The following is a 57,671-nucleotide window of genomic DNA, read 5'->3' on the forward strand; positions in this document are numbered from 1 at the left end:
TTTTTCATGCTTCAAAATTCCGGGAGGAACACATGAAAAAAAATGAAGTAGTTTAAGACTTTTACATTCTGTTGACTTTGGAGATAATTTTACTCATGAATTCTGGCGTAATGCCAATATAGCCTGCCAAGTCTTTTTGGGTAATTCTTTGGACAGTTTTAGGGTATTTCTTTTTAAACTCGATATACCTTTCCTCTGCTGTTAAGGATATACCATAATTGGAACGCCTTATGTAATTTATGAGCGACCTTTGATATAGGATACGATAAAACCTTTCGAATTTTGGTATTTCTTGAAAAAGTAATTCATAATTAGCCCTGGAAATACCTAATAATTCTGAATCCTCGGTAGCTTTAATGAAATAACGCGAAGGTTCTTTGGTAATAAAACTGGCCATGTCCCCTGTCCAATAATCTTCAACAGCAAACATTGAGATGTGGGGTGCACCATCTTCATCCAAAGTATAGACCTTCAAGCAACCTTTAGTGATAAAATACTCGTGTTTGGCAATTTCACCGGCTTGCATCAAAAATCCTTTCTTCTTCACCTTTACTTCCTTAAGTAAAGAAATATACTTCTGTTTTTCAAGCTCGGTTAAATCAATAAACCTACTGACATTATCAATAATTAATTTATGTGAATACTCCAATTTCAAGAGGGATCTTATTCTTCGTTTAAAAATAAGTATTTGAACCGTGTTGTTGAAAACTTTATGCATTTTCTCAACTACATTAATGAATGTTAAAGCCTTAATTCAGCCAATTCAAAGGTTCCCCCGTTTCTCCTTGGTTGAAACTATAACCCGCCCACCCTGATTGTCAAATTCAAATGACTCATAGAATCTGGGATTTGGTCCCTATAACTATAGGGATGGGATTTCCAATTGTGCTGGCTGGGATTGGCTTACTGGCCTTCGCCTGACCCGGACCGAACGGTCGCAAAAGGTCCGGTGGACCTTTTGTAGAGAGGGGCCAGCTGCTGCGCTGGCCTACAAATTAAAAACTCTTACTGAAGTTGGGATTTGGAATTTGTTATTTGGAATTTGCTGCATAGTAGCCAGCTGGGGTTAACTTCGCTTCGCTCGTTGGACCCGGGCCGAACGGGTACAAAAGGTCCGGTGGACCTTTTGTAGAGAGGGGCCAGCAGGTGCGCTGGCCTACAAATGATAAACTCTTTTGGAATTTGTTATTTGGAATTTGCTGCATAGTAGCCGGCTGGGGTTCCTCGCTGCGCTCGGCGACCCAGCCGTCACATTCTGCAAATGAAAAACCCGTGCAGCCTATGGCTGCTTATTTTTTATTTCGTTCGCAAAACTCAAGTAAACTTGGCTTTGCTCCCAAAATAAAAAAACCCGCCTTGCGGGGCGGGTTTTTCGCTTGATTGTGACTTGGCTGGGGCTCGAACCCAGGACCCTCTCCTTAAAAGGGAGATGCTCTACCAACTGAGCTACCAAGTCAAAAAAAACAACCGCAACTTATCGCGGTTTGCGGCTGCAAATATACTATCTATTCTTTATTTTTCAAGTTCAATAGCTATAAATTTCAGTTTTATTGAAAAAGCTGCATATTTACCTCAATCAGCGAACAAATGGCGAAGATGATAATCGTACTTATCGGGTATATGGGAAGCGGGAAATCTACCGTGGGCAGGGCCCTTGCAGAATCTATGGGATTTCGGTTTCTGGATTTGGATACCTATATAGAAGAGAGGATGGAAAAGAGCATTCCCGAATTATTTGAGGATAAAGGGCAAATCTACTTCAGGAAAAAGGAACACGAATTACTGAAAGAAGTTTTGGAAAACCATGACCAACTGGTACTGGCCCTGGGGGGTGGGGCACCCTGCTATGCAGGGAATATGGATTTGGTCTTATCCCACACCTCACACGTATTTTACCTGATGCTGAGCGTTTCCCAATTAGCTGCCCGCCTGCAATATGAATCCGGTAAACGTCCGCTTATTTCGCACCTGAAACCAGAAGAACTTCCAGATTTTATCGGAAAACACCTGTTTGAGCGGGTAAAATACTACAATATGGCACCCCATCATATCGCTGTTCAGGAAAAGGGGATTGAGCAGCTGGTGGAAGAGATCCACAGAAAATCAATCTAGGAAAACGGCGTATTCTTTTGAGGTCAGATCTACCCGTACATGTTCATTGAGGGACGTTGAAAGGGATAATCCTTTAAAATCGGCTTTTACGGGGTATCGTTTGTGATTGCGATTTACGAGCACGGCCGTTTTGAGCTGTTTCAGCGGCGTTTTGATGAAATGGTGTACCCCATAAATAAGGGTACTTCCCGAATTCAGAACATCATCGATTAAAACCACAGACTTCCCTAGGTACTCCTCAGGCTTCAGGGAAGTGGTGATCCCACTCTTCAGCGGGTCGGATTTGTCCATCTTTACCCGGCATAAAAGAATTTCAGCCGGGGTGATTTTTTCCAGCGCCGCCTTCACTTTTTTGGCAAAGTCCAGACCTCCTCCCTCTATTCCGGCAATAACGATCTGCTTGGCCTCAACATTGGATTCATATATCTGATAGGCAATCCGGTTGATTTTGTATTTAATCTGCTGATGCGATAGGATTTTGTTGTCCATGGGAGCGCTATTTCTTCTCAAAGATAAAAAAGAGTTCGGTTCCCTGCCTTGGCGGAATAGAGTTTGTGGCCCGCTCCAGGGTTTTTATCGTAAAATAGGGTTGAAACAGCTGCCGGTATTCTGAAGCTGAACCTCCGAAAGGTGGCCCTTGTGTGGTTAAGGGAAAGTCAAAAAGCAGACCTGCCAGGGTACCCCCCTGCCTGAGTAGTTCAGCCATTTTAATTGCGTAGCGATCTCTTTTTGCAGGCGGCAGGGCGCAAAAAAAAGTTTGCTCCAGGATCAGGTCATACGGGCCTTGCTTTAGTTCGAAAAAATCCATTTCCAGAAAGGCTGAACCCGGCAAGCCAGGGAGTTTTTCCTGCAGGCGCTTCAGCGGCAGGCCTGCAATATCCAGCACCTGTATATTTTTAAAACCACTTCGGAACAAGTATTCCACCTCATAGCCGTTTCCGGCTCCGGGAATAAGAATCCGAATATTTTTGTCCTCAAGTTGGTCTATGTATTTAGTGATTGGGGGTGCTGCATACCCGATATCCCAGCCTAAGCGATTTTCCCGGTACCGGGCTTCCCAGTATTCTTTATTCAGATTCATCCAGGTAATCTTCCAGATCGCGCCGATCTTTTTTAGTGGGTCGTCCTTCCCCTTTTTTACGATAATGCTCCCGGCTGGCCTGCATTAATTCGAAGTGTTTCAGCTCTGCCGGATCCGTGATGTCTTCCCGATAAATACCCACCCATTTGGCTCCAACCCGTTGTGGCGGGATATCCAGGACTTTCAGTTGCAGGTTCAGCTGGTTTTTGCGAAGGCTTATTTCATCCATGGGCAATACTTCCCGGGAGGGCTTGCATACCGCTCCCCCGATGCGTACCTGGCCTTTTTTGACAGCCTCAGTGGCCTGAGACCGGGTTTTAAAATATCGGGTACACCAGAGGTATTTATCGATTCGCATTAATAAAATCTTTGTTAATCCGCTCCGCAAAAATAGGGGAAAATTGTATCTTGCCGCCTTTAAGAAACTGGCTTTATGGGATGGAAGAAAAATTGTGTTGTACTACTGGGGCTTTTGCTTTTGGCAGCCTGCGGGAATGATGATGGCTTAAATATCCAGGTTGTACCCCCGGAACCCTTAAGTGACGTGCTCGCAGAGGACGATGCGGCCATTCGCGATTTTCTGAGCACCCACTTCTATAATTATGAAGAATTTGAGACCCCGCCAGCAGATTTTGACTTCCGTATAGTCATCGATACAATAGCCGGGGATAACGCTTCCAAAATACCGCTGATCGATCAGGTACAGATTGCCCAGATCACCGTGCGATCTGAAGAGTTTAATCTGGAAGATGCGCCGGATGTTACGCATAATTTGTATTACCTGGAAGCGCTGGAAGGCGGGGGGGAAGCCCCCACAGTTGCGGACTCGGCCTTTGTGGCTTACCGGGGGACGCTGCTCGATGGAAGGGACTTTGACGGTTCTTTTTCACAACCCGTCTGGTTTGACCTGGCCCGCTTGCAGGGACCTTTGCAGGGTGCCAGGGGTTTTACGGAAGGTATGCGCTTCTTTAAGGCAGCTACCGGAATAACAGTCAATCCCGATGGGACGCTTTCTGCCCAGGGCCAGGGGGTAGGCCTTATGATTATGCCTTCGGGCCTTGGCTTCTACAACCGGCCGCCTCAGGGGAGTGTAATAGCTGCATATAGTCCGCTGATCTTTACAGTTGAAATATTTGCGGTGGAACAGACAGACCACGACGGGGACGGGATCCCCTCTATTCAGGAAGATCTCAATGGCGATGGCTATCTGTATAATGACAACACCAATGAATCCGAGGAGCGCAGTGCTTTCGGAGGGGTACTTACCGCTAATTTCCTGGATAATGACGATGACGGGGACGACACCCCAACCCGGGAGGAAATTATAATCAACCCTGACGGAAGTATCACCTTCCCGGATACAGATGGGGATGGCATCCCGGATTATCTGGATAAAGACAATAGTTGATGAAATAAAAAAAGCCCCGAAACAGGGGCTTTTTCATTTTTTATGCACGCCTTATAATTTCACCCAAAGACTAAGGATAAACTGGCTGGGACGTGTATCCAGGCGCCGATCGCTTAAACCAACGAAATTTGCCTCATTGGAACTGAGTCCCCTTTCATAACGCAGGTCTACTCCAAGATTCCCCAGATTTACACCCGCACCCAGGTGCAGGCCAACGGTAAAGTCATTTTCGACATCGCCAAGGGTGACCCTATCAAAATCCGTATTCAGGATATACTGAAAATCCGGTCCGGCAAAAACAGACAGCGGACCAATCACTTTGAATCCCAATAAGACAGGCAGGTCTAGCTTGGACATGTCAAAGTCGTCTCCGCTGTAGTCTGATTTAGTTTTCGTAAAAATCAGTTCGGGCCGCAAGTAAATATCATCACCAAAAGTGGCGAAAACCCCGAGATGGTAACCGATCTTGGAATCGGCACTCAGGTTCGGGGCCTGATCGAATTTGTAATCCCCGTTGGAATTGAAATTTAACCCCGCTTTTATTCCAAATCCGGGATTTTTTTGCGCGAAGGCAGACAGGCTGAAAAGAATCAGCAGGCAACTAATTAAGGTACGTTTCATAATGGTGTTCTTTTAGGGCCTGTGGTATCAAAAACAATACCAGGAATCAGGCTTTCTTTTTTAACACCTTTACAACGGCGGCTGTAATGGCTTTATTGTTCAGGCCGTATTTCTCCATCAATTCCTCAGGAGTACCGCTTTCCCCAAAGGTATCCTGGGTTGCCACAAAGGCCTGCGGGGCAGGGTGGTTTACGGAAAGTACCCTGGCAACACTTTCACCCAGCCCGCCCAGGTAATTATGCTCTTCGGCAGTTACGACACAGCCGGTCTTTTTTACAGATTTAAGGATGGCTGCCTCATCCAGGGGTTTGATCGTATGTATATTGATTACTTCTGCAGAGATTCCGTTTTGTTCAAGGGTTTCTGCAGCCAGCAGGCTTTCCCAGACCAGGTGGCCTGTTGCGAGGATGGTCACATCCGTGCCTTCCTGCAGCATAAGGGCCTTGCCGATCTCGAATTTTTGATCTACGGGGGTAAAATTCGCTACTTTGGGCCGGCCAAATCTCAGATAAACCGGGCCGTGGTGATCCGCAATCGCCAGGGTAGCGGCCTTGGTCTGATTAAAATCACAGGGGTTGATCACGGTCATGCCCGGGAGCATCTTCATGAGCCCTATGTCTTCAAGAATCTGGTGGGTTGCCCCGTCTTCCCCCAGGGTTATCCCTGCATGGGAAGCACATATTTTTACGTTTTTATCCGAGTAGGCTATGGATTGACGGATCTGGTCGTATACCCTTCCGGTTGAGAAATTGGCAAAAGTACCTGTAAATGGGATATAGCCACCTATCGTCATACCAGCAGCAATTCCCATCATATTGGCTTCGGCAATCCCCACCTGGAAAAAACGCTCAGGGTTTTCCGCGATGAAATCATCCATTTTGAGTGATCCCACCAGATCTGCGCAGAGGGCGACTACTTTGGGGTTTTTTCTTCCCAGTTCCGTTAGCCCGGCGCCAAAACCGCTTCGTGTATCCTGTTTTCCCTGGTCTTTGTATTGATTCATGTTCAAATGGATTTTGATTTTAATAGTCCCCTAATTCGGTTTCAGGGTTTTGGGCAAGGGCGTCTTGCAGTTGTTCGTCATTCGGGGCTTTCCCGTGCCAGGCATGGGTATGCATCATAAAATCCACCCCATGGCCCATGACCGTTTCCATGATGATGGCAACCGGTTTCCCTTTGCCGGTTCGCTCCTTTGCGGTTTGCAGCGTATCAATGATGGCCTGCAGGTCATTACCCTTATCTAGGGAGAGTACTTCCCACCCAAAGGCTTCAAACTTGACCTTTACATCCCCCAGCGGCATCACCTCTTCTGTTCCGCCGTCTATCTGCTGACCGTTTCGGTCTATGGTGGCTATCAGATTATCTACCTTTTTACCCGCTGCATACATAATGGCTTCCCAGTTCTGGCCTTCCTGTAATTCCCCGTCTCCGTGCAGGCTGTATACCAGGTGCCTGTCCCCGTTGAGTTTTTTTGCCTGGGCGGCTCCGATGGCTACCGACATGCCCTGTCCCAGGGAACCTGAGGCTATGCGCACTCCCGGAAGGCCTTCATGTGTAGTGGGATGACCCTGTAAACGGGAATTGATCAGCCTGAAAGTATTTAACTCATCAATCGGGAAATACCCCCTTCGTGCCAGGACGCTGTAGTATACGGGGGAAATATGGCCATTGGAAAGGAAAAACAGGTCTTCGCCTATCCCGTCCATATCGAAGCCCTCTTTTAAATCCATTACCTCATTGAAGAGGGCCACAAAGAACTCAGTACACCCCAGAGACCCCCCCGGATGCCCGGAGTTTACCTTGTGGACCATCCGGACGATATCCCTGCGGACCTGTTGCACAAGCGTTTCCAATTTTTTAATGTCGGCCATATCAGTTGCATTTATAGAAAACCAAAAATAATAGCATTCCTGCTGCTTCCCAAAGGTTCTTTTAAGTAGTTATCAACGATGGGGAGAGGGAACTTTATTTTTTTCTTAAGGACAAATGGTAGGGAGTTACGTATCTTTGGCAGCTGCTGAAGAAGTCTATGCAGTGAAGTTTACACTCCAACATACCGATCCACAGACCAAGGCCCGTACCGGGCTTTTGGAGACAGACCATGGCCCTATAGAAACCCCTATTTTTATGCCGGTTGGGACAGTGGCTTCCGTTAAGGGAGTACACCAGCGGGAACTGCGGGATGATATCAATCCGGATATAATTCTGGGGAATACCTACCATTTATATCTGAGGCCGGGAATGGACATTCTCGAGCGCGCGGGCGGGCTGCACAGCTTTATGGGCTGGGACCGGGCTATCCTTACCGACAGTGGGGGGTACCAGGTCTATTCCCTTTCAGCCAATCGAAAAATAAAGGAGGAAGGCGTAAAATTCAAATCGCATATTGACGGGTCTTATCACGTCTTCACCCCTGAAAATGTGATGGATTTACAGCGGAGCATCGGGGCAGACATTATTATGGCTTTTGATGAATGCACGCCCTATCCCTGCGAGTACCGCTATGCCGAAAAATCCATGCATATGACCCATCGCTGGCTGGATCGCTGTATGAAACAACTGCAGCGCGTACCGCCCAAATATGGCTATGAGCAGGCTTTTTTCCCCATAGTTCAGGGCTCTGTGTATAAAGAGCTGAGGAAGCATTCTGCCGAGTATATCGCGGGGGCCGACGCTTTCGGAAACGCTATTGGGGGGTTGTCTGTGGGGGAACCTGCAGAGGAGTTGTACGCTATGGCGGAGGTGGTTTGCGATATCCTTCCCGCATCCAAGCCCCGTTATCTGATGGGGGTGGGTACCCCTATCAACCTCCTGGAGAATATTGCACTTGGCGTGGATATGTTTGACTGTGTATTGCCCACCCGAAATGCCCGTAACGGAATGTTGTTTACCTCGGAGGGCACTATCAATATTAAAAACAAGAAATGGGAGGATGATTTTTCCCCCCTGGACCCCATGGGGCACACCTTTGTGGATACGGAATACACAAAGGCGTACCTGCGGCATTTATTTGCGGCCAATGAGTATCTTGGTAAACAAATTGCCACCATTCACAATCTGGGATTTTACCTTTGGCTGGTACGGGAGGCACGCAGAAGGATTCTCGACGGCACCTTTGGACCCTGGAAATCAAAAATGGTAAAGCAAATGGACAAGCGCCTTTGAGATGACCATTATAGACCGCTACATACTCAAAAAATACCTGTTCACTTTCGGACTGATGCTGCTGTTGTTCATCCCGATCGGGATTATGCTGAACCTGGCAGAGCAGATCGGAAAAATGATCGACAATGAGGCCCCGCTGATCGAGATTGTGATCTACTACGTAAATTTTACCATCTATATAGGAAGCCTGCTGTTTCCCATTTTTCTTTTTCTGTCCATAATCTTCTTTACTTCCAAGCTGGCAAATAATACCGAAATTGTAGCCATCCTTTCTTCCGGGGTGTCCTTTGGGAGATTTCTGAGGCCTTACTGGATTGGTGCTACCATCATTGCCCTGTTGATGTTCTTTATGGGGATGTTTATAGTGCCATCTGCCAGCAAGGGATATAACGAATTCAAATACAAGTACCTGAAAAAGGGCAAACAGGACCGGATTACACAAAATATTTTCAACCAGCTGGGAGACCAGGATTATATTTATGTAAGCAGTTTTGACCCGGCCCGGCTAATCGGTTATAATTTCACCAAAGAACATTTCGGGCCCGACGGAAGGCTGCAATATAAATTGGCAGCTGCCAATATCAGGTGGATTCCAAAGGACAGTATCTACCGGCTGACCAGCTACAGTATGCGCAAGATAAAGGACTCGGTTGAAACGGTAATGACCGGCAGGCGGCTCGACACGGTATTTAACTTCCAGATTGAAGACCTGACCCCCGTTTCCTACGTGGCCGAAACCAAAAACCTCTTTGAATTGAATCAATTTATAGAGGACCAGAAAAGGAAAGGGGCTTCTAATATCAACACCTATATAATGGTCAAATATAAAAGATGGGCCCTGCCGGTTGCTGCATTTATTCTGACGGTTATTGGGGTAGCGGTCTCCTCTGTAAAAAGGAGAGGGGGGATGGGCGTCAATCTGGCCTTTGGGATCGGAGTTGCCTTTATCTATATCTTTATGGACAAAGTCTTCGGGACCCTTGCCGAACAATCCGGCTTTCCGCCTTTAATGGCCGTAATTATCCCGAATATATTATTTGGAATACTGGGCTATTACCTGCTGCAACAGGCCAAACGCTAACCTTTTCCTGAAAATTTTATCATTTATGGCAGGTTTAAAGATATAGTTTATCTTTGGAGCGCTGATTACTTAAATGCTGAATTTCCATGGAATACCTGGATTTTGAACTACCTATCAAAGAACTTGAGGAACAACTAGAAAAATGCCAGATCATTGGCGAAGAAAGCGAGGTCGACGTAACGGAGACCTGTAAGCAAATCGAAAAAAAGCTGGCTGAAACCCGCAAGGAAATCTATAAAAATCTTACGGCCTGGCAACGGGTGCAACTTTCCAGGCATCCCAACCGTCCCTATACCCTGGATTATATCCGGGCCATCTGCGGGGAATCTTTTCTGGAATTGCATGGAGACCGCAATGTAAAGGACGATAAGGCCATGATCGGGGGTCTTGGGAAAATTGGGGACCAGTCTTATATGTTTATCGGGCAACAGAAAGGATACAATACTAAAACCCGGCAATACCGGAATTTCGGGATGGCTAATCCCGAAGGATATCGCAAAGCCCTGCGACTGATGAAGTCTGCGGAGAAATTTGACATTCCCGTTGTATGTTTTATCGATACCCCCGGAGCCTATCCAGGGATAGAAGCAGAGGAGCGCGGACAAGGGGAGGCCATTGCCCGGAATATCCTGGAAATGACCCGGCTCAAAGTACCTATTATAGTGGTTATTATCGGGGAAGGTGCCTCCGGCGGAGCCCTGGGAATCGGAGTGGGCGACAAGGTTTTAATGCTTGAAAACACCTGGTATTCCGTCATTTCACCTGAATCCTGTTCGTCCATCCTGTGGAGGAGTTGGGAATACAAAGAACAGGCAGCAGCAGCTTTAAAGCTTACCGCCACAGACATGAAAAAATTAAAGCTGATTGACGAGATTGTGAGAGAACCTGCAGGAGGTGCTCACAGTGATCGTGAAAAGGCTTTTGAAATTGTCAGAAACAAAATTGCAAAACACTATCAGGAACTTAAAAAGTTATCTACAAAAGATCTGGTAAATGCGCGGATGGAAAAATATAGTTCCATGGGGGTATTTAACGGATAGTCGGGCTATACTTCAATAAGTCAGGGAAATCCGGAATTTAGCGTTCCGGATTTTTTGGTTATAAACAAAAATTGTAACTTATTAACAGGTCAATTGTTAAGTAATGGTGGATATCGCAAATAGTCTGCCCAAGTTAAGCTAGTGTTAATTCCCTACTTTTACACCCATGGAAAAATCGAGGACACTTGTGGGACAACGCATAGGAAAATCTGCGGTAATCCCTTTGGAAAGAGGTAAACTACCGCCACAAGCAGTTGATTTAGAGGAGGTTGTTCTCGGAGCCATGATGATTGACAAGAAGGGGGTGGATGAGGTAATCGATATTTTGCACCCTGATGTTTTTTACAAGGATGCGCATCGGTTCATTTACGAGGCAATCTTTAAGCTCTTCGAAACTTCGGAACCGGTTGATTTATTAACCGTTTCGGCCCAATTGAAGCAAGATGAGAAACTCGAGGCCGTTGGAGGGGATTTTTATCTTATAAAACTTACCCAAAAAGTAGCTTCTTCCGCACATATTGAATTCCACGCCAGAATAATCCTTCAAAAATACATTCAAAGGAGCCTGATCAAGATCTCCAATGAAATTATTGAAGAGGCCTATGATGAGGCCACGGATGTATTTGATTTGCTGGATAATGCTGAAGCAAAATTGTACGATGTTACACAGGGAAACCTGAAGCGATCTGCTGAAACAGCCCAGAACCTGGTGATACAGGCCAAGAAAAAAATTGAGGAGATATCCAATAAGGAGGGATTAAGCGGGATTCCTTCCGGTTTTGACAAGCTGGACAAACTAACCTCCGGCTGGCAACCCAGTGACCTTATTATAATCGCTGCCCGTCCCGGGATGGGTAAAACGGCTCTGACCCTGTCCATGGCGAGGAATATCGCCGTTAATTCCAATATCCCTGTTGCATTTTTCTCCCTGGAGATGTCATCGGTACAGCTGATTACGAGACTGATCTCATCTGAAACCGGCCTGTCTTCTGAAAAGCTGCGAACCGGACGGCTGGAGAAGCACGAATGGGAACAACTCAATGTAAAGGTAAAAGCCCTGGAGAAAGCCCCGCTCTTTATAGACGATACCCCGTCCCTGTCAATTTTTGACCTCCGGGCCAAGGCACGGCGGCTGGCTTCACAGCACAAGATACAGTTGATAGTAATTGACTACCTGCAACTGATGACCTCGGGAGCGAGCCAGAAAGGCGGGAACAGGGAACAGGAAATTTCCACCATTTCGCGGAACCTCAAGGCACTGGCCAAAGAATTAAACGTCCCCGTTATAGCATTATCCCAGTTATCAAGGGCTGTAGAGACCCGTGGCGGAAGTAAGCGACCCATACTTTCCGACCTCAGGGAGTCTGGCGCGATTGAGCAGGATGCTGATATCGTTTCCTTTATTTACCGGCCCGAATACTATAAAATTGATGAGTGGGATGATGAGGAACGCACCCCAACTCAGGGTCAGGCAGAGTTCATCGTGGCCAAACACCGAAATGGAGGACTCGATAATATTAGGTTAAAATTCATTGCGCAACTGGGTAAATTTGATAATTTGGATGACTTTGATTCTCCATTTGAGTTTCAATCCAAAATGAATGCCGATGGTGAAAATCCGTTTATAACCAAAAACTTACCTGATGCAGATCAGGCTTTTGGAAGTTCCCTGAACGATTTTCCCGATGCAGACCCGGATGACAATGATGTACCTTTTTAGCCCGATTAGCGCACGAATAGCCGATAGTTTCAAATCTTTTTTCCTTCTTTTAATAGCCCTAGGGTATGGTTGTGCAGCTTCGGCATCTGTAATCCTCATTCCTATGGATGCTGAGAGCCAGGAGAACCACCTCAAGGCCTATGGTATAACCTACTGGGTACTCACCAAACAACAAAAAGTACAGTGGTTGCTGAATTACCGGGGCGGCTCCTTCCTTTTACCCGATGGGGACCCTATCCGCAACGAGTGCAGGATCAGGGGAGTTTCCTTTGAAGTCCTTTCGGATGCGGAAGCTGAGTCCATCCTGGATGGGATTTCCAGCCCTTCTCAGAATCAGGAGGCGGTTATTCTGGAAAAGGCGCCCAAAATTGCGGTCTATTCCCCAAAGGATAATCAACCCTGGGACGATGCGGTAACCATGGTTCTGACCTATGCGGAAATTCCCTATGTAACGGTTTATGATGAAGAGGTCCTGGGCGATAAGCTCGCGCTTTACGACTGGCTGCACCTGCATCATGAGGATTTTACCGGGCAGTATGGAAAATTCTATGCGGCCTACAGGGCCACCCCCTGGTATATAGAAGGAAAAAATCAGGCAGAGGCGCTTGCGAACCGGCTGGGTTTCTCAAAAGTATCAGACGAAAAAAGTGCTGTAGCTCAGAAAATAAGGAATTATGTAATCGGCGGCGGCTTTATGTTCGCCATGTGCTCCGCCACCGATAGTTTTGACATTGCGCTGGCAGCCGAAGGCGTGGATATCTGCGAACCCATGTTTGACGGAGATCCATCCGATCCCAATTACCAGCAGCGCCTTGATTTTAGCAAGACGTTTGCATTTACGAATTTCACCCTGGAACGCAACCCGCTCAGGTATGAATTTTCTTCTATCGATATGACCAACCAGCGGGAAGGCATCCGAATGGAGTCTGATTATTTCAGCCTGATGGATTTTTCTGCAAAATGGGATCCGGTTCCCACCATGCTCTGCCAGAATCATACAGCACTGGTAAAAGGATTTATGGGGCAAACCACGGCTTTTAACCGAAAAGAGGTGAAACCAACCGTTTTGGTTTTAGGTGAGAACCGACTCAACGGAGAAGCCCGATACATACATGGGATAAAGGGAAAAGGGTTTTTCACCTTTTACGGAGGGCACGATCCGGAAGACTATCAACACAGGGTAGGGGATCCGAAAACCGAGCTCGAACTGCATCCAAACTCCCCCGGGTACCGCCTGATCCTCAACAATGTGTTGTTCCCCGCGGCCCGCAAAAAGAAGCAGAAAACCTAAAGCTGCCCCAGGAGGTTCTCTAGTACCTGTTCAACCCCTCCCTGCTCATTGCTGGCGGTGCTAAAACGTGCAACTCGTTTAACATTGGGATGGGCATTTTCCATGGCAAAGCTAAAGGCTGCCCGCCCCAGCATTTCCAGGTCATTATTGTAATCGCCAAAGGCCATGGTTTGTTCCGGGCCTATCCCAAGTCTTTCCTGTACCAATTGCAGGGCATACCCTTTATGTGCTTTCCGGTCAGAGAGATCAACCCAGTGCCTGCCGGAAACTTTTACTTTTAATCGGTCTTCAAAGGGCTGAACAGCCGGATAGATACAGGCCTCAGAGTTTTCAAAATGGTAGACGGCTATCTTCATGATCTCTCCCTCAAATCCCTGGAGATTGTCGATTATTTCGTAATCAGAATAGTATTCTTCCAGGTGTTTTAAAAAAGCCTGCCCCGGATCTTCCAGATAGGCCTGCTGTTTTCCGCAAAGCACGCTGTGAGCTCCTTCAACGCCTGAAAGTACTTCCAACACTTCCTGCCTTAAAGACTTATCCAGGGGGGTAGACAGCCATTCTTCCCCACGGTACCGTACCAGGCCTCCATTTTCCGCAATAAAGATGAGCTGTTCCTGTATGCGGTCCAGTTTATCAGCTATACTGCGGTACTGACGTCCGCTGGCGGCCACGAAGCGCACTCCTTTTTGCTGCAGGGCCGCCTGAAGTTCAAAAAATCGATCACTTACCTCGTGCCTGCTGTTGAGCAGGGTTCCATCCATATCAGTAACAACCAGCCGAATATCTTTCAGGTCCATTTAGTACAAGTATGAGCGCAAAGGTATTTTTTCTGTGTAAATTGAAGGTGTCAAAACCGTTAATAATGAATTTGCAAACCAATTTGAGCTGGATACAAAAGGAAATAGTTTTACCCGGATTTTCAAGGGGTTTTCACCTGATTACCTCCAGAATACTGGCAGAACTACCAGAAATAACCGATTTTCAAATGGGCACCTTACAGGTGTTTATAAAACACACTTCGGCCAGCCTTACCCTCAATGAAAATGCGGATCCGACGGTACGGCAGGACTTTGAAAGCCATATCAACCAAATGGTCCCTGAAGATGCGACTTATTATAGGCACACCCTGGAAGGGCCTGACGATATGCCGGCACACATCAAAGCCTCCTTGCTGGGGAGTTCCCTTCACATCCCTGTGAGTTCCGGAAAGCTCAACCTTGGAATCTGGCAGGGGATTTACCTTTGTGAACATCGCAACCGGCCATCGGGACGCAGGCTGGTCCTGAATCTCTGGGGGATATAAAAAAACCCCGGAGTTTTCCGGGGTTTTAAAAGAGCGATCTGAAATCTTTATTTGACCTTCTCTACAATGGCCTTAAATGCTTCCGGGTGGTTCATGGCCAGGTCTGCGAGTACCTTGCGGTTCAACTCGATATTATTGGCTTTTACCTTTCCCATAAACTGCGAGTAGGACATTCCGTGTAAACGGGCTCCTGCATTAATTCGCGCAATCCAGAGGGAGCGGAAGGTTCTTTTTTTGTTTCTGCGGTCCCTGTAGGCATACAACATTGCCTTTTCCACCGCGTTTTTAGCTACTGTCCAGACATTTTTACGTCTTCCGAAGTACCCCTTGGCTTGCTTCATGACCTTTTTTCTACGGGCCCTTGAAGCGACTGAATTTACTGATCTTGGCATTTCTTTTCGTTTTTTTGTAGCAGGCGTCCCGCTTTAGCGGATGCTTTTAAAGGCCTGACTCCATGGTTAAACATTAGTACCGAATCACTTGCGTTCCCTATTTCAGGCGCAACTGTTCTTTGATGCTATTCTCATCGGCCTCATGGACCAAAGTAGAATGCGTGAGTTTTAATTTTCTCTTTTTTGATTTCTTGGTCAAGATATGGCTCTTGTAAGCGTGCTTTCTCTTGATTTTACCGGTGCCTGTGAGCTTGAATCGCTTCTTGGCACTGGATTTAGTCTTCATTTTAGGCATTGTCTTGTCTGTTAACAGATTTATGATGGATTCCTCGCTCTCTCTTTACTTCTTGGTTTTCGGCGCGATAAACATGGTCATGCGCTTCCCTTCCAATTTGGGCATCTGCTCTACTTTCCCGTAATCTTCCAGTTCCTGGGCCAGGCGTAAAAGCAAAATCTCCCCTTTATCTTTGTACACAATAGACCTTCCTTTAAAAAATACATAGGCCTTTAATTTAGCGCCTTCTTTAAGGAATTTCTCTGCGTGTTTCTTTTTAAACTCATAGTCATGGTCATCTGTATTCGGACCAAACCTGATTTCCTTGACGATCACTTTGGTCGCTTTGGCCTTCATGGCCTTTTCGCGCTTTTTCTGCTCGTACAGGAATTTCTTGTAATCAATAATCTTACAAACCGGTGGGTCAGCTGTGGGAGATATTTCCACCAGATCCAGGCCTAATTCCTCTGACATACTCAGGGCTTCCCGGGTTCCGTAAACTCCCATTTCCACATTATCCCCAACCAAACGGACCTTTGGGGCCGTGATTTTTTCATTGATTTTATGAGGGTTTTTGTTTTCCCTCTGGGTTTGAGGTCTAAATCTTCTTCGTATTGCTATGACTTTATGGTTTTAATTAAACTAATTTTTAAACGACTTTAAGGTACTATTAATTTCACTGCTTACCAAGGCTGCAAAATCTTCCACGGAGATGGAACCTAGGTCTTCACCCCCGTGCCTGCGCACTGCAATAGTGCCCTGAGCCATTTCCTGGTCTCCCACAATCAGCATAAAAGGGAGCTTATTCATCTCCGCTTCCCGGATTTTCCGGCCAACTGTCTCGCTGCGAGCGTCCAAGAGGGCGCGAATTTCGTGATTTTCCAGTGAATTTAAAACTTTTTCGGCATATTTTTCGTGCTTCTCACTAACAGGCAGGATTATGGCCTGGTCCGGGATGAGCCAAAGCGGGAAATTCCCACCGGTATGCTCCAGTAATAACGCCACAAAGCGTTCCAAACTCCCGAAGGGAGCCCGGTGGATCATTACGGGCCGGTGTAATTCATTGTCACTTCCCTTGTAAGTAAGATCAAATCGTTCCGGGAGGTTGTAATCTACCTGTATAGTGCCCAGTTGCCATTGCCTTCCCAGGGCATCCTTGACCATAAAATCCAGTTTCGGACCATAGAAAGCTGCCTCCCCTGGCTCTATCACAAAATCGAGATTCTTCTCACGGGCTGCGTTTATAATAGCTGCCTCAGCTTTTTCCCAATTGGCTACCGAACCAATATATTTTTCGGGTTTTTCAGGATCCCGTACCGAAACCTGGGCCGTAAAGTTTTCAAAGCCAAGGGAACCCAGCACATAGAGCGACAGGTCTATCACATTCTTGAATTCCTGATCCAACTGGTCATGCGTACAGAAAATATGGGCATCGTCCTGGGTAAAGCCCCGGACCCGTGTTAGGCCGTGCAGTTCCCCGCTCTGTTCGTAGCGGTACACCGTTCCGAATTCAGCATAGCGTTTTGGCAATTCCCTGTAGCTGAAAGGCTTGGCATTGTAAATCTCACAATGGTGCGGGCAATTCATGGGCTTTAACAGGAATTCTTCATCTGCCTTCGGGGTACGGATGGGCTGGAAACTATCTTCCCCGTATTTGGCGTAATGCCCGCTGGTTACGTATAATTCCTTTTGCCCGATATGGGGAGAGACCACCATTTCGTACCCGGCTTTTTTTTGTGCCTTTTTAAGAAATTGCTCCAGTCGCTCCCGGAGTGCCGCCCCTTTTGGCAGCCATAAAGGAAGACCCTGCCCTACCTTCTGGGAAAAAGTAAACAGTTCCAGCTCTTTCCCAAGCTTTCTGTGATCCCTTTTTTTGGCCTCTTCCAGCAGTTCCAGATATTCAGTGAGTTCCTTCTGCTTCGGAAAAGAAATCCCGTAAACACGGGTGAGCTGCGGACGATTTTCATCACCCCTCCAATAGGCCCCGGCAACATTGAGTATTTTGATTGCCTTGATGAGCCCGGTGTTCGGAATATGCCCTCCGCGGCAGAGGTCTGTAAAAGTATCGTGATCGCAGAAGGTAATGTCACCATCTTCCAGATTTGCGATCAGCTCAAGCTTGTAGGGGTTCTCCTGCTCGCGATAATAGGCCAGGGCATCTTCCTTGGAAACCTCCCGCATTTTGAAATCGTGCTTTCCCCTGGAAATTTCGATAGCCTTTTTTTCAATGGCTGGGAAATCTTTTTCAGAAATACTGTGATCCCCGAAATCTACATCGTAATAAAAGCCGGCATCAATAGCCGGGCCAATGGTCAGTTTGATTCCGGGATAGAGTTCTTCCAGGGCCTGCGCCACAACATGTGAGCTGGAGTGCCAGAACGCCTTTTTACCCTCTTCATCGTTCCAGGTGTACAATACCAGCTCCCCGTCCTCGGTAAGCGGGGTGTTTACCTCCACTTTTCGGTTGTTATATCTGGCAGAGATCACAGCCCGGGCAAGGCCGGGGCTAATTGACTGGGCCACCTCGAGGGGAGTAGTTCCCCTGGGGTGTTTTACCTGTTTTCCATCCGGAAGCGTAATCTGAATCATTGTGTATAGGCTAAAAGCAAGCAAAGATAATACCTGCCGGCTTGGCAGGCAACCATTTGTAACAGTAAGCGGGCAGAATCAGTTTTTGGAATTGAACAAAGCGTCCAGCAGGGTCTTTATGCTGTAAAAACCCATCAGGACTGCACCCAGGGCCAGGATAATCCCGAATATCAGCACCGGAATGAACATAGGATGCTCAGTATTCTTAAAAGCCTGGTAGAGAACTACAGGACCCGCAAACATTAATGCTGCCGTAAAAAAAAGGCGTTGAAGGCCTTTTACGAGTAAACCTTTATCTGTTCCCATCTGTAATGATTTAAACCCAAAAATACTAAGATTTACTATATTACAGTTGCGCCCTTTGGGAAGGACCCATCAACAGCTATCAGAGCTCACACGAAGAATAACGGGGCGGAAATTTTAACAGCGTTTTGCAAAATTTTAAAGAAAGGTGCCTGTTAAAGCTAAATTCTGTATATGGATATCGTTTTAATGCCGGATAAATTCAAGGGATCCCTCACGGCGGAAGAGGTTCGGACTGCGGTGCAATCGGGGATCAGGGAACAGTTTCCAAATACAAGATTCCGGAATTTTGCGGTCTCTGACGGGGGGGATGGGTTCCTGGAAGCCGTAAAGGCTGTGCGCAGGGTTTCAGAATGCGAAGTTAGCGTTCAGGATCCCCTCGGGCGCCCTGTAAAAGCTTCTTTTCTGTTAGATGACGAAACCTCAGAGGCTTTTATTGAAATGGCAGTAGCCTCCGGCATGGTACTTCTGGACGAGGCTGAACGGAACCCCTTGCTGACATCAACCCTGGGTACGGGCCAACTCCTGAAATACGCTATTAAGCAATCCGCCAAAACCCTTTATGTGGGTCTGGGTGGAAGCGCGACCAATGACGGGGGTATAGGCCTGGCCGCAGCTTTTGGATTTACATTTTTAGATAAAAACGGAAGGGAACTGGAAGCGGTGGGGGGTAAGCTGAATGCCATAAAGTCTATAGTGCCTCCGAAGGGTCCTGTATTGCCGGAAGGCATCCGTATAATAGCCGTCAATGATGTCAATAATCCACTGTGGGGACCGGATGGGGCAGCAAAGGTGTACGCGGCACAAAAAGGGGCAACCGCAGCGATGGTAGACCAGCTGGATGCCGGTTTGCAACACCTGGACAGCCTTGTAATCAAGCAGCTTGGAAAAGAGGCAGGTTCGCTGCCGGGAGCCGGAGCGGCAGGCGGAACGGCCTATGGTCTGCACGCCTTTCTCAATGCCTCGTTCATCAGCGGGACGGACTATATCTTTAAACTTAACGGCGTTTCCGACTACCTGAAGCAAAATACTCCTGACTTCATTATTACCGGTGAGGGAAAAATAGACGAGCAGACCCTTAAAGGAAAGGTCATTGAAGGGGTGCTTCAACTGGGGTCGGAACATGGAATACCTGTTCTGGCCGTATGCGGGATATGCACCGCAGACAGGGGATTACTGGCAAGTGCCGGGCTTACGGATGTTATAGAAATAGCCCATCCGGATAAAGACCTGGCCTATAACATGGAACATGCCGCCAAATTAACGAAAGAAGCAGTTTCCCGCTGGTTTGAGAAGATGAAGTAGTTTTAATTTATAGTGAGGATCTCTACGTCTTCCTGAACGACGGCAAAATACCCCAGGGGGTAAACTTCCGGGCGGGAAGCATTGTCAAATATATCCTGATTATTAATCCCTGTAACATCAACAACGTTACCTCTAACTGTTGCCACCGGGCTTTGGAAAGGCCCCTGCAGGTCCCCGCTCTGAGTTATCAGCAGGTCCATGTAATTATAAAAAGATTCGTCTGCACCCATAATACTGATGGGAATCTGCGTCCCGGGTTCAATTTCATCCTCGTAGAAATAGGAAAATTGGAACAATTGTCCCTGATAAAATGTATCCTCGGTTACCAGGTATTCTCCAAAACTAAAGTCAAAAACATAGAAATCATCCTTTTGCGGAAGGTCCGTAAAAGCAACAATAACCTCCGTTTCATCCCCTTCAAACAGCGTGCGGTTGCCCTGAACTACAAAATCTATGGGAACCACCGGCTGATAAACCGTTTCCGCCACATATTGCCTCCCTTTATGGGTGATTTGCAGGGTGAATCGCGTCTCGTCATTGAGCAGTTCAACGGGAATTCGCTGGTCAAAGGTCGCATTGGGATCCGGAATGTAGACACCGCTTCCGGGACTTTCTTCTGCCAGTGATGAAGTAAAGGTTTCAATGGGTTCCCCGTTGTCAAACCGTTCAATAATAATGATTGCACTTTCGGCCTGGGTTACCGGAATCTCTTCAAAAAAGTTATTGGTTTCGGTAAGCCGTATTTCGACCGGCACAAATGCCTCCAGTTCATTCACCCGGATAAGGCCGTTTACCACCAGGCGTGGGGCTTCCCCCTCCAATTCCAGGTCGATAACTTCCTCGCAGCCTGTGCTTAGGACCATTAGAACAAGTGATATGAAATAAACACCTAAGTTTCGCATAGCATTCATCATTGAATGGTTATTTGGGCAGTATATTCCTCTACGATGGCAAAATACCCCAAAGGAAAGACCTCTGGCTGATTGGTATTGTCAAAATTATTCAGGTTATCCAGGTCCGTTATGTCAAAAACATTCCCCCGGACGGTGGCAACCGGGGTTTGAAAAGGATCGTCCGGTCCTTCGGATTGTTCTACCAGAAGGTTCATATAATTGTAAAATTCCAGATCGGCTCCCAGCAAACCGACCTCCAGGGTTGTACCCGCTTCAAACTGCTGGTCGTAAAAATATGAAAATTCAAAAAGCTGTCCTTTGTAAAAGGTATCCTCGGTAGGGAGGTAATTTCCGAAACCAAAATCAAGAATATAGAAATTATCCTCATCCGGCTGATCTCTGAAGCGCACTTTCAATTCCGTTTCGTCTTCGTCAAACAGGGTGTTCTCCCCCAGTTCCAAAGAAGTAATGGGGACTGAGCCATTAAACCGGGTTTGTGCAGCGTAGCCCCTTCCATTGTAGCGGATAATAAGGGTAAAGACCACATCCTCCTGGCTTAACACATTTGTAGAAATGCGCTGGTCACTGTCAAAGGTGGGGTCTGGTTCATAAATCCCGCTTCCCGGCTGTAACTCCGCCAGACTGGATACTCCGGTGCCTTGAGAGATGCCGTCTTCAAAAACTTCGGTAATGATCACTATGCTCTCCAAATCGCTTACCGGCTGAGAAGTCCCGAAAAAATTCGTGGTTTCCGTTACCCGGATAGCAATAGGGATATAAGGCTCTGTCCGGTCTACCCGGAGCAGGCCTTCTACAACCAGGCGCGGAGCTTCCGAGGGGGTATCCACTTCAATAACATCTTCACACCCCATCCCCAAAGCCAGCAGTATCGCAATATAAAAATGCTTCGTCCGCATCAGAAACTGAAATTATAAGTTACGGCCGGGACGATCCCAAAAATAGAGGTCCGTATAGCCTCATTGCGTCCCGTATCCTGGTTCTGCCGGAAATTTATGGAGGCGGCATTCATTCGGTTATAAACATTGTAAATACTGAATACCCATTCCCCTTGGAACCCTGAACTTTTCTTAGGTGTCGGTTTTAGACTCACCCCAATATCCAGGCGGTGGTAATCCGGAAGCCGTTCCTGATTTCGCAGGCCATAATAGGGGACAACCAGGCCTTCAAACTCGAACTGACCTACGGGATAATTGGTCGGTTGTCCGGTTTGGAAAATAAAATTCGCGTTAAAACTCCAGCGCTTATTCAGTTCGTAATTTCCATAAAGTGCAATGTCATGGGTTTTATCGTAGGGGGTATTATACCATTCACCGAAGTTGATCCCGGTTTCCTGGTTGGAACGGCCATTGTCTTCAAAAGGGGGCCTGCCCGGGGTGCGTTGTTCGGATTTTGAGAGGGTATAGGCCAGCCAGCCGGTAAGCGGGCCATTGTTTTTTCGCAACAGTACTTCCCAGCCATAAGCGCGGGCCTCTCCATTGAGGATGACCTGTTCAATAGCCTCATTTGCGATCAGGTTGGCACCGTCTATATAATCGATACGGTTGTCCACTTCTTTAAAAAACAGCTCGGTTTCAAAACTGTAATCACCAGATGCTATATTTCTGAAATACCCCAGGGCATACTGGTTCAGCAGCTGGGGTTTTACGTAGGGACCACTGGGAGTCCACACATCCAGGGGAGTAGGCGAGCTGGTATTGGAAAGCAGATGTAAGTACTGGGCCATGCGTATAAAACTGGCCTTAAAAGAGTTATTATCATTGAGGGCATAGGAAAGCGAAACCCTCGGTTCCAGGTTCAGGAACTTCTCCAGGGTTTCCCCACGCCCAGCGCTAATGGTATCCGTAGGCGTACCCTCCCGGTATACGAGGCTGAAGGGATCAAATTCCACAGGGTTTCCATTTTCGTAGACAAAAAATTCGTCCTGGCCCAGGCGGTTGAACTGACTCACCCTGAGACCGTAACTCAGGCTTAATTTTGGGCTTACCTCATGTGAAAAGTCTACATAGAGGGCATTTTCATTGGCGTATTTTTTGGTCAATTGCTCGGGGAGGATTCCTGAATCCGGCCTGTTTGGGATGATTTTTCCAGGATTGAACACATAGAAAATATTATGCATCCCGTAATTGATCTGGAACTTGTCGTTTATATAGTTTTTTAAATCGTATTTAATGTTGAAATTCTGTATGCCGGAGTCCCATTCGAAGCCTACAAAATCCAGCTCAAGCCCATAATAATAGTCGGAATAGATCAGGGACAGGTTAGAAAACAACTTATCCGAAAAAAGGTGGTTCCATCTGAAATTCAAAACGGCATTTCCATAGGTATTGACAAAGAGGTCATTGATGCTGAACAAGTCGCGACCGAAATAACCCGATAAAAACAAGCTGTTCCTGGAATTGATCTTATAGTTCAGCTTGGTATTCAGATCGTAGAAGTACGCCCGGTTATCAATATCAAATAGGGGCAGGAATAAGTGGGCATATGATGCCCTGCCGCCTATTAAAAAGGCAGCCTTGTCCTTGACGATAGGACCTTCTGCCAGCAACCTGCTGGCAACGGCTCCGATACCCCCGTTCATTTTAAACTCTTTGCTATTCCCCTCTTTTTGAAAGATCTCAAGTACGGATGATACCCTCCCTCCGTAGCGGGCAGGGATCCCCCCTTTAAAAAGTTTTACATCCTTGATAGCATCCGGGTTGAAAACCGAGAAAAAGCCAAAGAGGTGGGAAGAATTAAAGATCGTGGCTTCATCCAGCAGGATGAGGTTCTGATCTACCGCCCCGCCACGTACATTGAAACCGGAAGACGCTTCTCCCGCATTGGTTACCCCGGGCAACAGAATGATGGATTTGATGACATCTGACTCCCCCAGGACCACAGGAATATTTTTGATGGTCTCCACCTTGAGGGTGTTTACGCTCATCTGTGGTTTTCGTATATCCAGGCGCTCAGCGTCATCCGTAACCACCACCTCCTGAAGTTGTTCTGCTTTTTCTTCAAGCTGAAAATCAAGGCGTTGATTGGAGCTGAAATCCAGCTGCTGTCGGATCTCCTGGAATCCAAGGTATGATATCACAACCTCATAGGAACCTTCAGGCAGGCTCAATGAATAAAAGCCGTATTCATTAGTGGTAACCCCCGTCCGCAATTCAGGGACCACTATGCTCACCCCTATAAGTGTTTCGTTACTTCTGGCCTCTGTAATGGTCCCGCTCAAAGTATAGCGGGTCTGGGCAATCAATTCGGAATATACTGACGTGCAAAGGAGGGTGAGCAGCACCCAGGAAATCTTTTTCATGCAAGTTATTTCCCTAAAAATAGGGAAAATAATAATCATCTTCCTAAAGATTTAGAAACGACAAATGATGGCCTAAACCTTCTTAGATAGCCCTGTTATCAGAAGTTTTCAAGAAGGCGGTTGAAATGCTCACTGGGCCGCATTGCACGGGCCTGCATTTCAGGATCCGGCAGATAATAACCGCCGATGTCCTGGGCCTTGCCCTGGGCGGCAATAAGGTCCTGCTGGATCTGCTGAGAGTGCTCCTGCAGGCTTTTGGCCACCAGGGCAAATCGTTGTTTCAGGTCTGAATCTTCATCCTGCAGGGCCATGGCTTCCGCCCAGTACAATGCCAGGAAGAAATGACTGCTGCGTGTATCCGGTTCTCCAACTTTACGGGAAGGAGAGCGATTTTCCTCAAGGAATTTTTCGGTGGCATCATCAAGGGCCTTACCAAGGATACTGGCTGCACGGCTTTTATTTTTCTTCCCATAGTGATCCAGGGATACGGCCAGCGCCATGAATTCCCCAAGGGAGTCCCACCTGAGGTGGCCTTCCTCCAGAAATTGTTCAACATGTTTGGGGGCCGAGCCGCCGGCACCGGTTTCAAACAAGCCCCCGCCATTCATCAGGGGGACGATTGACAACATTTTGGCACTGGTTCCTACCTCCAGGATAGGGAAGAGGTCCGTAAGGTAGTCCCTTAGAACATTACCAGTAACGGAGATGGTATCTTTACCGGCCTTTAACCTGCTTAGTGTAAACCGGGTAGCTTCCACAGGAGAGAGTACCCGAATATCTAATTCTTTGCGAAGGGCTTCAGGGAGGTACTGATCAACCTTTTTTATTAATTCACGATCGTGGGCCCGCTCACTGTCTAACCAGAAAACCGCCGGGGTTTCAGAATCCCTTGCCCTGCTTATTGCCAGTTTGATCCAGTCCTGTATAGGCAGGTCTTTTACCTGGCACATCCTCCAGATATCGCCTTCGTTAACAGGGTGTTCCATAAGAACCTCATTGGTTTCCTTGTTTACTACCTGTACAACACCCCTGGCTTCTATCTGAAAGGTTTTGTCATGCGAACCGTATTCTTCTGCTTTCTGTGCCATCAACCCGACATTGGGAACAGTTCCCATGGTTCTCGGGTCAAAAGCCCCATGCTCTTTACAAAAATCAATGGTTGCCTGATAAACGCCTGCATAACTGCTGTCAGGGATAACAGCTTTGGTATCCTGAAGTTTGCCCTCCTTGTTCCACATTTTGCCTGAACTTCTGATCATGGCAGGCATGGAGGCATCAATGATCACGTCACTGGGAACATGAAGGTTGGTAATTCCCTTATCAGAATTAACCATGGCCAGATCCGGCCCCTTTTCAATAGTTTTGCTGATATCGGATCGGATTTCTGCAGATGTAGCCGCAGGTAATTTATCCAGGCTTTCCAGCAGGCTTTCCAGTCCGTTATTAGGATCAATGCCCAATTTTTCAAAAGTACCTGCATGCTTGTCGAAAACCGATTCAAAATAACATTTCAGTACATGCCCGAAAATAATGGGGTCCGATACCTTCATCATTGTCGCCTTCAGGTGTACGGAAAAAAGAATACCTTTTTGTTTCGCATCTCTTAATTGGGTATGCAAAAATTCAAGCAGGGCTTTTTTCTCCATAACACTTGAATCCACGATCTCTCCGGCCAGTACTTTTATTTCTTCCTTGAGCACTTTTGAGGCTCCCTTGCCATCAGACCATACGATGCTGAGGTTTCCGGGTTTTGCGAGCGTAACTGATTTCTCATTGGCCTTGAAATCGCCATGGGCCATACTGGCAACATGACTTCTGGAATCGGGGCTCCAGGGGCCCATGCTATGCGGGTTCTTCCTTGCGAAATTCTTAACAGGCCGAGGGGCGCGCCTGTCCGAATTCCCTTCCCGTAAAACCGGGTTGACCGCACTTCCCTTTATTTTGTCGTACCGGGCTTTAATTTCTTTTTCATCCCCATTGGAAGGTTCATCCGGATAAGCGGGCAGTGCGTATCCTTTGGATTGTAATTCTTCAATGGCCTCTTTTAATTGTGGGATTGAGGCAGATATATTCGGAAGCTTGATGATATTTGCTTCCGGTAACTTGGCCAGTTCCCCGAGAAATTCCAAATCATTGGGAACGCGCTGCGCTTCAGTGAGGTATTCCGGGAAGACGGCCAGAATTCTTCCAGCCAGAGAGATATCCCTGCTTTCCACCTGTATCCCGGCAGTGCTGGTAAATGCTTTAACAATGGGTAAAAATGAAGCTGTTGCGAGGGCGGGCGCTTCATCGGTTTTTGTATAGTGTATTGTGGCCATAAATTCCGTCTTCTTTAAAGCGCAGCAAATATACAATTTTAATGCAGCTTAGAAAGGCCTAATCAGCCTGCAGCAGATATAATAAACGAATAAGGATCTTTTAATTTAGGGAAGGCAAAAAAACAAAAGCCATATCATTGTAACGAGTACATTGACATGGCTTTCTAGAAACAGTTCTCAGATCGTATATACCCGCCGAAGCTTGGCATTGCAACCATTGATTGCGTCTGTATCCCTGTTTCAACGTTTGAAAAGCGTTGCTGCCCTGTATTTCAACTGAGCAATCATACAGCATTTCTTCCTGCTGCTTAGTTCTTTCATCTTACGTAACCAACCTGGGTTTGTAACGTAACGTAAAAGTCCCCACGAATTTTACCGGAGCTACAGCCCCCGCAATTTCGCTCGTCTTTGAAATAAACCTGCATTGCTGCTATTTATTTTGCAAGACTAATCAACAGTATAAAGAACGTCAACTTTATAGCGACCTTTCGTTTAGAACCATGGACTGGTTTAACTACTCGATTGCAAAACTAAAGTAGCTTTTATCTCGCTCATTAGCAAATAATTATGCGTAAAAGTAATCGACAGATTATTAACCGTAGATATAAACAATTGTTTATAAGTAATAGGAAGTCCCATTGAACTTATTAGTCCTTTCCGCTATCCCTTTGATCCCTCCTCAACTGTCGCTGGATTTTCCGGATGGCCGATTCTATGGACTTATCGGGCTCTATGATGTTATAAGCACCCCAGAAATCAGGATCCGAAAAGCCGGATGCCGCTTCACTGAGGATGATATTGGAACGGATGCGGTCCCTGTTTCTGGGAACGAAAGCTTCAGGATTGCGTTCCCAGTCCGTTACGGCCATTTCACAGGTCAGACTGTATACGGAATTGAATAATTTCCGGTCCCAGTCTATCTTAAACTCCAAAATGGCGTTGCTGTATCCGTAATACCATTTACCATCTTTCTCGCGGTAATCTACGCGATAGGCCACCTCAGTCGGGTAAACAGAGGCATTGGAAGGTTTGCGTCTTACAAACATCCTGCTGGCCAGTTCCCTGTTGGTAATGTTCAGCGAAAAGATGGCGCTGGTCAGTATTTTTCGTTCTCCGTCAATAAATAATTTACCCGAGTACAGGGGCTCGGTAACTTCGGGCTTTTGCCTGAAACCGATCACAAAAATCATCCGGTCATTTATACGGGTATTCCGCTCAAAAAAGAATTCATAGTCATCAATATATTCATCTGAAAAAATGAACTCCGGATACTTCATAATATCGACATATAAGGCATTAAAAGGCCCTCCCTGTAATTTCAGGGCTACCGTATCCAGTTTATCATAGTCAGTGCTCTTCCGACTTTTATACAATTCCACTACATCCCTCCTGGGAGACGAATAAGGTGTTTTGTAAATGGTTACCACTGCCTCGGATAGGGATACGTTTCGCCTTCGCTTTTTTATAGTTTCCCTGTAAAAGGCAGTCATCCGGATATTTTCCTGAATGTAATTGTCGCCTTTTTTTCTAAGGGTTTCTTTTACCAGGACTGTAGCGTTCCTGGGCACCACCACATCAACTTCTGCCAGGGGTGTAACCGAGACTTCCAGCATTATTTCATTATCCTCCTCCTGGAATTGCAGTAGCGGCAATCTTTTTGTCTTATACCCCAGAAAAGAAACGACCACCTCTGCTTCTGCGTTTCCCTCGGGTATTTTAAGAAGAAAAGCCCCTTCAGAATTCGTTATTGTACTAATATTGAGACTTTCCACGCTCAGGGTGGCAAAAATCAAGGGGTCCTTGTTTGTCGCGTCCAGAACCACCCCGCGATACGCCTGAAAAGATTCCTGTTCAGTTGGTTCCTGTCCCCGGGCCGGTATGTTGAAAAATACCAGCAGCAGCAAAATTCCCGTAAAAATTTTCTCTGTTCGCATGCTGTTTCTCGTTATACAGAAATGTCTTAAAATCACTTTTTATTTTGATCCGTTTTTGTACCCCGTGAAGGTAGTGAAAAATAAGATGATGCACCTCAGAAAAGGGGGTGCCTCTTAGGATCCTTTTCGGATTCCTTCCAGCACATTTACCCCTTTTGGCATGGGGTTTCCGGCGGCTCTCCTCAGTAAGACGAGTTGCCCGCAATGCCAGAGAGCATCGGAGATTGGGCCATTAATCTGATTCCAGAACGGATAGCTGCGCTCACCGGAAGGAGAGCTGAAAATCATGGGGTGATCCTTCAGTGAATCGGTTGTTTCAATTAAGCGGGAAGCTTCCTGAATATTATAGAGTACAGCAGCCCGTTTTTCCTGCCAATTAAGCGTGGAAGCAGGTCTTTTCCCCCGGATCACTTTTTCTTTTCGGGCTGATTGGCGGATGACCTCCGATAAACCGTGAATATGGTCGAGGGTTTCTTTCAGGGAACGACCGTCAGGGGAGGGTTTATAGCTTAAATCCTGCTCATTGAGACCTTCAGTTGCCCAGTGAAATCGAAAACCCAGGCCGTCCAGGAGGCGCTTCACAACGGTTTGTGCCCCGTAATTTTCCGGATAATCGGGAATCTGCTGGTAGGGCAAGTCTGAATCTTTAAGGGTTTGTGCGGACATACTGAGGGAAATTAAAAGGAAGCTAAGAACAAAGAAGGTATTATGACTGAAGCAATACGGATTCATTGAGGATCTTATTTTTTTGATTAAAGATACATATTCCCTGTTCTGCTTCGCCATACATTATTTATCTTGTAGTACACAAACAACCTGAGATGGAAAAAAGAACCTTTCTGAAACGAATGGGCCAGTTTACCCTGGCTGCCCCCTGTCTGTTATCTACCCCCCAAATAATGGCTGCTCCCTCACCCAGGCCCTATCCCGGCAAAGATGATCCGGGTTTCTGGGAACGCATTAGGGAAGATTATGCCCTCAAACCCGATTATATCAATCTCGAAAATGGATATTACAATATCATTCCGCAGCCAACCCTTTCCCGTTTTATGGAACATGTATCCCATATTAATTATGAAGGATCCTACTATATGCGCACGGTTCAATGGGAGAATAAAAACCGGATAGCCGGAAGGCTGGCCCGCTTTCTGAACTGTCGCGAATCCGAATTGGCCATAACCCGAAATACAACTGAATCGCTTGACCTTGTGATTTCTGGCTTTCCCTGGAAACAAGGAGATGAGGCCATTTTTGCGGAACAGGATTACGGCGCCATGCAAGACCAGTTTCAGATGATTTCCAGGAGGTACGGGGTGGTAAACAAAGTGGTTTCGGTCCCCAACCATCCTGCTTCCGATCAGGAGCTGGTAGACCTGTACGAACAACAGATCACCCCGCGGACCCGCTTATTGATGATCTGTCATATGATCAATATTACCGGGCAAATCCTTCCCGTGCGTAAAATCTGCGATATGGCGCACCGTTATGGCGTTGAAGTGATGGTTGACGGGGCCCATTGCATCGGGCATATCCCTGTGGATCTCGCGGAGCTGGACTGCGATTATTACGGCTCCAGTTTGCACAAATGGCTGAGCACCCCCCTGGGGGCGGGTATCTTATTTGTCAAAGAAGATAAGGTGGAAAAAATCTGGCCACTGCTCGCCGAGCACAAACCACAGCCGGGGCATATCCGCAAGCTAAACCATACAGGGACACATCCGGTGCATACCGACCTGGCCATTGAGAATGCCATGGATTACCTGGAGGTCATGGGTCTGGAGCGCAAAGCGGAAAGGCTGCAAAACCTTCAGCGTTATTGGACAGATGCCCTGCGGGGTGTCGATAAAATACAATTGAATACCCCGGAGGCTAAAGAGCGCAGCTGTGGCATTGCCAATGTCGGTATCCGGGGGATGGAGCCGGCCGTCTTATCTAAAACCCTTCTGGACGAATTCGGAATTTTTACGGTTGCCATAAACAGTCCTTCCGTAAAGGGATGCCGTATCACTCCTAATGTCTACACCCGGATGGAAGAGTTGGACGTATTTATTGAGGCGATGAAAACCCTGGCCAGGAGGGCCTGAAGTACACGGGAGAGCCAGGGTATGAAAAAGATGATAATCGTCATAGGCTCTGTCTTTGTGCAGGCTTACTTTTAGGTTTGCATTTTGTTATTTTTAAAAATCCCAAAGAATCCTTCAACAAATTTCTAAACGCGTTACTATGTCAGCTACAAATGGAAAATGGGGTTTCAGGCAAAGCCTGGTCCTACTTAGAATCCTTATAGGGTGGCACTTCCTCTATGAAGGGGTGATCAAACTATACAATCCGGACTGGACCAGTTTTGGATACCTGGCCTCTGCACAGGGGCCCTTAAAGTCAATGTTTGCCTATCTGGCCAGCCCGGATTTGTTGCCCTGGGTAGATACTCTTAACTGGCTGGCCCTTGTTTTTACAGGGCTCACGCTGCTGCTCGGAGTTTTTGAGCGCGCCGGCGCCCTGGTGGGGATGCTGTTGCTTGCGCTCTATTATCTGGCACACCCTTCCTTTCCCTGGCTGGATCAGATAAATGTGGAAGGAAGCTACTGGTTTGTCAATAAAAACCTGATAGAATTAGTAGCCTGTTCCCTCTTATATATGCAACCTACGGGATCGGTCTTTGGCCTTGGGCGCATTTTAATAAAAAAAACGACAACAACTAAATCGGAATTATCATGAGCTGGACGCGAAGAGAAGCATTATTCGGGCTGGGAGGAATACCCATTTTAGGCGCAGTGTGGTGGGCAGGAGCCGCCTCGGCAACCGGCCTTAAAAAAGAACGGGAATCCCTTTTGCAAACCCTTAATATACAGCCTTCATTACCAGAAGCCATTCCGGCAATAGGAGGAGAACCTGTGCGCCTGGGAATCATTGGCTTTGGGATCAGGGGGGAACAACTCTGTCGCTCCCTGGGTTTTGCAACAGACGAGTGGCTGCTGGAGATGGAGGAGCAGGCAAAAGAGGCCAAAGCAGAAGGCAGGCCTTTTACAGCCCTTGAAGATTTCAGGAATCAGGAAAAATTAAATGTATCTATCACAGGAGTCTGTGATATTTTTGATGCCCGTGCGCTAAAGGCGATTCGTTCCTTTGGTTCGGAAGAAAAGCCCGTTAAGCGCTACCGGACCTATAAAGATATGATTGGCAGCGGGGAAGTGGAGGCTGTAATTATTGCTACCCCAGACCACTGGCATGCGCCCATGGCGATGGAGGCCCTTCGCAGTAATGTCCACGTATATGTGGAAAAGCCCATGACCCATACCCTGGCCGAAACCTACGAACTAAGAGAAGTGGCCGAAGCTTCAGCGGCAAAATTACAGATCGGGCACCAGCACCGTCAGACCCTCAGTTTTAAAACCGCCCGGGATATTATTGATAAGGGGGTTTTAGGGCATGTTTCCCTTATAACCACCAATACCAATCGGAACGATGACAATGGGGCCTGGAATTACGACATACATCCGGAGGCGAGCCCTGACACTATCGATTGGGAGCAATTCCTGGGGTCGGCCCCGCAAATTCCCTTTAATAAAAATCATTTTTTCAGGTGGCGCAAATGGTGGGCATACGGTTCGGGGCTTTCCGGAGACCTGCTTACACATGATTACGATCGCCTGAACTGTGTCCTGAATATGGGTATCCCCAAAGCGGTTATGGCATCAGGGGGCATTTATACGCACCGCGACGGGCGCAATGTTCCCGATGTATTGCAGGTGAATATGGAATTTCCGGATTTCACCACCGGCAGCAGCCAGGTAAAAGGCAAAGAGCGGGGGATGACCTTTACTTACAGCGCTACCCTGGGGAATGGTTTGAGCAGGCCTACCATGCTTATGGGGCATGATGCCAGCCTGGAATTGGGCAACCGCCTGACCATCTGGCCGGATGGCAGCTCTACCCGCTATGCAAACCTTCTGGAGGAAGGTAAGATGAACCCCAGGAGTCCGATCTATTCCTACGATCCGTCGAGCAATGCACTGGACGGGGTATCTTCTGCCACCTCACAATATTTTGCAGACAAGGGACTGATGTGGACCTATATAGACGGGAAACGGGTCGATTCCACTTTCCTGCACCTTCGCGAATGGCTCAGTAGTTTCAGGAATAACCACGGGTTAAGCTGCGGGATAAAGGAGGGGTTTGAGGAAGCCATCTCCGCCCATATGGCCGGCATTTCCTGGAAGCTCGGCAGAAGGATAGAATGGGATGCTGAGAAACAACGGGTAGCAGAGATTGAAGGCTTCGATCTGGACCAGGTGCTGCTGGGAAGCCCTGAGGAGGTTTCTGAGATGCTTAAGGGACAGCCCGTTTAGGATCTGCCGATCCGTTTTTTGGAGGGGAAGGATATTATGGCAACATAAACAGGGCGTTGGCGAAAAAGAGTTTACCACCTTCCCAGAAGCCCCGGAAAAGTGGGTTGTCTACCATATAAACCACTTCGCCCCTTCCATAATTTTCAACTCCGTATATCAGGCTGTTGGGGATTTTGTCCAGGGCATTGCTCCCGGCAAAGCCCGCAACCGGACCTGCTTTGCCATCCAGGTGTACCACCGTCCCGCTTTTAAGGGGTTCATAGGCTGCGTTCCCTAGCTTCAGGCTAAAGTAGGTTTCGGGATAACCGAAAGCAAGCGGATGGGTATTGTCTACCCGGGTTCTGAAGATAGCGCCGGTAATAGCATCCCTTATCCGTTCCCGCTGATTTTCCGAATAGGCCAGTAATTCAGGATCTTCTTCCTCCTGTGGGGGCTCTTTGGTCTTTATTTTAAACCCTTTTTCTCCGCCGAGCTTCCCTATGGCTGAACCCATGGCGATGAGCCGCCCGCCAGCAGCAACCCAGGATTTCAGCTCTGCAAGCATTTTTTCATTCAGCATCTCGCCATAGCCATAACCCGAGGGCAATATCAGAATATCGTACTGCGAAAGATCGACCCTGTCGATATAATCGGAGCCTAAGACGGTGAGCGGATATCCCAGTTGTTGTTCAAAAAAGTGCCAAACCTCGCCAAACCTGAGTGTGGATACGGGTTCACCCGAGAGGGCAGCAACCCTTGCAGCTTTAACGACCCCTATCGCATCCGAACCGAAATCTTTGCCCTTATCGACAAAACCGGTTGGGGTTGGGGTCAGCGTAATACCATGGTTCGCCGCCTTTTCATAAAGAATGGACGTGAAGTCCGCATTTGATTTATTATCCCCGCTGCTAATGATGAGCGTGCCGGGCTCCCAGCTGCGACCTTCCAGTTTAAAGGGCTTTTCAGTCCGCCGTACCCTGATGCCCTCATTTAGCAGGGATGCCAGAAAACGGGCGTCTTCCATACTTCCCCATTGGGCGAGATAGGCATAGGCCTTTTCCTTTGATGGCTGGGCTTTTGAAGCCGGGAGATCCCAGCTTCCGGACCGGGAGGGTAGCACATTTTCCGATGCCAGGGATTCCAGGCCGTACGCATACGGAAGGGACCAGGCAGTAATATCATAGGTCAGGGAATCGCTGAGGCGTGCATTGGGTTCAAAAAGCACTTTTACCAGCCGCCCCTTCTTCTGATCTGTAGACACAATAAGGCTGCTGGAGTCCAGCTTGATGGATCCTGATTTCCCGCTTCTGTATAAAAATCCCTTAGCGGTCCCCGAAACACCCCGGCCGTATTCAATCTGATGCCGGTCCAGCAGGTCTCTCAGGATTTTTATTTTTCCAGGATTCCCATTGAGAGCATAACTCCTGTATTTGAAGGCGGGGAGGTTTTTGTAAAAAGCCCTGAATTCATCCGTTAAGCGCCGGGCATGTCCGGAAGCAACCTCTACGGTGCTCAGGCCCGTGGTAAGGTGGTGCTCCAAACGGTCTTTCAGGCTAAGGGTATCTCCGATGGAGGTGGTTATAGCCAGTCCTGCCCGGCCGCTGCCACCCTGCTCATAGGTCATTCCAATGGCCCCGTTGTAGGTGGGGTAGGTATCTCCGTAACTCGGGTAGAATAAATCAAACACTTCTTTTGTAAAATAAAACCATCCCGCTGCATCAAAATAGCGTGCATGGTTTCTCCCGATAGTTTCCTGGAATTCCCGCTGAAAGTCTGAAATTACTTCGTGGTAAGGTTCAGCGGCAGGAGCGAAATAGTAGGGGTCATCCACCCCCTGTTCGTGGAAATCCACATGTATGTGCGGATACCACTGATTGAACTTTTGCAGGCGCTGCCGGCTTTCGGTCTGTGTAAGCCAGGCCCAGTCGCGGTTCAGGTCAAACATATAGTGGTTACTTCTCCCGGACCACCAGCCTTCGTGATGTTCCCGGCTGTTCGGGTCTACCTGGAAAGGGGTGTTCTTGTATTGATTATACCAGTTTACGTATCGATCCCTTCCATCCGGATTAATACAGGGGTCCATGATCACCACAGTGTTTTCCAGGTATCCTTTTTTGGAAGTCAGCAATTCATAGAGGGTTTGCATAGAAGCTTCTGTACTCACACTTTCGTTCCCGTGGACGTTGTAGCTGAGCCATACGATTGCAATTTCAGAGGCCCCGGCTCCTTCAATGCCTTTCATGTGCTCCGCCCTGATCTCATCTATCCTGGCCATATTTTCCCTGGAAGATAAGGTAGCCAGCATCAGTGGCCTGCGCTCGTAGGTCTTACCATAGCTCTGCAGTTGTACCTGCTCCGGAAGGGTTTTGGCTACATAATTGTAATAATTCAAAACCTCATGGTGCCTCGTAAACTGGGTTCCCAGTTCGTATCCTAAAAACTCAGCAGGAGATTGGAGTTTTTGCGCGGTACTTGTAAATGTCAGAAACAGGCTAACGATCAAAAAAAAGTGCTTCATAAGGAGTTCCCGGTTTTTTATATCACCAAATCTAAACAATCTAAAGCATATCTATTCTGCTCAAAATAATATTCGATAAGTGGTAGCCCTCAGGCGTTCAGGAAGGTTTCTTAACGTATTTTTAGGATATCCTAGCCTTCGGAATACTATCTTTGAAACAATCAAACCAACAGATGAAAGCAGAGGGTATCCCTTTTAAGGAAACCGGTTATTTTTCCAGCCTGATTACAGATTACCTGGACCAGAACCCAGACCTAAGTCAGTTTTATAACCGATTTCCTGAAATCCAGGCCTTTGAAGAACAAATAAAGGAAAAAGGGAGTCATTACCCCGGCGCGAACCGGGCCATCCTGGTAAAAGCGCTGCAAAGGCAATACAAAGAGATACAGATAGGTTCCCAAACTTCACGGAACCTGCAAGCCCTGCGGGATGAAAACTGCTTTACGGTTGTTACCGGGCACCAGCTAAACCTGTTTACAGGTCCTTTTTATTTCTTTTATAAGATCGTTTCCACTGTAAAGCTGACCAGGCAATTGCGGCAGCACTATCCGGAGTATTCCTTTGTCCCGGTTTACTGGATGGCAACCGAAGACCACGATTTTGAGGAGATAAACCACTTTAATTTTCGCGGGAAGGCGTTTCACTGGAACCGGGAAGGCGCCGGGGCTGTTGGGAGAATGTCCACAGAAGGGCTGCAGGAAGTCTATCGTCAGTTTGCAGCAGACCTCGGTCCGGGGGATGCAGCTTCAGAATTGAAGAAATTATTCCGCGAAGCATATCTGGAACATCCAAGGCTTGCAGATGCAACCCGCTTTTTGGTCAATACCCTTTTCGGGGAAACCGGCCTGGTAATCCTGGACGGGGACGACAAAGAACTGAAGGCCGTCTTCACTCCCCATATGGAAGCAGATATTTTTGACAATCTCGGACATAAGGCCGTAAATGATCAAATAACCCAACTGCAATCTTTGGAACGGGACTACCCGGTTCAGGTAACCCCGAGGGAAATCAATTATTTTTATCTGCAACAGGGAATACGGGAACGGCTGGTGGAGGAAAACGGCTTCTTTCACGTCCTGAATACGGATATGAAATTCAGTCCTGGTGAACTGAAGGCCGAACTACAGCAATACCCGGAACGATTCTCTCCCAATGTGATCACCCGACCGCTCTATCAGGAAACCATCCTGCCCAACCTTTGTTATATAGGCGGGGGCGGGGAATTGGCTTACTGGCTGGAATTGCGGAAATACTTCCATAAAAGCCAGGTTCCTTTCCCCATATTGCTTCTGAGGAATTCTGCAGTACTGGTTTCGGAGAAACAGGCACGAAAAGCACACAAACTGAATATTGGCCTGCAGGAACTATTCCTGGACCAGCAGCGCCTTATTGATAAAAAGGTCCGGGAGATATCCGAAATCGATATTGATTTCAGCCCGCAGCGCGAGCATCTGCAAAAACAATTCAGGGAATTGTACGCCTTGGCCGAACAAACAGACAAATCTTTTCTGGGGGCGGTAAAAGCCCAGGAAGTCAAACAGTTGAAGGGGCTGGACAATCTTGAAAAACGGTTACTGAAAGCACAAAAGCGCAAATTAAAAGACCATGTCAACCGGCTTACCATCCTCCAGAACGCCCTTTTCCCCAATGGGAACCTGCAGGAACGCAGTCGGAACTTTGCTGAATTCTACATAGCAACCGGCCCCGGCCTGATTGATGACTTGCTCGGGGCGTTCAACCCCCTTTCAGAGGAGTTTTCCATTCTGATCTATCCCTGAAGCTTACGGAATTATCATTCGGTCTGCCGTATCTTTGTGGTTAAACGAACAGATATGCATCAGCTCGATATCGACACGGTAGAAATGACCCTGGATGTGATGAAATATGCCATCAGCCGTATCACCAATTCCAGTCCGGAACTGGGGAAACCCCGGAAAGAAGAAGACCTTAAAGCACTTGTAGGGGAAACCGTAACCCAGGGTGGAATAGGTGGGGAGAAGGCATTTGAGTTGTTCAGGGACGTGCTTATCAAAGCGACAGTCCCCATTGACCACCCCAGGCACCTGGCTTTTGTGCCGGCGGCCCCCACCCGCGCTGCAATCTTGTTTGACCTGATCACATCTGCTTCGTCTGTGCACGGGGCTTACTGGATGGAAGGGGCAGGCGGGATATTCTGTGAGAACAGGGCTATGGACTGGCTTGTTTCCCTGACCGGAATGCCGGAAGGGGCTTTCGGGGTATTTACCAGCGGGGGCACGGCAGCCAATTTATCTGCAATGGTAACAGCAAGGGAGTACTGGCGCTCCGACAGCCGGCACGCCCAGCAAAAAGGAATTATCATTACCTCTATTGGAGCTCACTCATCCATCAAGGCCATGGCCCAGGTTATAGATGCTGAGGTGATCCTCGTGGATACTGAAGACCGGATGCGAGGGGAGCAGTTACAGGAGAGCATCGCAGCCCTGGATGCTACTAAACGAGACCGTCTGTTCGCGGTTGTGGCCACCGGGGGGACTACCAATGCGGGAATTGTTGACGACCTGCAGGGTGTTGCTGCCATTTGCAAGGCTGAAGGCCTTTGGTTCCATGTTGATGCCGCCTATGGTGGCGGGGCCCTTGCTGCTGATTCCGTAAGGCATTTATTCAATGGGATAGAAGCGGCAGACAGTGTGACCATCGATCCTCATAAATGGCTTTTTTCACCTTATGATTGCGGGGCGATCATTTATAAAAATCCGGAATTGGCGCAAAAGGCCCATTCACAGGAGGGCTCCTATCTGGATATTTTCAAGGATGAGGGGGCCAGGGGTTTTAACCCTGCAGACTATCAGATACAGCTCACCCGTCGGTTGAGGGGGCTACCCCTTTGGTTTTCACTGGCAACACACGGAACGGATAAGTACAAATGGGCAGTCGAAAGGGGGATACATCTGGCAAATCGGGCCGGGGAAATGATCAGGGAACGGGAAGGTCTGGAGCTGGTTCGTGAACCGAGCCTGTCCTGTGTACTGTTCCGCAAGCCTGCCTGGGGGCCTCCGGATTATACGGAATGGACCTACCGCAACCACGAAGCGGGCCTGGCTTTAGTTACGCCTACAAAGTGGGGGCATGGCCAGCAGGCAGAAACCGTACTGAGATTTTGTTTTATCAATCCGGACACGCAGGAGGAGGACATTGAAATGATCCTGGATACATTAGGGGACTAGGAACTCGCTTTTCCAGCCATCTCCGTCCTTTATCTTGGAATAGCGTACCCGCAGATGGGTAGGCCTTTTGAGTTTCAGGTATTCAATTTTAAATGGGTAAATCCGTACCAGGGTAAAAAAATCGCCGCGATCCAGGTACTCAACCTGGTCCGGGTTCTCAATTTCGGAGCCCGGAGCGGCCTTAGTGGTGTAATCTTTACGGGAGTTGGTTGCCACTCCTTCCCTGTGCTGCTGAATTATTTTAGGGTCTTTCTCCTGAATGGCAATGCCTTCAATGCGCAATTGCATCAACTTTTCCGGGTTGTAGAACAATAAGCTTACCTGCTTGTTTTCCTTTATATGCAGAACTTTTTTGGACCTGGAATCAGTGTAAAACAACAATTCCATGTCTTCCGGGTTCATTTCTCTTAAGACGATGGTGCGCAATCTCGGAATCCTGTCCAGGCCTAAAGTTGCAAGGGTAGCGTAGTGAAAAGGGTGTTCTTTCTGGCTGCAACCCAGTTGCAAATCTTCCTTTAATTCCTGCCAATAGTGTTCGTTCAATTTTGAATCTTTTATTAAAGTTAAAAAAAAAATCCATTTAGGGGTAGGGTATTTCCGGACTGGGTTGTTATAATATCAAAGTTGCTATGAAAAAGGAAATTAATATGCCTCTCTTCAGATGCCACAACAATCTGAGGGAGGCTTTCCAAAGCAACATAGAAAATATTGAATTAGTCAATTTTGTGTCATAATTAGTTCATGTGTTTAGGTTGGTTTTGATCCCGGGCGACCGGGGGAAGAAAGAATCCCGGTGGTTTCACCGGGATTTTTTTTGACCCAGGCGCAACTACTTGAAGAGCAGGATAAATTGGCATGAAAACGGTAAAAAGCAATTTGTAGGAATAGATATAATAAATTAATAACCAGTTATATAAGGTTTATTATTTATTTAATTAGTTTATATCTTTGGAATAAACTGAATTTTGACTTTTTAAGAGGAATAATGGTTGTTTTCGTGGCTGCATTTCAGTATCAGTGGTTCTGGGAAATAGCAGACCGGGCCAGACTGCAGTCTATTTTCCGTTAGGGAAATATGAGGGTCCGGAAAATTTTCAGCCCCCGGTTGGAATGTTGACATCTATAAAAAAATATTCTCCATAACCGCTAATCTTAGTTTGGGCATTTTACTATTTTTGCCCATGCAAAATAACGTTCTCATCCTCGATTTCGGTTCCCAATATACCCAATTGATCGCCAGGCGCGTCAGGGAACTCAATATTTTCTGTGAAATAAAACCGTATAACCACCTTCCCGAAGACCTCGGGGAGTACAAGGCCGTCATCCTTTCAGGATCTCCCTTCTCGGTCCGTGCAGATGATGCGCCGCATCCTGACCTTTCGGATATTCGCGGTAAAAAACCTATCCTGGCCGTTTGCTATGGGGCCCAGTATATTGCCCATTTCAATGGTGGAAAGGTAGAACCTTCAAATACACGCGAATACGGGCGGGCTAATTTGACCACAATCAGCAAAGACCCGTTTTTTAAGGATGTTAGCAATGGCAGCCAGGTTTGGATGAGCCATAGCGATACCATCAAAGAATTACCTGAAGGTGCGGAGCTTTTGGCGAGCACGCATGATGTGTTAAATGCAGCATTTAAAATTGAAAAAGAAAAGATTTACGGGATTCAGTTTCACCCGGAAGTGTACCATACCAAGGAGGGAACAACCATTCTGCGGAATTTTCTCGTACATATAGCAGGATTGCAACAAACCTGGACCCCGGATGCCTTCGTGGAAACCACCGTAGCGGAGTTAAAGGAAAAAATAGGGAGCGATAAGGTTATCCTGGGCCTCTCAGGAGGGGTAGACTCAACAGTTGCCGCCGTATTGTTGCACAAGGCTATAGGGCCTCACCTGCATTGTATTTTCGTCAATAACGGCCTCTTGCGAAAAAATGAATTTGAAGAAGTGCTGGAGCAGTACAAGCATATGGGGTTAAACGTCAAGGGCGTAGATGCTTCGGCACGTTTTTTGGATGCTCTTAAAGGAGAAGAAGACCCGGAGAAGAAACGAAAAATTATCGGGAGGGTCTTTATAGAAGTTTTTGATGATGAAGCCCATATGGTAGAAGACGCTAAATGGTTGGGGCAGGGGACCATTTACCCGGATGTTATTGAATCCGTTTCGGTTTCCGGAGGCCCCTCGGCAACTATAAAAAGCCACCACAATGTAGGTGGGCTTCCTGATTTTATGAAATTAAAGGTCGTGGAACCTCTGAAAATGCTCTTTAAGGATGAAGTCCGCCGTGTGGGGGCCAGTATGGGGATAGAAGACGAGCGCCTGGGAAGGCATCCGTTTCCCGGCCCAGGTCTGGCTATCCGGATACTGGGTGACATAACTCCGGAGAAGGTTGCCATTTTGCAGGAGGTGGATCATATTTTTATCAGTGGTCTCCGTCAGTGGGGGTTGTATGATAAGATCTGGCAGGCCGGTGCCATGCTGCTTCCCGTTAACAGTGTAGGGGTTATGGGAGACGAAAGGACTTACGAAAAATGTGTAGCTTTACGGGCAGTGGAAAGTACGGATGGGATGACCGCTGACTGGGTTAATTTGCCCTATGAATTTTTGCAGAAGACCTCAAATGACATTATCAATAAGGTTCCGGGTGTAAACAGAGTGGTTTACGATATCAGCTCCAAGCCCCCGGCAACCATAGAATGGGAATAACATGAATTTCGCTTACAGGTATGTGATACTGCTTTTTTCAGTCCTCCTGATTGGTTGTAAAGCCAGCAGCCAGCAGTTCAGGACGCACGCTGTAAAACAAGGGGAAACAATCAGTTCCATAGCCCGGAAATACCAGGTTTCCCCGGCTAAAATACTGGAATACAACAAAGAATTAAGGGCAGATGCGCCCCTGCGCCCCAATACCATTGTGGTAATCCCTGGTGGGACCCGGGTTGAGGATGCCCCTTCAACGGTATCAAAACAAAAGGACAGTACCGATCTGAATAAACCCATTGCTTTCAGGTCGCACAGGGTACGGCGGCGGGAAACCCTTTTCAGCATTACAAGGCGGTACGAAATTACGGAGGACGAGCTCAAGCGATACAACCCTGCTCTCTATTCAGAATCCCTGCAGAAGGGGATGGTTCTGAGGATACCTGTATATCCGGAAGGCCGCGATGCTGAGGCAGAAGAAGAAACCGAGCTGATTACCTACACGGTTAAACCCAAGGAAACCCGCTGGAGTATTGCACATGCCAATGGTATTTCCATTGACAGTCTGTTGAAGTTGAATCCGGAGCTCTCTGAATCTTCAAGTTATTTGGCCATCGGACAGGAACTGAAACTTCCAAAACCGGCCGGGAGCGACGTGGAGCAGAAAGAAACCGAGCTCTATATATCCTATACGGTACCTCCCAAGAAGACCCTCTTCAGCCTGAGTCAGGAATTTAATATCAGCAGGGAAGAGATCATCCGGCTGAATCCGGAGATTGTGGAGCGCGGAAACCTGCAACAAGGCATGGTACTGCGCCTGCCCGAAAAAAAGGCAGACTCTACTGAAATCAACACTGATAATTTTGTTTTCTACGAGGTAAAGCCCAAACAGACCGAATATTCCCTTACCCGCAAGCTGGGCCTGGGATACCGCGAATTGCTGGAAATGAATCCTGACCTTGCCATGGGCCTGAAAGCGGGGATGGTCCTGAAGATCCCGCGAGACAAGGCAGCCAACCTTGAGGTAAAGAATGCGCTGGTACTGGATGCCTTTGACCTGAGGGATAGCATCAACGTTATGAATACCCCCAAACTCATGATATTATTTCCTTTCAGGTTAGATCGCCTGAGACTGGATGATGAAGCAGGGACCCAAAAACGCATAGAGCAGAACAATGCCCTGAAATACAGCCTGGGACTGTATTCCGGATTGCTGGTAGCTATGGATTCCATAGCCGAGATGGGGGTTTCCGTTAATGTGAAAACCTACGATACCGAATTAAATGCCGATAAAGTAAACAGCCTGATCATGCGGGAAGATCTGGGTAGCCTTAGCGCTATTATCGGGCCGCTGGAACCAGGTGCCATAAGTCAGGTAGCTGCCCGTACAGCTTCCCTGGGGGTGCCGGTCATAGCCCCGGTCCCGGTGGATGCGGATTTACCTCTGGAAAATATTTTTTATACCTACACCACCGAGGAGCTGTTGCGGGAACGGATGCTGGAGTATATGGAGGGGCAGGTTACGGATCAGCATATCATGATCATCTCGGATCAGAAAAACAGGGATGCTGAGGGACGTATTCTGGAATCCTTTCCGGATGCGGATCTGATCCCCCTGAAAGAAGAGGAGAAAAATATTTCCCTGGATATGGAAGATTTCCGGTCCCGGCTGGTTGAGGAAAAGGACAATTGGGTTTTTGTTGAAACCGATAATTTTAAAATCCTTTCCAGTGTTACCTCCATCCTGAATTCCTCCAATGCCGACACCACCCGTATCAGGATGTTCACCACCAATAAAAACAGGGCCTTTGACAGCGACGTGATTTCAGCAACTCATCTGTCCAATCTGGAATTTACCTATCCTTCGGTTTATCGGGAAGCCCCGAATTCCGCGTTTATCAGCAGGTACCGCAGGAGGTTCGGTGGCGACCCGGATCGTTATGCCATCCGGGGTTTTGATCTGGGAATGGACCTGTTGCTAAGACTGGCATACAAAATGAACCTTTTTGAAGTAGCAGACCAGATAGGGGAAACCCGTTATACCGGGAACAAATTCAATTATATCAAAGATCCCCAATCCGGCTATTACAATACATCATTTTATATTCTGAAATACGAAAACCTTCAAATCAGGGAAATAACCGAACAATGACCTCCAAAGTAACCTATAAAGGCGCCCTGCGCACCGAATGTACACATCTGAGATCCGGTGATACCTTTATCACCGATGCCCCTCTAGATAATCACGGCCTGGGCCAGGCGTTCAGCCCTACTGATACCGTAGCCACTGGCCTGGCAAGTTGCATGCTGACGGTTATGGGCATAAAGGCCGACAAGATGGACGCCAGTCTGGAAGGTTCATACGGGGAAGTAACCAAACACATGGCTGCTGAACCCAGAAGGATTTCCAGAATTGAACTGGATCTGCATTTACCTTCATCCATTGGGGAAAAAGACCGTAAAATTCTTGAAAAAACAGGGAGAACCTGTCCGGTCTGGTATAGTTTGCACGAAGCCATTGAAAAAGAAGTTCGATTTTTTTGGGATTTATAAGAAACATACTATTTCTCTTTTTCTTGTCCGCCGGTTCTCTGTTTGCCCAGGAAGACGCAATCTTATGGCGGGCTGAAAATGCCCTGCAATGGGGAGATTTCAGGGCGGCACCTCCTGCCGGAAAAAAAGTGGCAGCAACTACAGCGAGCGGCCTGAGTTATAACTATTCAGGAAAAGGCGTGGGTGGAAAGTACAAACTGGATTTCCAGGTGGATGCTTTTTTCTATCCCGATAAATCATGGTACCATCCGGACCTGGTAGACTCTGTAATCCTGAGCCACGAACAACTGCATTTTGATATTTCTGAACTCTATGCTCGTAAATTCAGGAAGATTTTGTCCCAAAGGGTCTTTTCTGAAAACGTCAGGGAAGAAGTAAAGGAATTATTTGCCGAAATCAATCGTGAATTATCTCTTTTTCAGGATCGCTATGATCTGGAAACTGATTTTTCGCGGAACCGCGGGGCCCAGTTGGAATGGAATGCCAGGATTTCCAGGGAACTGGGAAAAGACCTTTGAAAAGACCTTACACATCGCAAATGGATATGCCTTGTTGCAGGGCAGCAAGTTTATCTTCCCAGGAAGGAATAAATTCCTGAGCCACGTGGCCTGTAAATCCGGTAGCCAGAATGGCCTTCATGATAGCCGGGTAGTTCAATTCCTGGCTTTCGTCAATTTCGTGCCGTCCCGGATTGCCGCCCGTATGGTAGTGCCCTATATAATCATGGTATTCTTCAATGGTCCTGATTATGTCTCCTTCCATAATCTGCATGTGATAAATATCAAATAACAATTTGAAATTTGGCGTAGCCAGCCGCCGGCATAATTCCACGCCCCAAAGCGTATGGTCACACATATAGTCTTTGTGGTCTACCTTGGAATTTAGAAGTTCCATTTGCAACACTACTCCGTGTTTTTCGGCCAGGGGAAGTACCTGGCTCAGGCCTTCAACGCAGTGTTGTAGCCCTATCAGGTCCTCCATGCCGCGTCGATTCCCACTAAAACAGATCAGGTTGGTATAACCCGCAGCCGCAACCCTGGGAATCATCTCAGTATAATTCGCAATAAGTTGCTCGTGGAATCTGGGATCGTTCCACCCATCGGTAAGCCCTAACTCTGCTCCCCAACACATGGAGGCATGTATCCCGTGTTTTTTGAGAAGGGGCCAGTCATCCGGTCCAACCAGGTCTATCGCCTTTACGCCCATTGCTGCCAGAGCCGCGAGGAAACGGTCCAATTCTATGGAGTCATAACACCAGTAACATACACTGTGGCGGATATTATTTTTTAATTTCAACCCCGGTCCGGCAGCTTGTAAATGCCCGTCTTTACCGAGGCTAAGCGCAGGGCTCAGGGCTGCGGTGGAAGCCAGGAGGGATCGATGAACAAATCGTCTTCTTTTCACGCCTTACGCAGATTTATTTAAAGATAAGATATTAAATTTACCTATGTCCAATCACTTCGCCCGGGAACAACTTATCAAAATGGCACATTACCGCATGCCATTTGGAAAATACAAAGGACGTTATCTGGTACAGCTACCCTTGCCATATCTGCTCTGGTTTCGCCAGAAGGGCTTTCCCGAGGGTCGGTTAGGACATTTCCTGCAAAGTATGCTTGAAATACGGGAGAATGGTCTGGAAGCCCTTATTTACCGTATCCAAAAAGATTTTCCCGAGGAAGCCTCTTGATTTCCTCAGGCAATTCGTATCTTTGAATCCCGTAACAAACATCCCGCAAATGCCAGCTACCAAATACATCTTCGTTACGGGGGGAGTAACCTCATCTTTGGGGAAAGGAATCATTGCCGCCTCTCTTGCTAAACTGCTTCAGGCCCGTGGTTTGAAAACCACCATACAAAAACTCGATCCTTATATAAATGTTGATCCCGGAACGCTCAACCCCTATGAACACGGGGAATGCTATGTTACGGATGACGGGGCCGAAACGGATCTGGACCTCGGGCATTACGAACGTTTTCTGAATGTGCGCACTTCCCAGGCCAATAATGTGACTACCGGGAGGATATACCAAAGCGTTATTGAGAAAGAGCGACGGGGCGAATTTTTAGGGAAGACGGTACAGGTGGTTCCCCATATTACCAACGAAATCAAAGAGCGCATTCAAATCCTTGGAAACAGCGGGGAATACGATGTGGTCATCACCGAGATAGGGGGAACGGTGGGTGACATCGAATCACTGCCGTATATTGAAGCTGTCCGCCAGTTGTTATGGGAATTGGGAGATTCCAATGCCATAGTGGTGCACCTTACCCTGGTGCCCTTCCTTTCCGCTGCGGGGGAGCTCAAGACCAAACCCACCCAGCATTCCGTAAAGACGCTTATGGAGAGCGGGATTAAGGCAGACATCCTGGTCTGCAGAACCGAACACGAACTCTCAGAGGAAATCAAGCAAAAACTGGCCTTGTTCTGCAATGTGAAAAAAGAGGCGGTTATTCAGTCTATAGATGCCAGTACTATTTACGAGGTTCCGCTGATGATGCAGGAAGAAGGACTGGATAAGGTGGCCCTTGAAAAACTGGCACTATCCGGAACTTCCGAACCGGACCTGAAACAATGGAAGGAATTTCTACAAAGGCTTAAAAACCCAAAAACGGAAGTCACCATTGGCTTAATTGGGAAATATGTGGAATTACAGGATTCCTACAAAAGTATTCAGGAGTCCATTATTCATGCCGGAGCAGCCAATGAAGTGCATGTAAATGTGGTTTCCATCCACTCGGAACATATCAGTGAAAACAACCTGGAGAAGAAAATGAAAGACCTGGACGGGGTCCTGGTAGCACCGGGCTTCGGGGAGCGGGGGATAGAAGGAAAAATTAAAGCTGTGAAGTACGCCCGTGAAAATGGGATCCCCTTTCTGGGGATTTGCCTAGGGATGCAGATGGCTGTTATCGAATACGCCCGGAACGTACTGGGTATGGAAGATGCCAACTCCACCGAGATGAATGAGAATACCACCCATCCGGTAATAGACCTGATGGAGGCGCAGAAGACCATTGTCAATAAAGGAGGGACCATGCGTCTGGGGGCCTGGGACTGCGAACTCACTGAGGATACCCTGGTCTTTCAAACATATAAGGGCAGCCCGACCATTTCGGAGCGCCACCGGCATCGGTATGAATTTAACAATGACTATAAACAAGCCATGGAAGAAGCCGGTCTAATTGCTTCCGGTATTAACGCGGAAACCGGGCTGGTAGAGATCATAGAAATTCCTTCCCACCCTTGGTTTATAGGGGTTCAATACCATCCGGAATACAAGAGTACCGTCGCCAACCCGCACCCGCTGTTCGTAGGATTTGTACAGGCAGTGCTGCAACATAAAATGCAAAGAACCAATGCCCATTTGGCATAAACCGTCCAATTGGACCTATATTTGCAAACCTTTATACATTCAGGCCTGGTAAAACTACCCGGCCGGGGTAAATAAACATTCATGGAAGAAAAGAAACTCGACATAAATTCCATCATTGGATTCATACTCATTTTTGGAATTCTATTATTCTGGTTCTATCAGAATCAGCCTACTCCTGAAGAGCTTGAGGCGCAGAAGCAGGCCAGCGAACAAATCGATCAGGTAGAGGAAGCTGAAAAGCCTCAACCCCTGGTAACTCCGGAAGCGGAGCCTGTATACCAGAATGATTCCCTGGCTCAACTGGCCTATACCCAGAAGCTGGGGGCTTTTTCATATACGCCGGCCAAAGAAGGGACCACTGTTCTTGAGAACGAGGTGTTATACCTGGAGATCGCAAACAAGGGCGGGCAGGTAGTCCATGCCCGGATGAAGTCCTTTGTAACTTACGATTCTATTCCGGTATACCTCGTAAAAGACGGGAATTCTGCTTTTGGCCTTCAGTTTACCACTACTGACAATCGGGTATTAAATACAGCCGAGTTATTTTTTGAGCCGGATTTGAAGCAGGATGGAAACAATACCATCCTCAGTATGCGGGCCAAGGCAGGCCCGGATCAGTATCTGGAATACCGATATACGCTCAAACCAAAAGAATACCTGCTGGATTTTGACATCCAGACCCGGGGCCTTAACGGGATACTGAACAACAATCAGCCGGTGGCCCTTAACTGGAAATTACGCGGGATCCGACATAACAAAAGTGTACAGTACGAAAACCGCTATACCCGCCTGACCTACCGGCATGAAGAGGATAAGATCAGCAAACTTTCAGAAACCAGCGACGATGAGGAAATTGAGGCTGATGTGCGTTGGATGTCTTTCCGGCAACACTTTTTCAGCTCTATCCTCGCAACCAAAGAGCCTTTTGAGGAGGTAAGCCTGCGCTCGCAGAACCTGGTGGAGGAAGAAAGCAAGGAAACTGTATTTACCAAGGAATTTGAATTGAGTACCGAGTTGGGTGCTGGTTCGGGAGAACTGTCCCGTGCCATGCACTGGTATTTCGGACCCACAGATATAGAGGTGTTACAACAGTACGAAGACCTGGCCCTGGCAGATTCCATTCCTTACGGATGGGGGATTTTTGGTTGGATCAACCGGTATATCTTTACGCCTTTTTACGGATTCCTGAGCTCCTTCCTGCCCTTTGGGATTGCTATTGTGGTGATGACCATTATTGTTCGTATCCTCATGTCTCCGGTTACTTATAAGTCCTACCTGTCTCAGGCCAAGATGAAGGTGCTGAAACCTGAGATATCAGAAATCAACGAACGGCTTAAAGACAACGCCATGAAGCGGCAGCAGGAAACCATGAAACTGTACAACAAGGCCGGGGTCAGCCCCTTGAGCGGATGTGTCCCTGCCGTGTTGCAGTTGCCAATTTTCTATGCACTGTTTATGTTTTTCCCGACGAGTTTTGCGCTCAGGCAGAAATCTTTCCTTTGGGCGGAAGACCTCTCTTCTTATGATACCATTGCCCAGTTGCCGTTCAGTATACCGTTTTATGGAGATCATATCAGCCTTTTCCCCATCCTGGCATCGGTCGCCATCTTTTTCTATATGATGATGACTACCGGACAGAACATGCAAACCCAGCCCGGGATGCCCAATATGAAGTTCATTATGTACCTGTCTCCGCTGCTGATGTTGTTCTTCTTCAACAATTACGCCAGTGGGCTGAGCCTTTATTATTTTGTATCCAACCTGATTACCATCGGGATCATGCTGGTCATTAAAAATGTTATCCTGGATCAGGATAAGATTCATGCCCAGATACAGGAGCAAAAACAAAAGCCCAAAAAAGAAAATCGCTTCCAGCGCAAAATGCGGGAGATGATGGAACAGGCAGAACAGCAGAAAAAGACAGGCAAGAAATAAGCGAGAACCTGTTTTGTTGGATTTATAGAGCCCCGCCTTCGGGGCTTTATTTTTGGAAAAATCTATGATTTAGGGGAAAAAATTGTACCGTTCATCGAAAATCCAATACCCTTTTAAACCTTCTTTCGTTCTACAGGTCAAAGCATTGTAATAACCAAAAAAAATAATGCCATGAAAATTTCATCCCTGATCGGTATCCTGTTCTTTAGCCTGATGATGGCCCTTCCTGCAGAAGCAGAGGCACAGGTAAGGCGTGCAAGCCGTACAACCGTAGTAAAAGTAAACCGCCCCGCAAAGCGCAAAGTCCGCAGGACCAAACGTCGTATCCATCGCAGGACACTCAGGAGTCTTCCGGCCGGAACAAGGGCCGTGGCCTTCAGGTCTGTTTCCTATTACCCGGTACGCGGGCAATATTTTATCGCCAGAAAAGGAGTTTATGTCAGGACCTTCCCACCCAGGGGGTTTCGTGTACGGACCCTGGCCGTTGCCCCGCTGAGGATTGTGGTTCGCGGCAGACCTTACTGGTATGCACAAGGTGTTTTTTACACCAAGAACAATGAGGAGTACGAAGTAACGGAAACTCCGGTAGGGGCTGTAGTTCCTGAACTTCCTGAGGATGCAGAAGAAATTGTGCTGGACGGGGTTACTTCCTACGAATTAAATAATGCCGTTTATAAAGAAGTAGATGACGGTTTTGAAATAACCGAATTGCTTGAAGAAGAATAGCCCGGCCGTAAGCTGATAAAACCCTGAAAGACTTTTCAGGGTTTTATTGTTTGCCTGTGGCAGCACAGCGGCATTTCAGTTTTGGAAATGCGTTATCTTTTAAACGGAGGATGTGAATAACGTCCTCCCTCTAAAAACAAAAAACCTCCCGATTAGGGAGGTTTTTGCTTTACAATCTTGTTGCGTTAGTTTGAGGTATCCGGGATCAGTACCTGATCCAGTACATGGATTACCCCGTTACCGGCCTGTACATCTACTGCGATGATTCCGATACCGGTATTTCCGGATCCGTCAGTTACGTCCGCAATGTTTACACCATTATCGGTACCTGGAAGGGTAATGATGATATCATCTCCTTCGAGGGTAGTTGCCGGAGTATTTCCAGGATTGTTTAAATCTTCGGAGCGGGTATTTCCATTAGCTACGTGGTGAAATAGGACATCTGTTAACAATCCTTCTTCGATTTCGGTGGCGTCATTAACAGAAAGTGCCGTGAACAAAGCATCGAAGGCGGCATCCGTTGGCGCAAATACGGTAAAAGGACCATCACCATTTAAGGTAGTAACAAAGTCAGTACCAGGTGTAGCTTCCGTGAGAGCTTGTACCAAAGAGCTAAAATTTGGATCTGCAACAGCGAAAGTCACAACAGTCGGGATATCGATTACCGCATCAACCGCGTGGATCACCCCATTGGTAGCCACTACGTCTGCTATGGCCACATCACTTATGTTGTTTATAGTTACACCGGTATCTGTGTTGATATAGGCGCTCAGGAAGTCCCCGTCTGCATTGGTTCCAAGGGTATTCACATATGAATTGGAAAGCGTGCTCGAGAATGCAGCCGCTCCTGCAATTACATGGTTGGCAAGGATGTTATTGATATCATTGCCATTAGTATTATTAAAACTATTGAAGGCTGCGTTCACAGGGGCAAATACGGTGTAAGTTTCTGTGTCATCAGACAACAGGTCTGTAAAAGTGGTATTTCCTCCTGCGGTAAGTGTGGTGACCAGCAAATCAAAGGAAGGGTTGGCCACGGCATGGTCTACAATATCTGGCAGGCCAATTACGGCGTCTACGACGTGAACAACCCCGTTGGAGGCATCAATATCCGGATTTGTTACTGTAGATACTCCATTAACAGATACAGTTGAGGCAGCTTCAATATATAAACTAAGATTTGCGCCCCCTGGTCCGGCAGTGGAAGAAGAACTGATGTATCCGGTGCTCAGGGATGAAGCAAATGCTTCACCTACCACTACATGGTTTAATAGAACCTGTGTTAATACGTCAACAGGCACGTCTTCCAGGTTACTGAATCCATTGTCTGCCAGGAAAGTATCGAAAGCCGCGTTGGTAGGGGCGAAAACGGTATATTCTGTATTCCCGTCCAGGGTGGCCACCAAACCAGCCAGGTCCAGGGCAGCTACAAGGTTACTCAGGTCAGGGTTGGCCACTGCCAGGTCGGCTATAGTCGGGCCTGACTGATTGTTTCCATCTCCGTCATCATCGGAACATGAAACTGCGGTTAAGAGAAAGAGACCCAAAACGGCGGATCTCAGTAGGAGCAAGTTCTTTTTCATAAGATTTATTTTAAGATTTTATTAATTGTTTAACGAATTTATAAATATAGTTAAACAAAATAGAGTACTTAATAAAAGTTTAACACAAAAACCATTTAAGTAGCCCGATATCAAGTAGTTAAAACGAAAAACCCTACATCCTTCACTTGTCCTGGAGAAGAGGCTAACCATATTTCAGAAGTTTAACTGAAATTTAGGAGGATGGGATGTTGCTGCTTTGATGCCGTGATTATTTTGTAATTTTGCAGGGAATTTCACGGGATGAAAAAAGTAGTAGTAGGCCTTTCCGGAGGTGTGGATAGCAGTGTATCGGCCCTTTTGCTAAAGCAACAGGGATATGAGGTAATCGGCTTGTTTATGAAAAACTGGCATGACGATTCCGTTACTATTTCCAAGGAATGCCCCTGGCTGGATGACAGCAATGACGCTTTAATCGTAGCCGAAAAACTGGGGATTCCCTTTCAGACGGTAGACCTCAGTAGTGAATATAAAGAACGCATAGTGGATTACATGTTCCGGGAATACGAACAGGGCCGTACCCCGAATCCTGATGTGCTTTGTAACCGGGAAATCAAATTTGACCTTTTCCTGAAAATTGCCATGGGCCTTGGCGCAGATTTTGTAGCTACCGGCCATTATTGTCGCAAGGCCTCCAAGACCGATACTGACGGGAATACCTATTACCGTTTACTCGCCGGGAAGGATCCCAACAAGGACCAGTCCTATTTTTTGTGCCAGTTAAACCAGGAGCAGCTCTCCAAAGCCCTTTTTCCGATAGGAGGGATGCTTAAATCTGAGGTACGGGAAATAGCTGCCGCACACGATCTGGTAACCGCCGGGAAGAAAGACTCCCAGGGCCTTTGCTTTATTGGCAAGGTGCGTTTGCCTGAATTTCTGCAGCAGCAACTACAACCGAAAAAAGGACAGATCGTGGAAGTGCCTGAATCATACCCGCCTTTCCACCAGCCGGTGCCGGTTTTTCAGTCCAGAGCTGAGGAACTTTCATTTTATTCAGAGAAACCGGTCTATTCCCCTGAAGTCGGGAAGGTAGTTGGCACCCACCAGGGCGCCCATTATTTTACGGTTGGGCAACGCAAGGGACTTGATGTAGGGGGTACTCCTGAACCCCTCTTTGTCATACAGACAGATGTAACCAATAATATAATTTACACAGGGCAGGGCAAAGGCCATCCGGGCTTGTACCGCAGGGCCCTTTTTGTTTCTGAGGATGAATTGCACTGGGTCAGGCCCGACCTGGCACTTGAGCCGGACCAGCAGATGGCAGTAATGGCCCGTATCCGCTATCGGCAGGAGTTGCAACCTGCTACCTTGTATAAAATTGAGCAGGGGCTTTATGTTGATTTTGAAAATAAACAGGCTGCCATTACCGAAGGGCAGTTTGTAGCCTGGTACCAGGGAGATGAACTGATCGGTTCCGGGGTGATTTCCTGATACAGCTATACCCCTGGCTTTCCAAACAACACTATATGAAGAATGTTATAACAAAACTATTCAATATACAATATCCGATTATTCAGGGGGGAATGGTTTGGGCCAGTGGCTGGCGACTTGCCGCTGCAGTATCCAATGCAGGCGGACTAGGCCTGATCGGGGCCGGGAGCATGTACCCGGACGTACTGCGGGAACATATCCGAAAATGCAAAGCCGCAACTGACAGACCCTTTGGCGTGAATGTACCCATGTTATACCCGGACATTGACAAGCTCATGGATATTCTGGTTGCAGAAGGGGTGAAAATTGTCTTCACTTCTGCTGGAAACCCAAAGACCTGGACTCCCTACCTGAAAGAACAGGGAATAACAGTGGTACACGTGGTAAGCAGCGTGAAATTTGCTCTGAAAGCCCAGGAGGCCGGGGTAGATGCAGTAGTGGCTGAGGGTTTTGAGGCAGGGGGGCACAACGGCCGGGATGAAACCACCACCTTAACCCTCATCCCTGCAGTTAAAGAACAACTGCGTATACCGCTGATTGCAGCCGGGGGGATTGCCACCGGCAGGGCCATGCTGGCGGTTATGATACTTGGAGCTGATGGGGTACAGGTAGGCAGTCGCTTTGTGGCCAGTGAGGAAGCTTCCTCCCATCCTGCTTTTAAGGAGCGTGTAGTAGCTGCTGGTGAAGGAGATACGGAACTAACCCTTAAGGAATTGGCGCCCGTTCGGCTGCTGAAGAACAAGTTTTACGAGGATATCCGGAAAGCCTATGCCAATTGTGCCGGTCCTGAAGAATTGAAGGAACTCTTAGGGAGGGCCAGGGCCAAACGCGGGATGTTCGAAGGAGATCTGGAAGAAGGCGAGCTGGAAATCGGGCAGGTCTCGGCCATCATTCACGATATTCTCCCTGCTGCCACAATTGTTAAGCAGATGATGGAGGAGTTCAGACAGGCCGTTTCGGAAATTTCAACACTACAGGCCTAGTTGAGCCGCTTATCGAGTTTTAGGATGGTATTGAGCAATACACTGGCCCCGTTGGCCATATCTTCCACTGAAGTAAATTCGTCAGGAGAATGGCTGATCCCACCTTTGGAGGGTACGAAAATCATACCTACAGGGGCGATCAGGGCGATATCCTGGGCATCATGGCCGGCCCCGCTGCGCATATACAGATGGCTTAGCCCGAGATTACCGGCTACCGACTCTATGTCTTTCTGAATGGCTTCAGAGGTCAGCGCTGGTTTCCCAGTGGTATCCAGGGCCTTGAATTCAATGGCCACTCCGGATTGTTCTGCTATCCCATCTGCCCTTGCTTTGATATTTCCAAAAAGCTGCTCAATTACCTCCGTAGATAAATCGCGAATTTCCAGGCTTAAAACCACCTCCCCGGGAATCACATTTGGGGCTCCCGGAAAAGCTTTAATGCGGCCCACGGTTGCTACTTGTTGTCCGTTCAGGGCCCTGGCTTCCTCGTTTACGGCCTCAATAAAACTGGCTGCAGCCAGCAGGGCATCTTTTCTGAGATTCATGGGCGTAGTTCCGGCATGATTGGCCATTCCCTTGAATTGCACATCCCACCAGTTCAGGCCTACGATCCCTTCCACAATCCCGATGTCCAGCTTGCGGGTATCCAGTATCCCTCCCTGCTCAATATGTAGTTCCAGAAAGGCAGCCAGACTGCCCTTTTCGCGCCGGGCCGACGCCAATTGGGTAGTGTCTCCCCCAAGACGTTGTATTCCTTCTCCCATGGAATATCCTGTACTGTTTACGACACTCAGGGCATTTTTGCCAAGCGCCCCTACCATGGCACGGCTTCCCATTACCCCGCCTTCTTCATTGGAAAAAATGATGACTTCCAATGGATGTGAAGTCCTGAGATCTTTGTCATTGAGCGTCCGTATCACCTCAATGGCTGCCATGGAGCCCACGCAGCCATCGTAATTCCCCCCAAGCGGGACCATATCGATATGTGATCCAAAGGCAATTGGCTTCAGATCGCTCTTTGTTCCATCCCGCCTGCCGATTATATTCCCTGCTGCATCTACCCGGGTCTGCAGCCCGGCTGAGCGCATTAGATCCAAAACGTAGTCTCTGGCTTTCAGATCGCCATCACTGAAGGCAACCCGATTGGGCTGCCCCAAATCCGTTTTTCCGAAAGTGGAAAGTTGTTTCATGGTACCTGCAAGGCGGTCACTATCTATCTTTATGGGCTGCTGCTGATACAACTGAAATGAAAAACAAAAAATCAACGGCAGGAGTAAGTACAGTTTCATTTGCTAAAGTTTAGTTTTTTGTAACCATTGTATTGAATAATTGGAGCCAGGCCTGGATCTGACTGAAAAGGGTGAAACGCTCCACTACCCGGCTTTGCGCACTAAAGGCCCATTTATCCAGTTCTTTGGGATGGTTAATCATGTATTCCAGGGTACCCGCCAGGCCCTGAATATCCCTGGGGTCCTCATTTATTTTTCCTGTTTTTTCATCGGCAACCTGAAATTTTAAACCGGCGGCCCCGGATACCAGCACCGGTGTTTGCTTCCACATAGCCTCTGTGGCGGTCAGTCCAAAACCTTCCTGTATGGAATTCTGGACCACTATTCGGGAGCAGCGCTGAAGGGCATTTACAATAAGGGCATTTTCCTTTGGGTTATCCAGCGGTAAAAGGAAAAGGCCAATATCTTTCTGAATATTTGCCGGCAGGGTTTTATAGAAGGCTATCAGTTCCGATAAAACCTCCTCGCCTTCCGGATCATCGGCTACAAACTCAGGATCGGGGCCACCCAAAACCAGCCTGCAAAGTTCCAGTCTTTTATAGGCAATGGAGTCCGGATCATTCTTTTTGCGGTTTTCTTCTTTCATATACACAAAGGCCCGCATCAGTTCCTCGAAGCCCTTTAAGCGATCCCACCGTGAGATTTCGGTCACAATGGGCCGGTAAATCAGATCAAAAGGGTCTTGTTGGTTAACCTGTCCAAAACTCCCATCCGGCATAACGCGACGTACCTGGTGCTGGTAAGGCTCATATAGCTGCGGCCCATGTGGTTCCAGTATACCAGCCTGGGCCATGATGCTGACACTCTTGTGCATCTGCAGGGTACGGTTTTTATGGCTAAGCGGGTCTATGGAGGGTGGGATCAGCGTCGTCCGATCAGCTATATCAGGCAATACGTATTCCTTCAAACTGAAAACAAAACGATCATAACTTTCAAAATACTCCCCTAAATAAGACCAAACGCCCTTGGTAACCGCATTGCTTTCTTCCAGCCCTATATGGCAGCGCCAGATACAGTAAATATCCCTTTCTTTTTTGAGCATTTGCGCCAGGGGCATCGGCTGCGGGTCATGGATCACGACTATATCTCCGTCGGCAATTAAAGCGAGGGCGCGATCCAGGTTTTTTCGGTTTACCCTTTCGTGAATTTCACGGTCCGCTTCGGAAAACCTACCGTCACCACTACCGTGAATAGCATTGTGGATTCGCTTGGTATGGTTGAAGAATTCAGTATCCGCCGTTTCTATGACCAGCCACTCTATTTTCAGGCCCATGGCCCGCATAATCCGTAACTGGCTTGGCAACATTTCGGCCACCCCACCGCCTATTGCGGTAGAGTTGACCATCCAGACGGTACGTCCTTCCAATGCGGTAATGTGCCCGGGGGCAGCCTCCAGGAAATGGTCTACAGTACTTTTCAGGCTGCTATAGGCCCGGTAATCTTCAATTTTGGGGCCTTCTTTAATGTTAATTTTTTCCATGTCATTGGTTCTTGGTCTTAAAAGTTACAAAGATTGAGGGGATTTCACTTTTAATACCTGGCAATGTGGATGGCCGGAAGCTGTTTTGACAAATTATATACAGATGTTTTAATTCCGTAATCAGGGATTGTACCTTTGGGGGGCTCAACAAAAATTTGATTTTGGAACAAGTTTATTTAGCTGCCGATTTGCTGGGAACCATCGCCTTTGCGATTTCCGGCGTGCTGGTGGCCATGGACAAGAAACTGGATCTTTTTGGGGTACTGATTATTGCCAGTGTTACGGCAATAGGCGGAGGCACCCTCCGCGACCTCCTAATCGGGGCAACCCCGGTTACCTGGATGCGGGATCTGGTGTATATCTATGTAATCCTGGGAACAGTAGGGATAGCGGTTATCTTTCAGAGCCGCCTGAAGTATCTCAGAACCTCACTTTTCCTGTTTGACACCCTTGGGATCGGGCTTTATACCCTGGTGGGGATAGAAAAAGGCATGGGAGCGGGCTTACACCCGCTCATATGCATTGCCCTTGGAACGATGACCGCCAGTTTTGGAGGGGTGCTGAGGGACATTCTTTGTAATGAGATCCCCGTTATTTTTCGCAAGGAAATATATGCGACAGCTTGTATCCTGGGGGGAGCAGTGTACTTTCTGATGCTCAACTTTCATATCCCGGAGGGCTTTGCTTACGTTTCCGGGATCCTGTTGGTTATTGCAATAAGACTACTGGCAGTGCATTACCATATATCCCTCCCCAATATATATCGAAAACAGGAGAATTGATCCGGCTTATTGGACCACCTCTGCTTTTTTAATGTAGATATTTTTCATGGGCCAGTCCCCGTCATCTACTTCTACCTGGTTGATTGCATCCACTACGTCCATCCCTTCAATGACTTTTCCAAAGGCTGTATAGTCCCCGTCCAGATGGTAGGAACCCGGATTGGTCACCACAATAAAAAACTCATAGGGAGAAGCGAGCATATGCGGGTTGTTGATCTCCGATGAGGGCATGGAAATTGTCCCTCGGTCATGCCGGTAGCCCTTGCGGGTATCCGGTGGGAGCAGATACCGCCCTATTTCACTTCTTTTTCGTGCAGTCTCCACATTATCTGCATTGCCTCCCTGAATGATAAAGTCTTTTACTACCCTGTGAAACATGGTATTGTTGAAATAGCCTTTTCGGGTCAGATAAATAAAATTAGCTTTGTGGTAAGGTACATTATCGTAAAGCTGAACGGTAAAGCTCCCCATGCTGGTAGTCAACTTAACTTTATTGACTTTCAGGCCTTTTTGGTATTCAAAGAAAAAATCAATTGCGTTATCTTCGGTAAGTACAAAAGTACTGTCGGCAGCCGTTTCTTCGGATGCTGATTCAGATGCTGCCC

The 57,671-nt window shown here is 47.5% G+C and carries 52 protein-coding genes and 1 tRNA gene (2 of these 53 running past the window's edge); 25 read left to right on the forward strand and 28 right to left on the reverse strand.

Annotated elements, in window-relative coordinates; all coding sequences use genetic code 11:
* From ACT6NV_RS11565 to ACT6NV_RS11575, 3 genes are all read right to left on the reverse strand, one after another.
* On the reverse strand, positions 1-8 hold the start of the coding sequence (locus ACT6NV_RS11565) for a hypothetical protein (protein ID WP_445384607.1). Its footprint begins 637 nt before the window's first position; only the first 8 of its 645 coding nucleotides appear in the window; the start codon lies at positions 6-8; the stop codon falls past the left edge of the window.
* Between the two features lie 53 nt (positions 9-61).
* Positions 62-649: a Crp/Fnr family transcriptional regulator gene (locus ACT6NV_RS11570; RefSeq protein ID WP_445384608.1), complete on the reverse strand. Its 588-nt coding sequence runs from the start codon at positions 647-649 to the stop codon at positions 62-64.
* 734 nt (positions 650-1,383) lie between these two features.
* A tRNA-Lys gene (locus tag ACT6NV_RS11575) sits at positions 1,384-1,456 on the reverse strand.
* 140 nt (positions 1,457-1,596) lie between these two features.
* Between ACT6NV_RS11575 and ACT6NV_RS11580 the strand changes: the two genes are divergently transcribed.
* Positions 1,597-2,112, forward strand: a complete 516-nt coding sequence (locus ACT6NV_RS11580) for a shikimate kinase (RefSeq protein WP_445384609.1) — start codon at positions 1,597-1,599, stop codon at positions 2,110-2,112.
* Here ACT6NV_RS11580 and ACT6NV_RS11585 read toward each other — a convergent pair.
* Genes ACT6NV_RS11585 through ACT6NV_RS11595 form a run of 3 tightly spaced genes read right to left on the reverse strand, consistent with a single transcriptional unit; the run spans position 2,104 to position 3,551 of the window.
* Positions 2,104-2,601 (reverse strand): phosphoribosyltransferase family protein, encoded by a 498-nt coding sequence (locus ACT6NV_RS11585; RefSeq protein WP_445384610.1) that lies wholly within the window; start codon positions 2,599-2,601, stop codon positions 2,104-2,106. The two genes, ACT6NV_RS11580 and ACT6NV_RS11585, sit on opposite strands and share 9 nt — an antisense overlap.
* A 7-nt stretch (positions 2,602-2,608) precedes the next feature.
* Positions 2,609-3,193, reverse strand: coding sequence for a methyltransferase domain-containing protein (locus ACT6NV_RS11590; protein ID WP_445384611.1), 585 nt, complete (start codon positions 3,191-3,193; stop codon positions 2,609-2,611).
* Entirely contained in the window at positions 3,180-3,551 is a 372-nt protein-coding gene (locus ACT6NV_RS11595; RefSeq protein ID WP_445381780.1) for an RNA-binding S4 domain-containing protein, read from the reverse strand. Before ACT6NV_RS11595 ends, ACT6NV_RS11590 begins: the two co-directional genes overlap by 14 nt.
* Before the next feature lie 75 nt (positions 3,552-3,626).
* Here ACT6NV_RS11595 and ACT6NV_RS11600 point away from each other — a divergent pair, with 75 nt between their 5' ends.
* Positions 3,627-4,601, forward strand: coding sequence for an FKBP-type peptidyl-prolyl cis-trans isomerase (locus ACT6NV_RS11600; RefSeq protein ID WP_445384612.1), 975 nt, complete (start codon positions 3,627-3,629; stop codon positions 4,599-4,601).
* A 51-nt stretch (positions 4,602-4,652) separates the two neighbouring features.
* On the opposite strand, the gene ACT6NV_RS11605 is transcribed toward ACT6NV_RS11600, so the two are convergent.
* From ACT6NV_RS11605 to ACT6NV_RS11615, 3 genes are read right to left on the reverse strand one after another with little or no spacing between them, the layout of a single operon-like run.
* Positions 4,653-5,222: a porin family protein gene (locus ACT6NV_RS11605; RefSeq protein WP_445384613.1), complete on the reverse strand. Its 570-nt coding sequence runs from the start codon at positions 5,220-5,222 to the stop codon at positions 4,653-4,655.
* Between the two features lie 46 nt (positions 5,223-5,268).
* On the reverse strand, positions 5,269-6,225 hold the full coding sequence (locus tag ACT6NV_RS11610) for a transketolase family protein (RefSeq protein ID WP_445384614.1): 957 nt from the start codon (positions 6,223-6,225) through the stop codon (positions 5,269-5,271).
* A 19-nt stretch (positions 6,226-6,244) separates the two neighbouring features.
* Positions 6,245-7,093, reverse strand: coding sequence for a transketolase (locus ACT6NV_RS11615; RefSeq protein WP_445384615.1), 849 nt, complete (start codon positions 7,091-7,093; stop codon positions 6,245-6,247).
* 163 nt (positions 7,094-7,256) lie between these two features.
* Here ACT6NV_RS11615 and tgt point away from each other — a divergent pair, with 163 nt between their 5' ends.
* The 5 genes from tgt to ACT6NV_RS11640 all read left to right on the forward strand — a co-directional run bounded on the left by tgt (position 7,257) and on the right by ACT6NV_RS11640 (position 13,519).
* The gene (gene tgt / locus ACT6NV_RS11620) at positions 7,257-8,387 is read left to right on the forward strand and encodes a tRNA guanosine(34) transglycosylase Tgt (protein WP_445384616.1); all 1,131 of its coding nucleotides are present in this window, start codon (positions 7,257-7,259) and stop codon (positions 8,385-8,387) included.
* Between the two features lies 1 nt (position 8,388).
* Positions 8,389-9,468: an LptF/LptG family permease gene (locus tag ACT6NV_RS11625; protein ID WP_445384617.1), complete on the forward strand. Its 1,080-nt coding sequence runs from the start codon at positions 8,389-8,391 to the stop codon at positions 9,466-9,468.
* An 86-nt stretch (positions 9,469-9,554) separates the two neighbouring features.
* On the forward strand, positions 9,555-10,508 hold the full coding sequence (locus ACT6NV_RS11630) for an acetyl-CoA carboxylase carboxyltransferase subunit alpha (protein WP_445384618.1): 954 nt from the start codon (positions 9,555-9,557) through the stop codon (positions 10,506-10,508).
* Between the two features lie 166 nt (positions 10,509-10,674).
* On the forward strand, positions 10,675-12,228 hold the full coding sequence (dnaB, locus tag ACT6NV_RS11635; RefSeq protein ID WP_445384619.1) for a replicative DNA helicase: 1,554 nt from the start codon (positions 10,675-10,677) through the stop codon (positions 12,226-12,228).
* Positions 12,212-13,519 (forward strand): asparagine synthetase B, encoded by a 1,308-nt coding sequence (locus tag ACT6NV_RS11640; protein ID WP_445384620.1) that lies wholly within the window; start codon positions 12,212-12,214, stop codon positions 13,517-13,519. The genes dnaB and ACT6NV_RS11640 overlap by 17 nt, the downstream gene beginning before the upstream one ends.
* On the opposite strand, the gene ACT6NV_RS11645 is transcribed toward ACT6NV_RS11640, so the two are convergent.
* On the reverse strand, positions 13,516-14,316 hold the full coding sequence (locus tag ACT6NV_RS11645; protein ID WP_445384621.1) for an HAD family hydrolase: 801 nt from the start codon (positions 14,314-14,316) through the stop codon (positions 13,516-13,518). The two genes, ACT6NV_RS11640 and ACT6NV_RS11645, sit on opposite strands and share 4 nt — an antisense overlap.
* Before the next feature lie 83 nt (positions 14,317-14,399).
* Between ACT6NV_RS11645 and ACT6NV_RS11650 the strand changes: the two genes are divergently transcribed.
* A complete protein-coding gene (locus ACT6NV_RS11650; RefSeq protein WP_445386691.1) occupies positions 14,400-14,822 on the forward strand; it encodes a secondary thiamine-phosphate synthase enzyme YjbQ in 423 nt (140 codons plus the stop codon).
* A 47-nt stretch (positions 14,823-14,869) separates the two neighbouring features.
* On the opposite strand, the gene rplT is transcribed toward ACT6NV_RS11650, so the two are convergent.
* From rplT to ACT6NV_RS11675, 5 genes are all read right to left on the reverse strand, one after another.
* A complete protein-coding gene (gene rplT, locus ACT6NV_RS11655) occupies positions 14,870-15,214 on the reverse strand; it encodes a 50S ribosomal protein L20 (RefSeq protein ID WP_445384622.1) in 345 nt (114 codons plus the stop codon).
* A 97-nt stretch (positions 15,215-15,311) separates the two neighbouring features.
* Positions 15,312-15,509, reverse strand: coding sequence for a 50S ribosomal protein L35 (gene rpmI / locus ACT6NV_RS11660; RefSeq protein WP_445381792.1), 198 nt, complete (start codon positions 15,507-15,509; stop codon positions 15,312-15,314).
* A 45-nt stretch (positions 15,510-15,554) separates the two neighbouring features.
* A complete protein-coding gene (gene infC, locus ACT6NV_RS11665) occupies positions 15,555-16,049 on the reverse strand; it encodes a translation initiation factor IF-3 (RefSeq protein ID WP_445386692.1) in 495 nt (164 codons plus the stop codon).
* Between the two features lie 81 nt (positions 16,050-16,130).
* Positions 16,131-18,077 carry a threonine--tRNA ligase gene (gene thrS, locus ACT6NV_RS11670; RefSeq protein ID WP_445384623.1) on the reverse strand — a complete coding sequence of 649 codons (1,947 nt, stop codon included), beginning with the start codon at positions 18,075-18,077 and terminating at the stop codon, positions 16,131-16,133.
* 78 nt (positions 18,078-18,155) lie between these two features.
* Positions 18,156-18,383: a DUF6095 family protein gene (locus ACT6NV_RS11675; protein WP_445384624.1), complete on the reverse strand. Its 228-nt coding sequence runs from the start codon at positions 18,381-18,383 to the stop codon at positions 18,156-18,158.
* 171 nt (positions 18,384-18,554) lie between these two features.
* Here ACT6NV_RS11675 and ACT6NV_RS11680 point away from each other — a divergent pair, with 171 nt between their 5' ends.
* Positions 18,555-19,685, forward strand: coding sequence for a glycerate kinase (locus ACT6NV_RS11680; protein WP_445384625.1), 1,131 nt, complete (start codon positions 18,555-18,557; stop codon positions 19,683-19,685).
* Between the two features lie 2 nt (positions 19,686-19,687).
* Here the strand turns inward: ACT6NV_RS11680 and ACT6NV_RS11685 are convergent, their stop codons facing one another.
* The 6 genes from ACT6NV_RS11685 to ACT6NV_RS11710 form a co-directional block, all read right to left on the reverse strand.
* The gene (locus tag ACT6NV_RS11685; RefSeq protein WP_445384626.1) at positions 19,688-20,548 is read right to left on the reverse strand and encodes a DUF4249 family protein; all 861 of its coding nucleotides are present in this window, start codon (positions 20,546-20,548) and stop codon (positions 19,688-19,690) included.
* 47 nt (positions 20,549-20,595) lie between these two features.
* Positions 20,596-21,495: a DUF4249 family protein gene (locus ACT6NV_RS11690; protein WP_445384627.1), complete on the reverse strand. Its 900-nt coding sequence runs from the start codon at positions 21,493-21,495 to the stop codon at positions 20,596-20,598.
* Positions 21,495-23,897, reverse strand: a complete 2,403-nt coding sequence (locus tag ACT6NV_RS11695) for a TonB-dependent receptor (RefSeq protein WP_445384628.1) — start codon at positions 23,895-23,897, stop codon at positions 21,495-21,497. Before ACT6NV_RS11695 ends, ACT6NV_RS11690 begins: the two co-directional genes overlap by 1 nt.
* Positions 23,898-23,995: 98 nt before the next feature.
* Positions 23,996-26,215: an NADP-dependent isocitrate dehydrogenase gene (locus ACT6NV_RS11700; protein WP_445384629.1), complete on the reverse strand. Its 2,220-nt coding sequence runs from the start codon at positions 26,213-26,215 to the stop codon at positions 23,996-23,998.
* Between the two features lie 647 nt (positions 26,216-26,862).
* Entirely contained in the window at positions 26,863-28,149 is a 1,287-nt protein-coding gene (locus ACT6NV_RS11705) for a carboxypeptidase-like regulatory domain-containing protein (protein WP_445384630.1), read from the reverse strand.
* Positions 28,150-28,263: 114 nt separating this feature from the next.
* Positions 28,264-28,815, reverse strand: coding sequence for a DinB family protein (locus tag ACT6NV_RS11710; protein ID WP_445384631.1), 552 nt, complete (start codon positions 28,813-28,815; stop codon positions 28,264-28,266).
* Positions 28,816-28,970: 155 nt separating this feature from the next.
* Between ACT6NV_RS11710 and ACT6NV_RS11715 the strand changes: the two genes are divergently transcribed.
* The 3 genes from ACT6NV_RS11715 to ACT6NV_RS11725 all read left to right on the forward strand — a co-directional run bounded on the left by ACT6NV_RS11715 (position 28,971) and on the right by ACT6NV_RS11725 (position 32,498).
* Positions 28,971-30,233, forward strand: a complete 1,263-nt coding sequence (locus ACT6NV_RS11715) for an aminotransferase class V-fold PLP-dependent enzyme (RefSeq protein WP_445384632.1) — start codon at positions 28,971-28,973, stop codon at positions 30,231-30,233.
* Positions 30,234-30,372: 139 nt separating this feature from the next.
* Complete coding sequence (locus ACT6NV_RS11720) at positions 30,373-30,867, forward strand: DoxX family membrane protein (RefSeq protein WP_445384633.1); 495 nt, start codon at positions 30,373-30,375, stop codon at positions 30,865-30,867.
* Positions 30,864-32,498 (forward strand): Gfo/Idh/MocA family protein, encoded by a 1,635-nt coding sequence (locus ACT6NV_RS11725; protein WP_445384634.1) that lies wholly within the window; start codon positions 30,864-30,866, stop codon positions 32,496-32,498. Before ACT6NV_RS11720 ends, ACT6NV_RS11725 begins: the two co-directional genes overlap by 4 nt.
* A 34-nt stretch (positions 32,499-32,532) precedes the next feature.
* Here ACT6NV_RS11725 and ACT6NV_RS11730 read toward each other — a convergent pair whose 3' ends face one another.
* Positions 32,533-34,995 carry a M14 family zinc carboxypeptidase gene (locus ACT6NV_RS11730; protein ID WP_445384635.1) on the reverse strand — a complete coding sequence of 821 codons (2,463 nt, stop codon included), beginning with the start codon at positions 34,993-34,995 and terminating at the stop codon, positions 32,533-32,535.
* A 173-nt stretch (positions 34,996-35,168) separates the two neighbouring features.
* On the opposite strand from ACT6NV_RS11730, the gene bshC reads away from it, so the two are divergent.
* The gene (gene bshC / locus ACT6NV_RS11735) at positions 35,169-36,773 is read left to right on the forward strand and encodes a bacillithiol biosynthesis cysteine-adding enzyme BshC (RefSeq protein WP_445384636.1); all 1,605 of its coding nucleotides are present in this window, start codon (positions 35,169-35,171) and stop codon (positions 36,771-36,773) included.
* A 54-nt stretch (positions 36,774-36,827) separates the two neighbouring features.
* Positions 36,828-38,201: a pyridoxal phosphate-dependent decarboxylase family protein gene (locus ACT6NV_RS11740; RefSeq protein ID WP_445384637.1), complete on the forward strand. Its 1,374-nt coding sequence runs from the start codon at positions 36,828-36,830 to the stop codon at positions 38,199-38,201.
* Here the strand turns inward: ACT6NV_RS11740 and ACT6NV_RS11745 are convergent.
* Positions 38,190-38,744 carry a pyridoxamine 5'-phosphate oxidase family protein gene (locus ACT6NV_RS11745; RefSeq protein ID WP_445384638.1) on the reverse strand — a complete coding sequence of 185 codons (555 nt, stop codon included), beginning with the start codon at positions 38,742-38,744 and terminating at the stop codon, positions 38,190-38,192. The two genes, ACT6NV_RS11740 and ACT6NV_RS11745, sit on opposite strands and share 12 nt — an antisense overlap.
* A 638-nt stretch (positions 38,745-39,382) precedes the next feature.
* On the opposite strand from ACT6NV_RS11745, the gene guaA reads away from it, so the two are divergent.
* Genes guaA through ACT6NV_RS11765 form a run of 4 tightly spaced genes read left to right on the forward strand, consistent with a single transcriptional unit; the run spans position 39,383 to position 43,977 of the window.
* A complete protein-coding gene (gene guaA, locus ACT6NV_RS11750; RefSeq protein WP_445384639.1) occupies positions 39,383-40,912 on the forward strand; it encodes a glutamine-hydrolyzing GMP synthase in 1,530 nt (509 codons plus the stop codon).
* Position 40,913: 1 nt separating this feature from the next.
* A complete protein-coding gene (locus ACT6NV_RS11755; protein ID WP_445384640.1) occupies positions 40,914-43,058 on the forward strand; it encodes a LysM peptidoglycan-binding domain-containing protein in 2,145 nt (714 codons plus the stop codon).
* Positions 43,055-43,459 carry an OsmC family protein gene (locus tag ACT6NV_RS11760; RefSeq protein ID WP_445384641.1) on the forward strand — a complete coding sequence of 135 codons (405 nt, stop codon included), beginning with the start codon at positions 43,055-43,057 and terminating at the stop codon, positions 43,457-43,459. The genes ACT6NV_RS11755 and ACT6NV_RS11760 overlap by 4 nt, the downstream gene beginning before the upstream one ends.
* 23 nt (positions 43,460-43,482) lie before the next feature.
* Positions 43,483-43,977, forward strand: coding sequence for a DUF922 domain-containing protein (locus ACT6NV_RS11765; RefSeq protein WP_445384642.1), 495 nt, complete (start codon positions 43,483-43,485; stop codon positions 43,975-43,977).
* A 7-nt stretch (positions 43,978-43,984) separates the two neighbouring features.
* Here the strand turns inward: ACT6NV_RS11765 and ACT6NV_RS11770 are convergent, their stop codons facing one another.
* A complete protein-coding gene (locus tag ACT6NV_RS11770; protein WP_445384643.1) occupies positions 43,985-44,863 on the reverse strand; it encodes a hydroxypyruvate isomerase family protein in 879 nt (292 codons plus the stop codon).
* Between the two features lie 43 nt (positions 44,864-44,906).
* Here ACT6NV_RS11770 and ACT6NV_RS11775 point away from each other — a divergent pair, with 43 nt between their 5' ends.
* The 4 genes from ACT6NV_RS11775 to ACT6NV_RS11790 all read left to right on the forward strand — a co-directional run bounded on the left by ACT6NV_RS11775 (position 44,907) and on the right by ACT6NV_RS11790 (position 49,497).
* A complete protein-coding gene (locus tag ACT6NV_RS11775; RefSeq protein WP_445384644.1) occupies positions 44,907-45,149 on the forward strand; it encodes a DUF3820 family protein in 243 nt (80 codons plus the stop codon).
* Between the two features lie 49 nt (positions 45,150-45,198).
* Positions 45,199-46,836, forward strand: coding sequence for a CTP synthase (locus ACT6NV_RS11780; RefSeq protein WP_445384645.1), 1,638 nt, complete (start codon positions 45,199-45,201; stop codon positions 46,834-46,836).
* Between the two features lie 81 nt (positions 46,837-46,917).
* On the forward strand, positions 46,918-48,771 hold the full coding sequence (gene yidC, locus ACT6NV_RS11785) for a membrane protein insertase YidC (protein ID WP_445384646.1): 1,854 nt from the start codon (positions 46,918-46,920) through the stop codon (positions 48,769-48,771).
* A gap of 171 nt (positions 48,772-48,942) precedes the next feature.
* A complete protein-coding gene (locus ACT6NV_RS11790) occupies positions 48,943-49,497 on the forward strand; it encodes a DUF6515 family protein (RefSeq protein WP_445384647.1) in 555 nt (184 codons plus the stop codon).
* A gap of 185 nt (positions 49,498-49,682) precedes the next feature.
* Here ACT6NV_RS11790 and ACT6NV_RS11795 read toward each other — a convergent pair whose 3' ends face one another.
* The gene (locus tag ACT6NV_RS11795) at positions 49,683-51,080 is read right to left on the reverse strand and encodes a fasciclin domain-containing protein (protein ID WP_445384648.1); all 1,398 of its coding nucleotides are present in this window, start codon (positions 51,078-51,080) and stop codon (positions 49,683-49,685) included.
* A gap of 261 nt (positions 51,081-51,341) precedes the next feature.
* On the opposite strand from ACT6NV_RS11795, the gene mnmA reads away from it, so the two are divergent.
* Both mnmA and ACT6NV_RS11805 read left to right on the forward strand, forming a co-directional pair.
* A complete protein-coding gene (gene mnmA / locus ACT6NV_RS11800; RefSeq protein WP_445384649.1) occupies positions 51,342-52,532 on the forward strand; it encodes a tRNA 2-thiouridine(34) synthase MnmA in 1,191 nt (396 codons plus the stop codon).
* Positions 52,532-53,515 carry an NAD(P)H-dependent flavin oxidoreductase gene (locus ACT6NV_RS11805; RefSeq protein ID WP_445386693.1) on the forward strand — a complete coding sequence of 328 codons (984 nt, stop codon included), beginning with the start codon at positions 52,532-52,534 and terminating at the stop codon, positions 53,513-53,515. The genes mnmA and ACT6NV_RS11805 overlap by 1 nt, the downstream gene beginning before the upstream one ends.
* On the opposite strand, the gene ACT6NV_RS11810 is transcribed toward ACT6NV_RS11805, so the two are convergent.
* Together ACT6NV_RS11810 and ACT6NV_RS11815 are read right to left on the reverse strand one after the other, a co-directional pair.
* Positions 53,512-54,804 carry a Zn-dependent hydrolase gene (locus ACT6NV_RS11810; RefSeq protein ID WP_445384650.1) on the reverse strand — a complete coding sequence of 431 codons (1,293 nt, stop codon included), beginning with the start codon at positions 54,802-54,804 and terminating at the stop codon, positions 53,512-53,514. The two genes, ACT6NV_RS11805 and ACT6NV_RS11810, sit on opposite strands and share 4 nt — an antisense overlap.
* A 10-nt stretch (positions 54,805-54,814) precedes the next feature.
* Entirely contained in the window at positions 54,815-56,284 is a 1,470-nt protein-coding gene (locus ACT6NV_RS11815) for a glycosyltransferase (protein WP_445384651.1), read from the reverse strand.
* A gap of 161 nt (positions 56,285-56,445) precedes the next feature.
* On the opposite strand from ACT6NV_RS11815, the gene ACT6NV_RS11820 reads away from it, so the two are divergent.
* Positions 56,446-57,066, forward strand: a complete 621-nt coding sequence (locus tag ACT6NV_RS11820; protein ID WP_445384652.1) for a trimeric intracellular cation channel family protein — start codon at positions 56,446-56,448, stop codon at positions 57,064-57,066.
* A gap of 6 nt (positions 57,067-57,072) precedes the next feature.
* On the opposite strand, the gene ACT6NV_RS11825 is transcribed toward ACT6NV_RS11820, so the two are convergent.
* Positions 57,073-57,671, reverse strand: partial view of a peptidylprolyl isomerase gene (locus ACT6NV_RS11825; protein ID WP_445384653.1) — the 3' portion only. It continues 145 nt past the right edge of the window; 599 of the gene's 744 nt are visible here — the last part of the coding sequence; the start codon falls outside the window, past its right edge — the gene reads right to left on this strand; its stop codon occupies positions 57,073-57,075.

It is taken from the genome of Robiginitalea insularis (assembly GCF_052497835.1).

What these genes read in the sequence shown, in the direction of transcription:
- ACT6NV_RS11675 (WP_445384624.1), bottom strand. Translation starts at nt 18,383, where the DNA reads ATGGGAACAGATAAAGGTTTACTCGTAAAAGGCCTTCAACGCCTTTTT.
- dnaB (WP_445384619.1), top strand. Translation starts at nt 10,675, where the DNA reads ATGGAAAAATCGAGGACACTTGTGGGACAACGCATAGGAAAATCTGCG.
- ACT6NV_RS11775 (WP_445384644.1), top strand. Translation starts at nt 44,907, where the DNA reads ATGTCCAATCACTTCGCCCGGGAACAACTTATCAAAATGGCACATTAC.
- ACT6NV_RS11610 (WP_445384614.1), bottom strand. Translation starts at nt 6,225, where the DNA reads ATGAATCAATACAAAGACCAGGGAAAACAGGATACACGAAGCGGTTTT.
- ACT6NV_RS11585 (WP_445384610.1), bottom strand. Translation starts at nt 2,601, where the DNA reads ATGGACAACAAAATCCTATCGCATCAGCAGATTAAATACAAAATCAAC.
- guaA (WP_445384639.1), top strand. Translation starts at nt 39,383, where the DNA reads ATGCAAAATAACGTTCTCATCCTCGATTTCGGTTCCCAATATACCCAA.
- ACT6NV_RS11695 (WP_445384628.1), bottom strand. Translation starts at nt 23,897, where the DNA reads ATGAAAAAGATTTCCTGGGTGCTGCTCACCCTCCTTTGCACGTCAGTA.
- rplT (WP_445384622.1), bottom strand. Translation starts at nt 15,214, where the DNA reads ATGCCAAGATCAGTAAATTCAGTCGCTTCAAGGGCCCGTAGAAAAAAG.
- ACT6NV_RS11580 (WP_445384609.1), top strand. Translation starts at nt 1,597, where the DNA reads ATGATAATCGTACTTATCGGGTATATGGGAAGCGGGAAATCTACCGTG.
- ACT6NV_RS11790 (WP_445384647.1), top strand. Translation starts at nt 48,943, where the DNA reads ATGAAAATTTCATCCCTGATCGGTATCCTGTTCTTTAGCCTGATGATG.
- ACT6NV_RS11700 (WP_445384629.1), bottom strand. Translation starts at nt 26,215, where the DNA reads ATGGCCACAATACACTATACAAAAACCGATGAAGCGCCCGCCCTCGCA.
- ACT6NV_RS11605 (WP_445384613.1), bottom strand. Translation starts at nt 5,222, where the DNA reads ATGAAACGTACCTTAATTAGTTGCCTGCTGATTCTTTTCAGCCTGTCT.
- ACT6NV_RS11810 (WP_445384650.1), bottom strand. Translation starts at nt 54,804, where the DNA reads ATGAAACTGTACTTACTCCTGCCGTTGATTTTTTGTTTTTCATTTCAG.
- ACT6NV_RS11685 (WP_445384626.1), bottom strand. Translation starts at nt 20,548, where the DNA reads ATGGTCCTAAGCACAGGCTGCGAGGAAGTTATCGACCTGGAATTGGAG.
- ACT6NV_RS11725 (WP_445384634.1), top strand. Translation starts at nt 30,864, where the DNA reads ATGAGCTGGACGCGAAGAGAAGCATTATTCGGGCTGGGAGGAATACCC.
- mnmA (WP_445384649.1), top strand. Translation starts at nt 51,342, where the DNA reads ATGAAAAAAGTAGTAGTAGGCCTTTCCGGAGGTGTGGATAGCAGTGTA.
- ACT6NV_RS11730 (WP_445384635.1), bottom strand. Translation starts at nt 34,995, where the DNA reads ATGAAGCACTTTTTTTTGATCGTTAGCCTGTTTCTGACATTTACAAGT.
- ACT6NV_RS11595 (WP_445381780.1), bottom strand. Translation starts at nt 3,551, where the DNA reads ATGCGAATCGATAAATACCTCTGGTGTACCCGATATTTTAAAACCCGG.
- ACT6NV_RS11715 (WP_445384632.1), top strand. Translation starts at nt 28,971, where the DNA reads ATGGAAAAAAGAACCTTTCTGAAACGAATGGGCCAGTTTACCCTGGCT.
- ACT6NV_RS11760 (WP_445384641.1), top strand. Translation starts at nt 43,055, where the DNA reads ATGACCTCCAAAGTAACCTATAAAGGCGCCCTGCGCACCGAATGTACA.
- rpmI (WP_445381792.1), bottom strand. Translation starts at nt 15,509, where the DNA reads ATGCCTAAAATGAAGACTAAATCCAGTGCCAAGAAGCGATTCAAGCTC.
- ACT6NV_RS11600 (WP_445384612.1), top strand. Translation starts at nt 3,627, where the DNA reads ATGGGATGGAAGAAAAATTGTGTTGTACTACTGGGGCTTTTGCTTTTG.
- ACT6NV_RS11720 (WP_445384633.1), top strand. Translation starts at nt 30,373, where the DNA reads ATGTCAGCTACAAATGGAAAATGGGGTTTCAGGCAAAGCCTGGTCCTA.
- bshC (WP_445384636.1), top strand. Translation starts at nt 35,169, where the DNA reads ATGAAAGCAGAGGGTATCCCTTTTAAGGAAACCGGTTATTTTTCCAGC.
- ACT6NV_RS11740 (WP_445384637.1), top strand. Translation starts at nt 36,828, where the DNA reads ATGCATCAGCTCGATATCGACACGGTAGAAATGACCCTGGATGTGATG.
- ACT6NV_RS11780 (WP_445384645.1), top strand. Translation starts at nt 45,199, where the DNA reads ATGCCAGCTACCAAATACATCTTCGTTACGGGGGGAGTAACCTCATCT.
- ACT6NV_RS11710 (WP_445384631.1), bottom strand. Translation starts at nt 28,815, where the DNA reads ATGTCCGCACAAACCCTTAAAGATTCAGACTTGCCCTACCAGCAGATT.
- ACT6NV_RS11705 (WP_445384630.1), bottom strand. Translation starts at nt 28,149, where the DNA reads ATGCGAACAGAGAAAATTTTTACGGGAATTTTGCTGCTGCTGGTATTT.
- ACT6NV_RS11640 (WP_445384620.1), top strand. Translation starts at nt 12,212, where the DNA reads ATGATGTACCTTTTTAGCCCGATTAGCGCACGAATAGCCGATAGTTTC.
- ACT6NV_RS11795 (WP_445384648.1), bottom strand. Translation starts at nt 51,080, where the DNA reads ATGAAAAAGAACTTGCTCCTACTGAGATCCGCCGTTTTGGGTCTCTTT.
- ACT6NV_RS11630 (WP_445384618.1), top strand. Translation starts at nt 9,555, where the DNA reads ATGGAATACCTGGATTTTGAACTACCTATCAAAGAACTTGAGGAACAA.
- ACT6NV_RS11625 (WP_445384617.1), top strand. Translation starts at nt 8,389, where the DNA reads ATGACCATTATAGACCGCTACATACTCAAAAAATACCTGTTCACTTTC.
- ACT6NV_RS11755 (WP_445384640.1), top strand. Translation starts at nt 40,914, where the DNA reads ATGAATTTCGCTTACAGGTATGTGATACTGCTTTTTTCAGTCCTCCTG.
- ACT6NV_RS11615 (WP_445384615.1), bottom strand. Translation starts at nt 7,093, where the DNA reads ATGGCCGACATTAAAAAATTGGAAACGCTTGTGCAACAGGTCCGCAGG.
- ACT6NV_RS11645 (WP_445384621.1), bottom strand. Translation starts at nt 14,316, where the DNA reads ATGGACCTGAAAGATATTCGGCTGGTTGTTACTGATATGGATGGAACC.
- ACT6NV_RS11680 (WP_445384625.1), top strand. Translation starts at nt 18,555, where the DNA reads ATGGATATCGTTTTAATGCCGGATAAATTCAAGGGATCCCTCACGGCG.
- thrS (WP_445384623.1), bottom strand. Translation starts at nt 18,077, where the DNA reads ATGATTCAGATTACGCTTCCGGATGGAAAACAGGTAAAACACCCCAGG.
- ACT6NV_RS11590 (WP_445384611.1), bottom strand. Translation starts at nt 3,193, where the DNA reads ATGAATCTGAATAAAGAATACTGGGAAGCCCGGTACCGGGAAAATCGC.
- yidC (WP_445384646.1), top strand. Translation starts at nt 46,918, where the DNA reads ATGGAAGAAAAGAAACTCGACATAAATTCCATCATTGGATTCATACTC.
- ACT6NV_RS11690 (WP_445384627.1), bottom strand. Translation starts at nt 21,495, where the DNA reads ATGCGGACGAAGCATTTTTATATTGCGATACTGCTGGCTTTGGGGATG.
- ACT6NV_RS11815 (WP_445384651.1), bottom strand. Translation starts at nt 56,284, where the DNA reads ATGGAAAAAATTAACATTAAAGAAGGCCCCAAAATTGAAGATTACCGG.